We start from the raw sequence: 54,970 nt of genomic DNA on the forward strand, positions 1-54,970 counted from the left end.
CCGGCCAGGTAGCTGCTTGCGATCAGCGCATCGGCGGCAAGCGTGCGTCGCTGATAGGCCCGCAGCGCCCGGCTCTTCCATTCCGTCGTTTTGCCCTCGGATGTGGTCAGCCGGGCGCGCGGCACTGCTAGCTCGATCCGCCCGAACGTGCCCGTCAGTGACCGCGTCCGGCTGCCATGACGGTGGCCCGTGACGCAGGGGCCTGCTTCATTGCCGGCCATCTTGCTTCGTTCGTAACGCGGCCGTGCCAGCGCGGTATCGAGTTCGCCGCGGATCAGTTCTTCGATGAACTGACGCGACCGAGCCCGCACCTCGGCCTCGATCGGGTCAAACCAGTTGTCGAAAAGATCAACAGCCAGCTCAGTCGTAGGCTGCGAGGAATCAGGCTCCGTGGTAGGCTTGTTCATGGCGTAGTCTCCAGTCCGACGCTTCAACGCCGGATGATTCGAGGTTGATCACCCCGGAGACTACGCCAACCTCAATTCCTACCAACTCCGCGACGGCACCGTGCATCGTCGATCAGCCAAACAACGTCAGTGGGGCGGATGACACCTTCGTAAGCAATTGTCAGCGCGCAGAAATAGCTCTGAATCGCCAGATCAAGGTCAAGCGGAAGGTGAGACCGCCAGGTAGAGATTGCCTCCTCCTCCGTGCGGACAAGTCGCGCACCCGTGTGATCCGTCAAGAAAAAACGCTCTTGACCAGGAAACTCGAAGGTAGATGAAAACTCGAGAACGGCATCGCCGGTCTGCAGAAATGGCGCATTCTTGAAGTATCGTGTCCGCTGCCTAGCGGTGCATGGACGGGCGGTTACTGCAAGTAACTCGCCATCATGTGAAAAGCTGCCACGTATCGAAACGGTTCTAGGCTGGGCGAAGTCAGCGCAAAAGCGACTGTAGACCTCTTTTGCCGCGGGAGAGTCGCTTCGAATGGGTGGATGGATAGAAAAGAGAGCCTTCAATCTTGCGGATGTCTGCACGGTATGCGCTATCCTCCTAGACTACTCCGCCGCCTCGCTCGCGCTGCTCTTCCTGGGCTTGCTGTTCGCCTTCTTCAGCACCGGCGCCAGAAACTTGCCGGTGTAGCTGCGCGGCGCTTTCACGATGTCCTCGGGCGGGCCCCAGGCGACGATTTCGCCGCCGCCGTCGCCGCCTTCGGGACCGAGGTCGATCACCCAGTCGGCGGTCTTGATGACCTCGAGATTGTGCTCGATCACCACGACCGTGTTGCCCTGGGCGACCAACTCGTGCAGCACCTCCAGGAGCTTGGCGACGTCGTGGAAATGCAGGCCGGTGGTCGGCTCGTCCAGGATGTAGAGCGTGCGGCCGGTGGCGCGCTTTGACAGCTCCTTTGCCAGCTTGACGCGCTGGGCCTCGCCGCCCGACAGCGTCGTCGCCTGCTGGCCGACATGGATGTAGTCGAGGCCCACACGATGCAGGGTCCGGAACGTCTCGCGCACGCGCGGCACCGCCTTGAAGAACTCGGCGGCTTCCTCGACCGTCATGTCGAGCACGTCGGCGATGCTCTTGCCCTTGAACAGCACCTCCAGCGTCTCGCGGTTGTAGCGCTTGCCCTTGCAGGTATCGCAGGTGACGTAGACGTCGGGCAGGAAGTGCATCTCGATCTTGATGACGCCGTCGCCCTGGCAGGCCTCGCAGCGGCCACCCTTGACGTTGAAGGAGAAGCGCCCGGGCTCGTAGCCGCGCGCCTTGGCCTCGGGCAGGCCGGCGAACCATTCGCGGATCGGCGTGAAGGCGCCGGTATAGGTCGCGGGGTTCGAACGCGGCGTGCGGCCGATCGGCGACTGGTCGATGTCGATGATCTTGTCGATATGCTCGAGGCCCTCGATGCGGTCGTGCGGCGCGGCGCCTTCGCTGGCGTTGTTCAGCTTGCGGGCGATCGCCTTGTAGAGCGTATCGATCAGCAGCGTCGACTTGCCGCCGCCGGAGACGCCGGTGACGCAGGTGAACAGGCCGAGCGGGATCTCGGCCGAGACGTTCTTCAGATTGTTGCCGCGGGCGTTGACGACCTTGATGGTGCGCCGGTGGTTCGGCGGCCGTCGGTCGGGCACGGGGACCGAAAGCTCGCCGGTGAGGTATTTGCCGGTCAGTGATTTCGGATTGCGCATGATCTGGTCGGGCGTGCCCTCGGCGACGATGTGGCCGCCATGCATGCCGGCGCCGGGGCCGATATCGAGAACATAGTCGGCAAGCCGGATGGCGTCCTCGTCATGCTCGACCACGACCACGGTGTTGCCCAAATCGCGGAGCCGCTTCAGGGTGTCGAGCAGGCGGGCATTGTCGCGCTGGTGCAGGCCGATCGACGGCTCGTCCAGCACGTAGAGCACGCCGGTCAGCCCCGAGCCGATCTGCGAGGCCAGGCGGATGCGCTGGCTCTCGCCGCCGGACAGCGTGCCGGAAGAACGCGACAGCGTCAGGTAATTGAGGCCGACATCGAGCAGGAAGGTCAGCCGCTCGCGGATCTCCTTCAGGATACGCGCGGCGATTTCGTTCTGCTGCGCATTGAGCGCCTCCGGCACCGTCTCGAACCATTCGCCGGCGCGCTTCACCGAGAGCTCCGAGATTTCGCCGATATGCTTAGCCCCGATCTTGACGCAGAGCGCCTCGGGCTTCAGCCGGTAGCCGTTGCAGCCGGCGCAGGGCACGTCGGAGAAATACTTGCCGAGCTCCTCGCGCGCCCACTCGCTCTCGGTCTCGCGATAGCGGCGGTTGATGTTGGTGATGACACCCTCGAACGGCTTCTTGGTGTCGTAGGAGCGGACGCCGTCCTCATAGGAGAACTTGATCTCGTCGTCGCCGGAGCCGTGCAGCAGCGCGGCCTGCACCTTCTTGGGCAGGTCCTTCCACTTGGTCGTGAGCGTGAACTTGTAGTGCTTGCCGAGCGCCGTCAGCGTCTGGATGTAATAGGGCGACGACGACTTTGCCCAGGGCGCTATCGCGCCCTTGCCGAGCGTCAGCTCCTTGTCGGGGATGACCAGGTCCTCGTCGATATGCTGCTCGACGCCGAGGCCGCCGCAGGCAGGACAGGCGCCATAGGGGTTGTTGAACGAGAACAGGCGCGGCTCGATCTCGGGGATCGTGAAGCCGGAGACCGGGCAGGCGAACTTCTCCGAGAACAGGATGCGCTCGGGCCCGCTCTTGTCGTGGATTTTTGCAGTTTTCTTCTTGTCTTCGGCGGCGGCCGCCGCCGGCGCGTCGGCGTATTCGATCACCGCGAGGCCTTCGGCGAGCTTCAGCGCGGTCTCAAAACTTTCGGCGAGGCGCTGGGCGAGGTCGGGGCGCACCACGATGCGGTCGACCACGACGTCGATGTCGTGCGGGAATTTCTTGTCGAGCGCGGGCGCCTCGGAGAGTTCGTAGAACGTGCCGTCGATCTTGACGCGCTGAAAGCCCTTCTTGAGGTACTCGGCGAGCTCCTTCTTGTACTCGCCCTTGCGGCCGCGCACGACCGGCGCCAGCAAATAGAGGCGGGTGCCTTCCGGCAGATCAAGCACGCGGTCGACCATCTGCGAGACGATCTGGCTCTCGATCGGCAGGCCGGTAGCGGGCGAATAGGGCACGCCGACGCGCGCCCAGAGCAGGCGCATGTAGTCGTAGATCTCGGTGACGGTGCCGACGGTGGAGCGCGGGTTCTTCGACGTCGTCTTCTGCTCGATCGAGATCGCCGGCGACAGGCCGTCGATCTGGTCGACGTCGGGCTTCTGCATCATCTCGAGGAACTGGCGCGCATAGGCCGACAGCGACTCGACGTAACGGCGCTGGCCCTCGGCATAGATGGTGTCGAACGCGAGCGACGACTTGCCGGAGCCGGACAGGCCGGTGAACACCACGAGCTTGTCGCGGGGAATCTCGACGTCGATGTTCTTCAGATTGTGTTCGCGCGCGCCGCGGATCGTGATGGCGCGCGATGAGGAGCCGGCGGTCGGTTGGCGCTTCGCCTTGAGCACTTCATCCATAGCGACATTTCCGGGCGCATGATCGGGCGCCTTTTGGGCGCACGTCGCCGGTGCTGCCGGGACCTTGCGCCGATGGGTGAGAAGGCTGGAACGTAGGAAGAACGGCGGCAGATTTCCAGTGCTGAGTTGAGACCATCAACGGATAGTTTGTCTGATGGCAGCAGCCGTCAGCAGGGCCGGTTCCCAGACGCAAAAAAGGCCGGCGCGAGGCCGGCCTTTCCGAGATCGGATGATTGCTTGAACTCAATACTCTGCTCAGTACTTGGCGAGGATCGGGCCGCCGAAGTGATAGTTCACGCCGAACTGGACGCTGTGCAGGTTGAGGTCGGGGGAGGGAACGCCGAAGTAGGTCTCGCTGCCGAGGCTGCGATACAGGTACTCGCCCTTGACCGACCACTGCGGCGCGATGAACGCCTCGATGCCGGCGCCGACGGTCCAGCCGGAGTGGAAGTTGCTCTGCGAAGCGGTCACGCCGAGCGCGCTGACGCTGATCTTGTTGTCGACCCAGGCGTAGCCGCCGGTGCCGTAGAACAGCACCTTGTCGACGGCGAAGCCGATGCGGCCGCGCACGGTGCCGAGCGCGTCGACCTTGCTCTTCACGGTGATGCCGAGCGCGCTGGCCGAGGCATCGACGTCAGCCCACGCACCGTCGGCCTCGAGGCCGTACACGATGTTGCTGGTCTGCCAGTTGTAGCCGATGGTGCCGCCGGCGAAGCCGCCTTCCATCTTCGGATTGCCGGACTCCTCGCTGGCATAGCCACCGAAGCCGCCGATGTAGAAGCCGGTCCAGTTGTAGATCGCGGCCGGCGGCGGAGCCTTCACGTAAGGCGCGCGTGCCGCCATGTCGGCGGCCATTGCCGGTGCAATTGCGCTGAGGGCAAACATGCCGGCCGATGCCAGCAAAACATTCCTGATTTTCAAAGTCCCAGTCCCATTTTCTTGTTGTCCCTTCAAACATTGAAGGGAGCGTCACAGCAGTGTCGCGTGACGTACACGGGCTTCTACAGAGAAATGCCGGAAGTCGTGTATCCGTGAAACCACAATGCACGGAAAACGGCCCAGGCGAGGCGCGCGCTTGCCCGCAACGAAAAAGCCGGCGCAAGGCCGGCTCTTGCTTTCGGTGGAGCGGCGCGCGACCGCCGGTAGCTCAGTATTTCGCTGGTACGACCGGGCTCGCCGAGTTGAAGTGGTAATTGATGCCGAGCTTGACGGTGTGGAAGGTGTCCTTCCATTCCGAGCGATCGTTGAGTGCGGGCGTGTACTGGATCGGCGCGACCTTGCCGAGATCGATGTAGTTGTACTCGAGCTTGGCCGACCAGTTCGCGGCGAACATGTATTCGACGCCGGCACCGGCGGTCCATCCCCAGCGCGTGTCGCTGGCCGAGACCGAGGGAGGCGCGAGCCCGGCGCTGTAGCGATGCAGGATATCGCCAACGGCAGCGCCGCCGTTGACGAACCATAATGTTGGACCGTCGGCGTAACCGAGCCGGCCCTTGATGTCGCCAAAGCTGCGCAGTTCGGTGTAGTAGGTGTCGAGCACGCTCGGCGGTCCGACATTGATCACGCCGGAGCGGCCGGTGACCGAGGCCCAGTGGTAATCGCCCTCGACGCCGAACACGGCAGGGCCGGCCTGGACATTCTAGCCGATCACGCCGCCGACGAAGCCGCCGCTGGTATTGTAGCCTTGGGTGCTGATGAAGGCCGCGTCGTTCGGTGCGCCGAGATAGGTCTCATTGCTGGTACTCCAGCCGCCGCCGCCCTGGGCGCCGAGATAGACGCCGTTCCAACCGGTCGCGGGCGCCACAACCTGCGGCGCCGGCCTTGGGGGCTTGCGCGGCGAGATCAGCCGCCGATACGGACGAAACGCCGAGCGCGGCGGGGCCGGCCGCGCAACAAAAAGGCCGGCGCCAGGCCGGCCTTCTCGTTTGGGTCAAGTTCGCGTCGCGCGATCAGTAGCGCGGAACGACCGGGCCACCCCACTTGTAGTTCACGCGGACGGTGACGAGGTCGACGTCCTGGCGGTCGCGGACGCTGCTGAAGGCCACGCCGGTCGGGGTGGTGAGGTTGTAGGTCTTGTCCTGCATGAACAGGTGATCGTATTCGATACCAGCGGTCCAGTTCGGCGCAAAGCCGACTTCGATGCCGGCGCCGATGGTGCCGCCCCAGCGGGTGTCGCTCACACGGCCGGCGAGCACGCCGGTCGGCGTGAAGTAGGTACTAAAGCGGTTGTCGGTCAGCGCGGCACCGCCCTTGGCGTACAGCAGCACGTTGTTGACGGCGTAGCCGATCTGGCCGGTGAACAGGCCGAAGGCGTCGATCTTGGTCTGGTTGGTGAACAGGCCCGGGAAGATCGCGCTGCCGTTGCTGCCCTTCAGGTCAGCCCAGTCGCCCTGCGCTTCGAGGCCGAACACCCAGGTGCCCGCCTGCCAGCGATAGCCGATCTGGCCACCGGCCACGCCGCCGCTCGCATCATGGCAACCATCCGATCCGATGAAAATGCCGCCGGGGACCTGGTCCCAGCAATTGTGGCTCGAGCCCCAGCCGCCGTTGGCGCCGATGTAGAAGCCGCTCCAGTCATAGATGGCGGCGATCATCGGCGGCGCCTTGGTGTAGGGGCGCGCCGCGAGGTCGGCCGCCGCGGCCGGCGCAGCGAACGCAATCAGGGCAACCGTACCGAGCAAAAACTTCTTCATAGTCAATCTCCCCAGCTCCCCAATCGGCTTCCAAATGGTCCCGAAGCGCGATCTCAGACGCGAGCGCCCGCGTCATGGGTAGCATCTATACGCCGATTCAACCGGAAACGCCGTCTCCCAAATGCAACACTCGCGGAAGAAGTGGGGGTGCTGCAAGACACTGATTTGTTTTGGATTTTGAGATGTGGCGGAGCCCGCTCGGAGCTGAAATCGAAATCGGCTGGCGCTCCTTCGCCATGCGGCCGCAGCCGGGGTTGGTTGTAGCGAACAAAACTGGAACAGTGTCGGCTGCGGTGCTATATTTCAATATCCGTGGATAACCGCGCGACGGCGAGGGCGTCGAGCCGACGCCGGCCGTATAGGTCATGCACGACGCCTGCAATGTAAGTGGCGAAGGTTGAGAGTGGCTGCCGATGTCCGGCGCCCGGTTTTGAGTGGAGGTGATGCGATGGCAGGAAGCGTGAACAAGGTGATCCTGGTTGGAAATCTCGGCAAGGATCCGGAGATCCGGCGGACCCAGGACGGCCGTCCGATCGCAAATCTTTCCATCGCCACCTCGGAAACCTGGCGCGACAAGGGCACCGGCGAGCGCAAGGAAAAGACCGAGTGGCACCGCGTCGTGATCTTCAACGAAGGCCTCTGCAAGGTCGCCGAGCAGTATCTGAAGAAGGGCGCCAAGGTGTACATCGAGGGTCAGCTGCAGACCCGCAAATGGACCGACCAGAGCGGCGTCGAGAAGTACTCGACCGAAGTCGTGCTGCAGGGCTTCAACTCCAACCTCACCATGCTCGACGGGCGTAGCGGCGGAGGCGGCAGCTTCTCCGATGACGGCGGCAGCGATTTCGGCTCCGCCGGTCCCGTCAGCTCGGCGCCGCGCCGTCCGGTGGCCGCCGGCGGCGGGCGCAACAGCGACATGGACGACGACATCCCGTTCTGACGGCAGGTCGGGCGTTCCGCGTCCAGCGCTCCGGGAAGTGATCTTCACGGAACGGCGGTGCTGTGATGCATCGCGGCAAATACCTCATGTGAATTATGAGGATAATTCTGCAATCGCCTGCTGTATCTTATCTTGTTGGGCGCAGCTGACGCTGGTTCTCCAGACTTTGACACAGGCCGATGTGAATGATATTTACATCGGCCTGCGGCAAGCGATGCTTGGCCGCGAGCCCAACTCGAGGGCCGCCATCATGAGCCTCGCGCCATTGCTCGACGCTGCGCCTGCGATCCCGCTCCACGCCTTTGCCGCGATGGCCGCCTTCGTGCTCGGCTCCATTCAGCTTGCTGCACCGAAAGGCACGCTGCCGCATCGGACGCTGGGCTGGATCTGGGTGATCCTGATGCTAGTCGTAGCCGGGAGCTCATTCTGGATCCATCAGATCCGGCTGGTGGGCCCATGGAGCCCGATCCACCTGCTGTCGATCTTCTCGCTGGTCATGCTGGTGCTCGGCGTGACGGCCGCGCGGAGCCACAATGTCCGCCGCCACAGGTTCACGATGATCGGCATCTTCTTCGGCGCGCTGGTCATTGCAGGGCTGTTTACCTTCGTGCCGGGGCGGATCATGCACGCAGTTGTGTTTGGGCAATGAGCCAAAGCCGAAGTGGGCGAATGGCGAGTAGCGAACCGAGAAACTCTGGTTCCGCCCGCTATTCGCCGTTCGCTATCCGCTTCCTGGATCAAGTGGCGATCGAAACCGGCGATCAAGCCGTAAGTGCATGAAAAAACAAAAGGAAAAACGGCTTGCGGAAGCCGGCTGAGGGTGGTTATCAGGACCCCGATGGGCTATATGATTCCCCAGCAGAACTGACCGGATTTCCCCTTTGTCCGAACCCGAAGACGACAAGCCCGGCGAGCCGCCGGCGCCCTCAGATATTCGTCCCGTTTCCATTCTCGACGAGATGAAGAAGTCCTACCTCGATTACGCGATGAGCGTGATCGTGTCGCGTGCGCTGCCCGATGCGCGCGACGGGCTGAAGCCGGTGCACCGGCGCATTCTCTACTCGATGCATGAGCAGGGACACACGCCGGACAAGAAATACGTGAAATCCGCGCGCGTCGTCGGCGACGTGATCGGTAAATATCATCCGCATGGCGACCAGTCGATTTACGACGCGATGGTCCGCATGGCGCAGGATTTCTCGCTGCGCGTGCCGCTGATCGACGGCCAGGGCAATTTCGGTTCGGTCGACGGCGATCCGCCGGCGGCCTATCGGTATACCGAAGCGCGGTTGACCCGGGCGGCGCTGGCCGTTCTCGCCGACATCGACATGGAAACCGTCGATTTCCAGCCGAACTACGACAACTCGGAGCAAGAGCCGTCGGTTCTGCCGGCCCGGTTCCCGAACCTTCTGGTCAATGGCGCCGGCGGCATCGCCGTCGGCATGGCGACCAATATCCCGCCGCATAATCTCGGCGAGGTCGTCGACGCCTGCGTGGCGCTGATCGATAATCCGGCGCTCACGATCGACGAGTTGATCGACATCATTCCCGGACCGGACTTCCCGACCGGCGGCGTCATCCTCGGCCGTCAGGGCATTCGCAGTGCCTACCATCTCGGCCGCGGCTCGATCGTGATGCGCGGCAAGGTGACGATCGATACCATCAGGAAAGATCGCGAAGCGATCATTATCACCGAGATTCCCTATCAGGTGAACAAGGCGACGATGGTCGAACGCATCGCCGATCTCGTGAAAGAGAAGAAAATCGAGGGCGTCGGCGATCTTCGCGACGAGTCCGACCGCGACGGCTATCGTGTCGTCATCGAACTGAAGCGCGAAGCGGTGCCCGATGTGGTGCTCAACCAGCTCTACCGGTTCACGCCGCTGCAGTCGAATTTCCCCGCCAACATGCTGGCGCTGGATTCCGGTCGTCCGCAGACGATGAATCTGAAGGACCTGCTCACCATCTTCGTCGCGTTCCGCGAACAGGTGGTGACCCGGCGGACCAAGTTCCTGCTCGGCAAGGCCCGCGATCGCGCCCACATCCTGGTCGGCCTGGCGATCGCAGTCGCCAACATCGATGAGATGATCCGTGTCATCCGGACCTCGCCCGATCCGAACACGGCGCGTGAGGCCCTGATGTCGCGTGACTGGGCGGCGCGCGACGTCGAGGCGATGATCACGCTGATCGACGATCCCCGGCATCGCATCAACGATGACGGCACGCTCCGGCTATCGATGGAGCAGGCCAGGGCCATCCTCGACCTCCGGCTGCAGCGCTTGACCGCACTGGGGCGGGACGAGATATCGGAGGAGCTCGACAAGCTTGCGGCCGAGATCGCCGACTATCTCGACATCCTGCGTTCGCGCGCCCGCGTTCAGGCGATCATCAAGACCGAACTGGCCGAGGTGAAGCAGCAATTTGCAACACCGCGCAAAACCGTGATCATCGAGCAGGAAGGCGAGGTCGAGGACGAGGACCTGATCCAGCGAGAGGACATGGTCGTGACCGTGTCGCATGCCGGCTACGTCAAGCGCGTGCCGCTGTCGACCTACCGGGCGCAGCGCCGCGGCGGCAAGGGCCGCGCCGGCATGCAGACCCGCGACGAGGATTTCGTCTCGCGCCTGTTCGTGGCCTCCACCCACACGCCGGTGCTGTTCTTCTCGTCGCGCGGCCAAGTCTACAAGGAGAAGGTCTGGCGGCTGCCGATGGCAGCTCCCAACGCGCGCGGCAAGGCGCTGATCAATATCCTGCCGCTGGAGCAGGGCGAGCGTATCACCACGATCATGCCGCTGCCGGAGGATGAATCCTCCTGGGGCAACCTCGACGTGATGTTTGCGACCACCGGCGGGACCGTTCGCCGCAACAAGCTGTCCGATTTCGTGGACGTCCGCCGCTCCGGCATCATCGCGATGAAGCTCGGGGAGGGCGAGGCGATCGTCAACGTGCAGATCTGCACCGAGCGCGACGATGTGCTGCTGACCGCCGCCGGCGGGCAGTGCATCCGCTTCCCGGTCACCGATGTGCGCGTCTTCACCGGCCGCACCTCGATGGGCGTGCGCGGCATTGCGCTGGCGGAGGCCGACAAGCTGATCTCGCTGGCGATCCTGCGCCATGTCGAGACCACCTCGGACGAGCGCTCGGCCTACCTGAAGATGCGCCGAGCGGTGGCCGGCGAGGCGACGGCCGAGGAGCCGGTCGAGGCCGAGGGCGAGGAGACTGCGAATGCGATCCAGCTCTCGCAGGAGCGCTATGCCGAGCTGTCGGCGGCCGAGCAGGTGGTACTGACCGTCTCCGTCAACGGGTTCGGCAAGCGGACCTCGTCCTACGAGTATCGCACCACCGGTCGCGGCGGCAAAGGCATCGTCGCGATGAGCGTCAACAACCGCAACGGCAACCTGGTGGCGTCGTTCCCGGTCGAGGACGCCGACCAGATCATGCTGGTTACCGACAAGGGGCAGCTGATCCGCTGCCCGGTGGCCGACATCCGCGTCGCCGGCCGCTCGACCCAGGGCGTGATCGTGTTCGACACCGCCGAGGACGAGCACGTGGTCTCGGTCGAGCACATTCCGGAGGAAGAGAACGGCGCGAACGGGAACGGCGAGTAGGGCCGTTCCCGAACGTGGTTGGTTGCAGGCGCCCGAGGTCAGGGCCACGCCCGCCGGGTTGATTGATGCCTGATTGCTCGGACGCGCAGGGCTGCGCCGGTGGGCTGTTTCGGCGGGACTTCGCGAACTTGCGCCCAATTTGGCTGCGCAGCAGTTATTTCTTCTTCCTCGGCGGGGGAGGATTGAGTTCGGCGATCTTGCGGAGGCAGTCGGCTTCGGTGTCGTGCGGGCCGGTCACGAATGTTCCGCTGACTTTTGTGGAATACCAACCGGACGTCACGCCGAGGCGCATGGACTCTTCAGTCTTGACGTGACGAGGCGAGAGATTTTGCATGAAGGTCTCTTTCGGTGAGTGCGTTCGAAACTGTGTCGAACGCACGGAGGAGGCTTTCAACCATCCGACTGGAACATTCGTCGGGTTCGCCTCTCCCGGGCAAGCCGCGCCAGTCGGTAAGCGTCGTCGTTCCTGCGCGCGATTGTAGCAAATAGCCAGCACTGTCTCGCGCAATGCGGGTATTTGTCCGATGAGGCAGATCGTACCTTGTATTCGACCGCGTGATAGCCATGTCGGTACGACAAAGAGGAACGTATTTCGAATGAAGCTTCGCGTCGGGTTCGAAATGCACTACGAATTCCCTCAGCCGACGCCGATGATCATGGTGCTCGGCACGCATTTCACGCGCGCGTCTGATATCATCGTCCCCGACCACCTCACCACCAGCCCTGCGGTGCCAATCACGCCGTATCGCGACGGATTCGGCAACTGGTGCAGCCGTATCGTTGCGCCGGCCGGTTCGATGCGCCTGGCGGCCGATGGCGTCGTGCGCGACAGCGGCGAGCCCGATCCGGTGTTTGCTTCGGCTGGCCAGCACGCGGTCGAGGACTTGCCGGCGGACACGCTGGTCTATCTGCTTGGCAGCCGCTATTGCGAGACCGACCGGCTTTCAGAAATTGGATGGAAGCTGTTCGAGGGCACACCGCCGGGCTGGCCGCGGGTCCAGGCCATTTGCGATTTCGTCCATCATCACATCACTTTCGGCTACGAGCACGCCCGCGCCACCAAGACGGCGCGGGAGGTCTTCAACGAAGGCAAGGGCGTGTGCCGTGACTACGCGCATCTCGCTATTGCCTTTTGCCGCTGCATGAACATTCCAGCGCGCTATTGCACTGGCTATCTCAGCGACGTCGGCACCCTGCCCCCTTGGGCGGCTGGTGATTTCGCCGGCTGGTTCGAGGCCTATATCGGGGGGCGTTGGCACACATTCGATCCGCGCAATAACATGCCGAGGATCGGCCGGGTTCTGATCGCACAGGGGCGGGATGCCTCCGACGTTCCGATCACTCAGACGTTTGGGCCAAACACGCTGGTTTCGTTCAAAGTCTGGACCGACGAGGTGGCGTCATGACGGATGATCCCCAAATCCTCAGTTCGGACGAGTTCGCCTCCCTGCTGGAGGTCAGCAAGGGCGAAGCGCAACGGGAGATTCCCCAGTTGCACGGGGAGCGCCTTGTGGGTCTCGGCTACGCAGTCAGACGGCTCGGCGAACTCGGCCTGACTGCATCCGGCGCTCGTCGTCTCGCGGTGGGCAAATAAACCTTCAGGCCCTTGGATGTCCTTGTCCGATTTGGGTCAATGAGCCACGCCTTGGCCGGCCGAATTCTCGAGTTCTCTGGTGAGGCCGCCGCGCAGCTCAGTGATGCTTGCCACGCGCGAGCGCGGAGCAACACGATCAATGATCGCCAGCGCCTGGTCGAGCGAAATCGCCAGCCGCGGCTTCAGCTGAGGAGGCGGATCGTCTGACATTTCCGGAAATCACGTAGCCCGGATGGCGCGAAGCGCAATCCGGGGGCTTGCGATGTGGTGTCGGTTGTCCCGGATTGCGCTTCGCGCCATCCGGGCTACAACTAGATCTCGATCTCAGTGCCGAACTCCACGACCTGTCCGGTCGGCACGCCGAAGAAGGCCGCGGTCCGCTCGGCGTTGCGTTGCAGGAAGGCGAACACCGATTCCCGCCACACCCACATGCCCGGAATATCTTCGCTTGGGATGATGGTTTCGCGGCCGATATAGTAGGTCACGTCGGAGAGATCGATGCCCGGCAGCTTGCCCTGCCGGCAGGCGAGCTTCAGCCCCTCATAGATCGTCGGGTACTGCATGAAGCCGTAGTGCAGGATGATCCGTGTGATGCCCGGGCTGATCTCGATCACCTCGGCGCGGTCGTCGTCGGAGATGCGCGGCCGCTCCTCGATCAGCACGGTGACCAGTAGCACCCGCTGATGCAGCACGTGATTGTGCTTGACGAACTGGGTCAGCGCCAGCGGCACGCCGTTGGGGGCCGAGGCCAGGAACACGGCGGTGCCGGGCAGGCGGGCGCTGCATTTGTTGACCGCGGTCTCGATCAGATCCTCTTCCGGCTGGCGCAGCTTGCCGCGCGCCTTTTCGACCAGCTTGACGCCGCTGCGCCAGGTCAGCATCAGAAACGCCACGGCGCCGGCGAGCAGCAGCGGGAACCAGCCGCCCTCGAACAGTTTGGTCGAATTCGCGGCGAAGAAGATCAGATCGATGACGAAGAAGAAGCCGTTCACCGCGATCACGATGATCGGCGAATAGCCCCACTGGATCGCGACCAGGGCGGCGAGCAGAGTGGTGATAGCCATCAATAGTGACACCGCGATGCCGTAGGCGCCGGCCAGCGCGTCCGAGGTGCCGAAGGCCAGCACTGCGCCGAGCGTGCCGGCCGCGAGCAGCCAGTTCACCAGCGGCACATAGATCTGCCCGATCGCGTCGCTCGTCGTGTGCTGGATATGCATGCGCGGCAGGAAGCCGAGCTGAATCGATTGCTGGGTCAGCGAGAACACGCCCGAGATGATGGCCTGCGAGGCGATCACGGTGGCGACGGTCGCAAGCAGGACCAGCGGGTAATGCGTCCAGTCGGGCGAGAGCTGGAAGAACGGGTTGTCGATCGCGGTTGGGTCGGTGATCAAAAGCGCGGCCTGGCCGAAATAGTTCAGCACCAGCGCGGGCAGGCAGATCGCGAACCAGGCGAGCCGGATCGGAAAGCGGCCGAAATGTCCCATGTCGGCGTACATCGCTTCACCGCCGGTGACCGCGAGGAATGCGGCGCCAAGGATGGCAAAGCTGACGTGAAAATCCTGATGGATCAGGAAATCGAACGCATAGAACGGGCTCAGCGCCACCAGCACGCCGGGCGACTTGACGATGCCGTGAATGCCGAGCGCTGCGAGCACGGCGAACCAGCCGATCATCACCGGGCCGAAGATCTTTCCGATGAAGCCCGTGCCCTGCTTCTGCATGAAGAAAAGGCCGATCAGGATGACGACGGTGATCGGCACCACCGCTGGGGTCAGCGAGGGCGCGTCGACCTTCAGGCCCTCGATCGCCGACAGCACCGAGATTGCCGGCGTGATCGCGCCGTCGCCATAGAGCAGGGCGGCGCCGACCAGACCGACGACCAGAAGATGGGCGCGCCAAGTACCGGGCGCCGCGTTGCGCGCCGAGAGCAGTGCCAGCAGCGCGACAATGCCGCCTTCACCACGGTTGTCCGCGCGCAGGATCAGCATCGCGTATTTGACCGATATGATGAGGATCAGCGCCCACAGGATCAGCGAAACCACGCCGAGCACCGCACTCTCGGTGAGCGGACCGCCATGGGTTGCGGCCTTGGCGGCTTCCTTCAGTGCGTAGAGGGGGCTGGTGCCGATGTCGCCATAGACGACACCCAATGCACCGAGTGTCACCGCAACCGGGATCGGACTGGTTGGAGGGTGGCCAGAAGAAACGATGGCGGGCGTACTGGTCACGGCAATCCCCCGATGGCTTGCGCCCGCCGGGTCGTCCGGCCGGGCGCTTTAGACGATAGTCTGCGACGGGACGTCGCAAATTACCATTGGGTTTTGCGTGACGGCCTGACCTTACGCGAGGCTGACGAAGGACTTTTCGTTCCGATCGCGTCCGGACGCCGAATGTCTAGGTTTCGTTTTGACGCTTCTTCCTGAAGCGAAGCGGTGCCGCTTCGCTTCAAAACGCTCTACGGGGTGCGGTCGGCGGTGACGAGGCGGGCTTCGCGGACTGCAGTCTTGTCCCCGGCGCTGCGCAGGCAGGATGCCTCGAAATTCGGCCAGGATTGCTGCGAGCAGTCCTTGCCGACCAGGTGGATGTCGAGCCGGTCGCTCTTGGCCAGCGGCTGTGGGGTGGAGGCTTCGACCTGCGGCGCAAAGCCCGGCAGAACAGTGAGCGCGGCGGCAATGAACGCGGCAACGGTGATAACGGAAAGTGCCTTGATCATGACGGTCCCCATTTGATCGGGCCCGCCCGGGCCCGTCGTTTCGTTGTCCAATGTCTACCGGCCGCAAGTTTCCCGATGTCTTCGCCAGGGCGGAAAATGGTTTCATCGCGAGCCGGTTTTGTTTCATCCGCCAACGGCCGACGAAACATTCACCCTCGTAGACGCTGGCATCCCAAGACCGGTTCATTGGACTCGTTCACTGGACGAGCGGAAAATTGTTTCGTGCGGTTGGTGGAACCCGGGCGGCTTGCCGGGGAGAGCCGGGCGGGTTAGGAGGGATCATGTCCCGTATCGCGCTCTATCCCGGCTCCTTCGATCCCGTCACCAACGGCCATCTCGACGTGGTCCGGCAGGCCGTCGGCCTGTGCGACCGCCTGGTGGTCGCCGTCGCCATCCATGCCGGCAAAAAGCCACTGTTCTCGACCGAGGAACGGCTGGACATGCTCCGCGAGGTGTGCGGCCCGATCGCCCAGCAAGCCGGTTGCGCCTTCGATTGCACCACCTATGACAATCTGACGGTGGCGGCGGCGCGGAATCTCGGCGCGACCATCATGATTCGCGGCCTGCGCGACGGCACCGATCTCGACTATGAGATGCAGCTGGCCGGCATGAACGAGGCCATGGCGCCCGAGGTGCATACCGTGTTCGTTCCGGCGTCGGTCGCGGTCCGCCCGATCACCGCCACACTGGTGCGCCAAATCGCCCAGATGGGCGGCGACTTCTCCGCATTCGTGCCGTCATCAGTCGCCGCTGGCCTGAAGGCCAAGTTTGCCGGCTGATGCCGGCGGCCTGCCATATCCCGAACGTCCAGATCCGGAGTTTCCATGATCCGCATTCTTGCATTTGTTGCCGCGCTGCTCTGCGTCGTGCCCGCGGTCGCGCAGCCGCTGCCTGCCAATCTCGACAAGGCCAATGCGATCGTGATCGACACCACCAAGGGCCGCATCGTGATCAAGCTGCGCACCGACATCGCGCCCCAGCACGCCGAGCGCATCAAGCAGCTGGCGCGCGAGGGCTTCTACAACAACGTGCCGTTCCATCGCGTGATGGATGGCTTCATGGCGCAGACCGGCGATGGCCAGAACTTCAACGGCACCGGTGGCTCGAAATATCCGAACCTGAAGCAGGAATTCTCGCAGGTCCCGTTCAAGCGCGGCATCGTCGGCATGGCCCGGCGCGGCGACAGCGTCGACAGCGCCAATTCGCAGTTCTTCGTCATGTTCGCCGACGGATCGAGCCTCAATGGCCAGTACACCGTGATCGGCGAGGTGGTGTCGGGCATGGACGTGGTCGACAAGCTGAAGAAGGCGCCGGCGGGCTCGCCCAGCGGCAGCGTGACCGATCCCGACAAGATGGTGAAGGTGCAGGTCGCATCCGACATCAAGTGATCCGCGATGGCGGCCCGCAGCAAACCGCTTGCCTGGTTCGCGGCGCCGCTGACGGTGTGGCTTGCGCTGACCACGTCGGCGCAGGCCGAGCCGGAGCAACTCAGTACGATCAGGGACGTCGTTCTTGCCATCCACCGCTGCTGGCGGCCGCCGCCGGCGGACAAGGCCGGCCCGATCGACATTACCGTCATTGTCAGCTTCAACCGTGAGGGCGCGATCCTCGGGCATCCCAGGATCAGCTATGAATCGCAGGAGGCGACCGACAACGACCGGATTGCGTACCGGATCGCGGTGATGGAGACTTTGCAACGCTGCACGCCGTTGCCATTTACCGAGAGCCTGGGCGGCGCGGTGGCTGGCCGCCCATTCGCGATCCCATTCAGGAACAAGAAATATCCACCCCGAAGCCAGGAGAAGCGAGCATGGCTGCTACCGAAAATACTCTGATCCTCGAAACCACCCAAGGCCCCGTCACGATCGAGATGCGCCCGGATCTCGCGCCCGGCCACGTCGCGCGGATCAAGGAACTGGTGCGCGAAGGCTTCTACGACGGCATCGTGTTCCACCGCGTGATCGACGGCTTCATGGCGCAGACCGGCTGCCCGCAGGGCACCGGCATGGGCGGCTCCGGCAAGAAGCTGAAGGCCGAGTTCAACAAGGAGCCGCATGTCCGCGGCACCGCCTCGATGGCCCGCGCCGCCAATCCGGATTCCGGCGACAGCCAGTTCTTCATCTGCTTCGACGACGCCTCCTTCCTCAATGGCCAGTACACGGTCTGGGGCAAGGTCACCGAGGGCATGGAGAATGTCGACAAAATCAAGCGCGGCGAGCCGGTGAAGGATCCGGACAAGATCGTCAAGGCGCACATGGCCGCCGACGCGGCTTGAGAACGTAACCGTCATTCCGGGGCGATGCGCAGCATCGAACCTTCAGGTGCGCAATTGCGCACCTGAGGTTCACGCTTCGCGTGCCTCGGGACGACGGCGTTGAACAATGCGCACCGACCTCTTCGACTTCGAACTGCCGCCCGAGAGCATCGCGCTCCGGCCCGCGAGCCCGCGCGATTCCGCGCGGATGCTGGTGGTGCATTCGGACGGCGTATTGCGCGACGCCGGCATGGCCGATCTGCCGCAGTGGCTGGAGCCGGGCGATCAGATCGTCGTCAACGACACCAAGGTGATCGCCGCCCAGCTTAGGGGCCGCCGGATCGGGCGCGAGACCGAGCCGAAGATCGAGGCGACCTTGATCAAGCGGCTCGACGGCTCGCGCTGGCAGGCGCTGGTGAAGCCGGCGAAGAAGCTTGCGCCCGGCGATACCATCCGCTTCGGCAATGAGGGCAAGGTCTGCCTGCTCGGCAATCTCGATGCACAGGTCGAGGCCAAAGGGCAGGAGGGCGAGGTGACGCTGTCATTCTCGTTCCATGGTCCGGTGCTCGACCAGGCGATCGCAGATGTCGGCGCCACGCCGCTGCCGCCCTACATCGCCTCCAAGCGGACGCCGGACGATCAGGATGTCAGCGACTATCAGACCATGTTCGCCGCCAATGAAGGCGCGGTCGCAGCGCCGACGGCCGGGTTGCACTTCACGCCGGCGCTGGAGGCCGTGCTGCGCAGCCGCGGCGTCGCGCTGCATCGCCTGACGCTGCATGTCGGGGCAGGGACGTTCCTGCCAGTGAAAGCCGAGGAGACATCGGAGCACAAGATGCATGCCGAGTGGGGCTGCATCACCGCCGAGACCGCGGCAGCCTTGAACGCCGCGCGCGCCAAGGGCGGCCGGATCGTCGCGATCGGCACCACGTCGCTGCGGCTGCTGGAGAGCGCCGCCAACGCCGACGGCACGATCCAGCCGTTTGCGGCGGAAACCTCGATCTTCATCACGCCGGGCTATCGCTTTCGCGCGGTCGATATCCTGCTGACAAACTTTCATCTGCCACGCTCGACGCTGTTCATGCTGGTCTCGGCGTTCTCCGGCCTCGAGACGATGCAGCGTGCCTACGCGCACGCGATCAGGGACGGCTACCGGTTCTATTCGTACGGCGATGCGTGTTTGCTGTTTCGGGCGCGCGACTGACTCCGCGAACCATGCTCCGTCACCGTCACCCCCGCGCAACGGCTTTGCCGTTGTCGCTGGAGGTGCCGGAGCGTAGCGGAGGCCTCGAAGGGCGACGGCCCGACTGGGGGCGATGCATCCTTCGAGGCTCGCAAGAGCTCGCGCCTCCAGCGACGACCATGGCTACGCCATTGCGCGGGGATGACGGATCTTGCGGCTTCACCTCACGCCATCGCGCGTTCGGGCAGCAGCTCGGCGATCTGCACCGCGTTCAGTGCAGCGCCCTTGAGCAGCTGATCGGCCGCGACGAACATCGAGATCGAGTGGCCGCTGGGGTCGCTGAGATCCTTGCGGATGCGGCCGACCAGCACGTCGTCCTGGCCGGAGGCGTCGATCGGCATCGGGAAGTAGTTCTTGGCGCGATCGTCGACGATCTTGACGCCCGGTGCCTGCACCATGATCGCGCGCACCTGGTCCTCGCTGATCGGCTTCTCGCATTCGAAGGTGATCGCCTCGCAATGCGCGCGCAGCACCGGCACCCGCACGCAGGTGACGCCGACCGCGATCTTCTCGTCCTCGAAGATCTTGTGGGTCTCCTTGATGACCTTGGTCTCTTCGTCGTTGTAGCCGGTCTCCGGGTCAACGGCGGTATTGTGGTTGAACAGGTTGAAGGCGTAAGGGTGCGGCATCACCTTCGGCGTGTAGACCTGTCCGTTGAGACTGGCGCGGGTCGATTCGACCAGCTCGTCCATCGCGGCCGCGCCGGCGCCGCTCGCGGCCTGGTAGGTCGAGATGATCACGCGCTTGATGCGGTTCTTCTGGTGGATCGGCCACAGCGGCACCAGCGCGGTGATGGCGGCGCAGTTCGGGTTGGCGATGATACCCTTGTGGTCGCGGATGCGGTTGGCGTTGATCTCGGGGATCACCAGCGGCACGTTCGGATCCATCCGGAAGGCCGAGGAATTGTCGACCACGACGGCGCCGGACTTCACCGCAACCGGTGCGAACTTCTTCGAGATGCCGCTGCCGGCCGAGAACAACGCGATGTCGACGCCCTCGAAGGCGCGCTCGGTCAGCTCCTCGATCACGACCGGCTTGCCCCGGAAGGTGACGGTCTTGCCGGCCGAGCGGGCGCTCGCCAGCGCCTTCAGCTTGCCGACGCGGAAGCCGCGCTTGTCCATTGTGGAGATGAATTCGGCGCCGACGGCGCCGGTGACGCCGACAATCGCGACGACGGGATCATTACTCACTTTGTCCTCCATTTCAGATGTGCTGGATGTGCTGCAGGCAACAAAAAAGCCCCGGACCTTCATCAGGCGGGGCTTCGGGTAGAGATGATGCGGCTCGACCGACTACGCGCGCACGCCTCCCGAGGCCCCGGAGGGCTTGGTGGTTTTGGTCGTGCGTTTGGTCGCGGTGATCATGGTGCGGACTTATGCGGGAGAGATCGGCGTCCGTCAACGGCCTTTGGGCGAAAACTTGGCCAGCGAAGACTTGGCCAACGAAGACTTGGCCAGCGAAGACTTGGCAACACCCGCGCCGGCCTCAGCGCCTTCGAACGCCGGGCGGCTCGAGGATCACCTCTTTCAGATCGCTGCCGGCAAGCACGACGATAACGAAATTGAGCTTGCCGCGTTCGCGCATCAAGCCGCCGCTGATCGCCTTTCCCGAGGTCGTGTGCTCGGCGACGCGCACCGCATCGGCGAGGCGATGCCGGAGCGCCCTGAGCACGGTGAGGTTGTCACGGTCTTCGGTGCCGAGGGACGCCAGCGGCGAAGGGGACTCGCCACCGATCACGGCGCCGGTCGAGGCATCGATGGCATGCTGCCAGATGCGGTCCTGCTGCATGGTCTTGACGCGGTAGACCGCGGGCTCCGTCGCGCCGTCGAAGCTGATGTCGGCGGTGATTGCGCCGGAATGCAGCGCCTCCGCAATCGCCATCGCCTTGCGCAGCGAGATCTGGGCGGCCTGGAAGCTGTCGAGCTCGCGGCGAACCGTATGCGTGTCGAGCGCGCTGTCACTGTCCTGCGGGGTGAGCGCCGCGGCGGCCGAACTCGTGATCGCATGGGCCGGCGTCGCGAACGGCAGGGCCATGAGCGCGGTCACGAGCAGCCGCGTTCCGAATGCCCAATGCCGCAGTGCGTATAATCGTCCCGTCGTCATGGTCGCATCCGTCGCGTCGAGCCGCCCAGGCAGAGAAAATGCGGCCGACCTTTGTTAGTCAGAGGTCGGCCGCCGAACGTTCAGACGAAGCGATGGCGGCAGCTCCGTCGCGACGGTCGAAGTTTGCAAGGTGACGCAAAACCCTTGGGGGGCTGAACCGGGTTCCGCGTCTCTTTGCAACTAAACAATACGGTTTCGTTCTGTTTATTCAAGGCTCATCACGGCAACGTGTGAGGCGATTGAACGATCCTATTAAAACTGTCAGCGGGCCGGCCGGCGGCGCGCCTTCGCAGCAATGCGGAGGCGATCTTGCGGCCCGACGGCGCCGGCGAGGAACAGCCGGATCGACACTTCCATCCGGGTCTCGGCGGTCTTCATGTCGATCGGAATCCCGAATGTCGCCATCCGATGGGTGTGGCCGACCACCATGTTGAGGAACGTCTCGGCCGCGATCGTAGTGTCCTCGAGATCGAGGGCGCCTTTGCCGACCAGATGGTCGAAGAAATCCGCCGTCGTCGACACGGCTTTCGACCAGCCCTCGTCGACGGCGAGCTTGGCGACCTCGGGGAAATTGATCGCCTGTGCGGTCAGGATGCGGCTGAAGGCGATGGAGTCCGCGCTGCAATTCAGCACCAGCAACTGGCGTCCGAGATCGATCAGCCGCTCCTCGACCGAACCATCGCAGCAGCGATCGCTGTGCATTTCGGTCGCCGCGGCGGCGAGCGGGGCAAGCCAGCGGGCAATTTCGCGCCGGAGCACCGCGGCGAACAGGCCGCGCTTGTCGCCATACTGTCCGTAGACGGTGGGCTTGCTGACGCGGGCGGCCTCGGCCACGGCGTCGATCGACGTCGCATCGAAGCCGCGCTCAAGGAACAGGCGCGTGGCAACCTCGATCAGCCGCTGGTCGCGCTCGATCGCAGCGTCCCGGGTCGGCCGGCCGCCGCGTGACTTGATCGCGCCGCGCTTGGCCACCTTGGCCTTGGTTGCCGTCAATCCCATTGCCCATTCATCTCGTTGTGTGTCGGACGGGTCAGTCCGATCTATAACCCGCGCGGTGCGGATTCGTCCATGCGGCCGGCCGGTCAGGGCGGGGTCGCGGTCCGGGCCTGGCCAGCAGCGGCCTTCTCGTAGCCATACTGGTAGAGCGCTCGCATATAGGTCGTGTCGAAGCCCTGCGTTTCCGGCGCCGGATAATCGCGCTCGATATAGGACAGATGGAAGCCCAGCCGGTTGCGCCGGGCGAAATCATAGGTCGAGAGGATGACGGAGCGGGTCTGCGCCTGCGTGATCGCGGAAATGCTGCGGGAGGCGACGTCGATCGTCGAGTTCGACACCAGCTCGAAGTTTCCCTCGAGCTTCTTGTTGACGAGGATGTAGATGTTCATGCGGCCAGTGGCGGGCCAGGCGCGCTCGCGGAACATCAGCGCGTCCGGCAGTGTCAGGACCGGTGCCGTCACGCCGCCGTCGACATGCATCTCCTGGAAGCGCCGCCCCTGGCCCTCGGCGTCGATCATGATCGGCGGAAACACCAGCGGAATGCTGGCGGAGGCGGCCATCACATCGCGAAACAGCTGCAGCGCCTCGGGCGTTCCGACGGCGGCGATCCGCCCCATGTCCCAGATCACCGTGCGCTGAGTGTCGAGATCGGTGGTGACGATCAGGAGCTTTCGGCCCTTGGCGTTTTCGCGCGCCACCTCGCTCAAGATGTCCTGGCCGACGTAACGCGCCACCAGCTCGCGCAGCCTTTTGTTGCCGAACAGGCCGGAGCCGAACAGGACCCGCATCAGGCTCGGATCCTGCAGCAGGCTCTCCGCAATGCCCGACGTGTAGACTTCCCTCAACGTGTCGTCGTAGCGCGGGCCGAGGAAGGCAAAGGGCGCAATGAGCCCGCCGGTGCTGACGCCGGAGACGACCGAAAAGTTCGGACGGTTGCCGGCCGCGGTCCAGCCGTTGAGGACACCCACGCCATAGGCGCCGTCGGCGCCGCCGCCGGAGAGGGCGAGATAGGTCTTGATCGGGGCGAGGTCGCTCTTCTCCAGCCGGAATTTCGACGCCGGCTCGTCGGCGTAGCGGCGTAGCCCGTCGAGATCGAGCACCCGCGAATTGGCGGCGTCGGCGGCTGTGTAAGGCATCCGCGGCAGCGAGCTACAGGCCGCCAGCGCGAAGGCGAGCCCGCACAGCAGGGCCGCTTGCCGGATCACGCGCGCGGTTGTCATCCGAGGGCGGACGCCGTCAGGCCGGGCGCTGGGGGGTGAGAACATCTCGGCCAGTCAGGTTTCGCGCGGATTGAAGTCGCGGCGGGAAGGTCCGTCGCCTTGTTCTTGACATAAAACGATACGGTTTCGTTTTGTTTAACGGAGGTGCTGTTCCAGGGCAAGCTTCCATCCAGCCGATCGCGTTCACGAAGTCGCGCGAGAGTCGTTATCCGACGGGTTGATCGGGCATCGGCGACACGCAATAAGCAGCCGCATGACCGTTCCCAATCATTTCGAGCTGCTCGCAACCGACGGCGCCGCCCGCACCGGGCGCCTGACCACGCCGCATGGCGTCGTGCGGACGCCCGCATTCATGCCCGTTGGCACCGCGGGGGCGATGAAGGGCATGCATTGGCGCGAGGTGCGCGATGCCGGCGCCGATATTGTGCTCGGCAACACCTATCATCTGATGCTGAGACCGGGCGCCGAGCGGATTGCGGCGCTTGGCGGCCTGCAGCGCTTCACCGGCTGGGGCGGCCCGATGCTGACGGATTCCGGCGGCTTCCAGGTGATGTCGCTCTCGGAGTTGCGCAAGGTGACCGAGAAGGCCGTGACCTTCCGCTCACATATCGACGGCGACAAGGTCGAGCTGTCGCCGGAGCGTTCGATCGAGGTGCAGCGGCTGCTCGGCTCCGATATCGCGATGCAGATGGACGAATGCGTGCGGCTGCCGGCGGAGCGCGCCGACATCGAGCGGGCGATGCAACTCTCGCTGCGCTGGGCCGAACGCTCCAAGCGCGCCTTCGAGGCGGCGCCGGACGGCTACATGCTGTTCGGCATCGTGCAGGGCGGCGACGTCCCCGATCTCCGGCACGCCAGCGCAAGCGGGCTGACCGACATTGGCTTTCACGGCTATGCGATCGGCGGGCTGGCGGTCGGCGAGCCGCAGGCGGTGATGTTGTCGATGATCGAGGAGACCGCGCCAGCGCTGCCGTCTGGTCGGCCGCGCTATCTGATGGGCGTCGGCACGCCGGAGGATATTCTGGAGGCGGTGGCGCGCGGCGTCGACATGTTCGACTGTGTGATGCCGACACGGAACGGACGCCACGGCATGGCGTTCACCCGCTTCGGGCAGATCAATTTGCGCAACGCCCGGCACATCGACGATCCGCGTCCGCTCGATGAGGAGAGCCCGTGGCCGGCGGCGCGGAGCTATTCGCGCGCCTATCTGCACCATCTGGTGCGTGCCGGCGAAACGCTTGGGGCAATGCTGCTGTCCGAAATCAACGTGGCCTATTACCAGGACCTGATGCAGGGCATCCGCAACGCGGTCGCAAACGGCACATTTGAAGACTTCAGAACGAAAACGCGCGCCGGTTGGGCGCGCGGTGACATCGCTCCGAGATGAGCTGTGTGATCAGTTGCACACGATCGGTTTCACCGAGTGTTTGGTAACGAACCCGTAACCGCAGTTGTCGCAGGTCCAGAGATAGCTGATCAGATTGTCGAAGAGGTACGCGGAGGCTTCGGCTGCCACCATGGAGTCCGCACATACCGGACAGGTCGGCAAATCGCTGCCGCGCGGATCGGGCCTGGACGCTGCGGTCGACAGAACTTCAGCGAGAGCTGGCATGTGACCTCCTTTGCGTTCTGAGCTGCACCTTACCAAAGTATATAGACCCATTTGTTTGACCTTGTCGCAACACAAATGCGTAGGTTTTACGTTATTTGCGCGGGTTCTCATTTTGCGATGCAACGAATTTGTGTCTCGGCGGTTTCTCACTTGCGCGTCATGATGCGCTGCTTCTAATGAGAGAAGACCGCATATTCCCAGCACATCCCGCTACAGGAGCCGCTTGATGGACGCGTCGTCGACAACGAGTGCAGTGCAACCCGGGCGCGGCCGCGTCTTTGACTCCATCGTCGATGCGATTGGCTCGACGCCGATCGTGCGGCTTCGCAGGCTGCCGCAGGCTGGCGGCGTCAACGCGACGATCCTCGCCAAGCTGGAATACTTCAATCCGGCGGCCAGCGTGAAGGACCGCATCGGGGCGGCAATGATCGTGGCGATGGAGAAGGCCGGCATCATCAACGCCGACACGGTGCTGATCGAGCCGACCTCGGGCAACACCGGGATTGCGCTGGCCTATGTCGCGGCGTCGCGCGGCTACCGGCTGAAGCTCGTCATGCCGGAATCGATGTCGATCGAGCGGCGGCGGATGCTGGCGTTCCTCGGCGCGGAGATCGTGCTGACCCCGGCCGCGCAGGGCATGAAGGGCTCGATCGCGACCGCGGAAGAACTGGTGCGCACGACGCCCAACGCTGTCATGCCGCAGCAGTTCAAGAACCTCGCCAATCCCGAAATCCATCGCCGCACCACCGCCGAGGAGATCTGGAACGACACCGGCGGCAACATCGACTATTTTGTCGCCGGCGTGGGCACCGGCGGCACCATCACCGGGGTCGGCCAGGTACTGAAGCCGCGCAAGCCGTCGCTGCGGGTTGTCGCGGTGGAGCCGGAAGAGAGCCCGGTGCTGTCGGGCGGCCAACACACGCCGCACAAGATCCAGGGCATCGGTGCAGGCTTCATCCCTGACATCCTCGACCGCTCCGTGATCGACGAGATCGTCAAGGTCAACAGCGCGACCGCAATCGAGACCTCGCGCGCCCTGGCGCGTGGCGAAGGAATTCCCGGCGGCATTTCGTCGGGTGCCGCGATCGCGGCCGCCTTGCAGATCGGCAAGCGGCCGGAGGCTGCGGGCAAGACCATCCTGGCGATTGTGCCGTCATTCTCGGAGCGCTATCTCTCGACAGCGTTGTTTGAAGGAATTTGAGATATAGGAATTCAAGACATGGCCGATCAGCCGAGGCGACCGCGAACCCTGAACGATGCCCGCAGCGAAGCCGAGGCGGCATTCAAGCGCGCCACCACCAAGGTCGCTGACGCTCCGCCAAAGACTGTAGCCGCCCCCGGCGTCCGCGAGCAGGTTACGCTGCGGATCGATCAGGACGTGCTGGAGTATTTCCAGGAAGGCGGCCCCGGCTGGCAGGACCGCATCAACGCGGCGCTGCGCAAGGCGGCCGGGAAGTAACGGTCGCAATCCCACCGTACGACTCGTCGAAGTCCCCGGCGTGTATTCGCGCGCCGCGGGATGTCGCATTTCGCCGGATGTGAACCGGGAGAAGCGTGCCCGTTCGGATGGGAGCAGGGGAGACCAGCCGTATCAGCGAGCGCTCAGAAGCCGAGCTTCGTCCGCAGCATCGGACCGAGGATATTGGAGTAATCATCTGTCCAGACCTCGTTGCTCGGACCTGACGGCAACGAGGACCAACGTTGAGCCGCCTCGCCCGCATCTTCGGGAGCGCGTGCGAGCATCACGACCCGGGACGCGCTCCTGAGCGTGAGCATCACGTCGCCGACGGGATACGCCTGCTTGAGGAGCGCAGTCAGCCTCTGGGACTGCGCGATATTTGCCAGCATCGGTGCCAGATCGAGATGGCGGTTGGATATGTGCACGAGAATGACGCCGTGTGGCGTCAGCTTCGACATATAGCTGGCGATCGCCTCGCTCGTCAGCAGGTGGACGGGGATGGCATCGGACGAGAAAGCATCCAGCACGATCAGGTCGTAGCGGTCCGGCGCGGCCTGCAATGTCAGTCGCGCATCGCCGAGCACGAGTTTCGCCTCTGGCGCGCAGCGCGAGAGGAAGGTGAACAAACTGGAGTTGCTTGCGATCCGGATCACCTCAGGGTCGATCTCGAAGAAGGTCCACTTTTCACCGCCGCGACGGTAGCAGGCGAGTGAACCGGTACCGAGTCCAACGACCGCAACCCGCGCTGTACTGCCCATGGCGCTGCGTGCGGCTGCGATCCCCTCCGCCAGCGGGCTGCCCGGATAGTAGTAGGTCTGCGGCACGGGCGTGCCCTCGATCGGCGAGCCATCCTCGTTGCGTAGCCGCTCTGCGCCATGCAGCGTGTTGCCGTGGAAGAGCAATCGTGCACTCCCGTCGGCGAGGTCGACCACCGTATGTACGCCAAAGAAGCTACGGACGGTGTCGATCGGGGCAATGCCGGGGCGCCAGAACGTGGTCAGCACCAGGCCTGTGATCACCAGTCCGGCCAACGATACCGGCCGCTGACGCAGCAACATCATGCAGACAGTGAGCAGGATCAGGAGCGTCCTGTACGGCAGCTCAAAGGACGCTGGAAGTTCCAGTCGTGTCGTATACCAAAACGCAGCGAGCGCAATCGCCAGCACCAACCATGGCGACGCCTTCATGAAGCTCCTGCGCATACCGCCTGCGAACATGCCGGGCAGCGCCAGCAAGGCAAGCGCGATCAGGATAGGATACTCGTAGGTGCCGGAGAAGATGTTCGGCGCCAGCAGCGCGGCGAAGGCGCCCCCCACAACGCCGCCGAACGAAGTACATAGAAAGAACTCGGTCAGCCGCTGCGGATGCGGGCGCCGCGCATAGAGCTCACCATGGCACAGCAGCGTCAGCAGTGTGAACGCGACAAGGTGGAGGAGGATGGTCGAGAGCCAGAACACCTTGGCGCCGACGAGACTGATCGCGAGGGGAGCCACAGCGAAGGGAACGAGACGCACTACGGTCGCATGGCCGATCAATGGCCGGTCACGAAACACGACAACAAAAGTGATCAGGTAGAGTGCGAGCGGAATGACCCAGAGGAACGGCGCAGCCGCGACGTCAGTCGTCAGATGTGCAGTCACCGCAATGACGAGACCGGATGGAACAGCCGACAAGGCGATCCAGCGCAGCCTGTCTGCGACGCTAATGGTCGATGTCTGCGGTAACGGCGTTCCGATCGCGATGCCGCTGCCTCGTCCGACGACGAGGGCGACCGCCACGACGAGCAGCGCAAGTGCCGCAAAGCCGACGGACCAGATGCTCGCCTGCATCTTGAGCGTCAGGAGCGGTTCAACGACTGCAGGATAGGCGAACAGTGCCGCGAACGAACCCAGATTCGAGGCTGCATAAAGCACATAGGGATTGCTGGCCGAACGATGACCGCTCGCCGCGAACCAGCTCTGCAGCAGTGGGGCGCTGGCCGACAGCGTGAAGAACGGCAAGCCGATCGAGGCTGCGAACAGCCCAAACAGCCAGAGCGCGGTGCCGTCGGCTGGCGGCGCGCCCCAGTTAGGCGCGATCGCAATCGGCAGGGTCATGGCGGTGACGGTGACCAGGAGCAAATGAACAAGGCCAGCACGCTGCGGCGTGCATAGCCGACCGAGCAGGTGCGCATAAGCATAACCGGCAAGCAGTACGGCCTGGAAGAACACCATCGCTACCGACCAGACCGACGGCGCGCCGCCGAACTTGGGCAGCACCATCTTCGCGAACATCGGCTGAATCGAAAACAGCAGGAGTGCGGATACGAACAGCGTCACCGCGCTGAGCCAAGGCAACAGGCGTGCATCATCTACGCTGCGCGTGCCGTCAAGCAACGGTCGGGCTGGTGCGCTCTCCAAAACAGTCATCGACCGCCTCCTGCAATCCTCGCTTGCAGGGTAGAATGACCACGTCTAAACAAGGGTTAACCGCGTGGGAGAATGAGACCCAGGCCAGCCAGTCTGGCATCACCTTGCGCGCACCGCCATCCTTGCGCCCGGCTTCAGGTTCGAGAGGTTGCCGGCGAGAATCATCGCCGCGCCGAGCACCGTGTAGCCGTCGATCCGCTCGGCGTAGATCAGCCAGCCGGCGATCGCCGTCAGCGGTACCCGGATGAAGTCCATCGGGATCACCACGGTCGCGTCGGCGTGGAGCAGGGCGCGCGCCATGCAGTAGTGCGAGAAGGTGCCGCAGAACGCGATCACCGCGAGCCAGCCCCAGGTCGAGAGCGGCGGCCAGGTCCAGACATAGAGCGCGGGCCCAATGCTCGCGAGCGACTGCACCACCAGCATCCAGAACATGATCGCCAGCGTCTGCTCGGTTCGCGTCAGCGACTTGACGACCGCGACCGAGATGCCGAAGCCGACCGCCGCGGCGAGCGCGATCAGCTGGCCCGGATTGATCGCGCCCGTCGCGGGCCGCACGATCACGAACACGCCGACCAGTCCCAGCACGATCGCGACCACCTTCCAGGACGTCATGCGCTCGCCGAGAAAACTCGCCGCAAGGATCGCGGTCCAGATCGGCATCGTGAACTCGATCGCGACCACTTGGCCGATCGGGATCAATGTCAGCGCATAGAACCAGCCGAGCTGCGCGCAGAAATGGATCAGGTTGCGCGCGACGTGGATATGCACCCGCGCCGTCTTCACGATCGCGAGCCCGCCATTCATGTAGATCAGCGGATAGAGCATCACGAAGCCGAGCACGCCGCGCACGGCCATCAGCTGGAAGACGTTGACCTCGCGCGTGGCCTCGCGGCCGGCCACAGCCACGATCAGCATCAGTGCGAGCCAGCCTGACATCCACAGCGCGGCGCGGGTTATAGAGGGCGTGCGATCCATGACGGAAAACGAGGTGAGGAGGGGTGCCCGGTATCGTCGAGCTGGCATGAATTTGCAACGCGCATTTCTGCCGACGTGGTGATGCGTCAACCACGTGATCTCTGCTAAGCAGGTTGGGAATAATCGTATCAGGAGGATCTGCTCATGCGTGTCTTGCAACCGGCCGAATGGTCGAAACCCCGCGGCTTCTCGCACGGTGTCGCGTTCGACGCCCCCGGCAAATGGATTGTGCTCGCCGGGCAGACCGGCGGCGATGAGAGGGGCGAGTACGCGCCCGAGATGGCCGCCCAGGTCGGCACTGCGCTGAAGCGGATCATCAAGCTGTTGAACGAAGCCGGTGCCGGTCCCGAGCACATCGTCCGCCTGACCTGGTACCTGACCAGTCGCAGCGAATACGAGGCCGCAGGCGCCGGCATCGGTGCGGCGTGGAAGGAAACGCTCGGGCGCAATTTCCCGCCGTCCACGCTGCTCTATATCGATGGGCTGGTCGATCAGCGCGCCAAGGTCGAGATCGAGGTGACGGCGTTCGTGCCTGCGGCATAGCGCCGCTGAGGCACGCGCGAGCAATTGCCGCGCGGCAAATAAAAAGCCCTCGGAGACGACCGAGGGCTTTTTTCGTCGGAGTGCTGATTGCTTACTTCGATAGCGTGATGTTGGCGCCGCGGAACTGGCTGTCGGCCCTGATCGTGACGGACTGCTTGTTGCCGCTGGTGCGCATCGAGATGTCGGCGTTGAAGCCGGGGGCGCTAGCAAGGACCTGGAAGTTGCCGCCGGCGCCGCGACCCTGCAGCGAGCCGCTGACGTTGCGGCTGGATTCGCTCCAGTTGCCGCTGACCACGCTGCCTTCAGCCTGCACGTCGGCCGCGAGGTTGAACCTGTAGGCGTCGCTGGCGCAGGTGAGGCTCATGGTCATCCGCGGCCCGCCGACATGATAGGTCGCGCGGCAACGAATCCGCTCGCTGGAACCGTCGTCCAGCGTGACCGAGCCGGCGCCGGACCAGGTGCCCGCCATGCCGGCGAATGGGCCGGACTGGGCAAGGCCAGCGGTGCTTACGAGTGCGGTCACGAAAAACGCGGCGGCTGCAAATGCTGGCCGCCGCGCGATGGCGAAGAAACTTGATACGCTGGTGATCTTACTGACGGGATGCTTCCCATCGGCCGCTGCACGGTACGCCAGCTGATGCCCCATTCCACTTCCCCGATCCGGAGTTGCCACTGAGTTGTCCGTTCGCATATGCACCATTGATCGAGACCCGCACAAGGCCCCCGCTGCCGACGGTGCCGGAGATCGCCGCGCCCTGCGCCGAGATCCTTCCTTCAGCGACGGTCACGGTTGAGCTGGACGACGGTTCGCAGCTGCCGGTCTTGGTGACTACGGTAACGCTCCAAAGGCCGTCATAAGGCTGCTGAGCGGAGACCGGAGCAGCGGTGAGGGCGGCAGCCGAAGCGACCGAAGCGACCAAAATCAGGTCGCGAATGCGGATCGAACGCATGAATCAAATCCCTGTCATTTCGTGTGATGACGCGGCTTATCCTGTCACAATGTGTTCAAAATTTGCTGCGTCGCGGGAACCCCCGAATGTTCCTGTGAACTCAAACACATCATAGTGAATCCGGTTCCGGATCAGGAACGAATAATTTGACTTCCCGCCCTTGTGTGATGGGGTGTCTCGATACCTTTCGTCCGATTAGTGTCTGCTGCCGCTCAGATTGGGCGCCTTGGTTGCAAACTGCTCATCCTGCGGCTTCGCAGGCAGGGTCTTGAAAGCCTTCGCATAATCGATGACTTCGCCGATCAGGCGCAGGCCGAGCGGTGCCAGCGCGCGCTCCCATAGCTCCCGCGCCGTCTCGCCTTTCTTCACGAACACCCAATCCTGGGCCGCGATCGCACCTGCGTCCATGCGGTCGGCAAGGTGATAGATGCTGCCGCCCGCGATCGGGTCGCCTTCCTTAATGGTCCATTCCACCGCCGCGATGCCGCGGTGGCGGGGCAGCAGCGACGGGTGGTAGCCGATGCCGCCGAACCGGGCCGCGGCGAGCGCCTCCCTGCTGACGCGGGCGTGGCTGTGCGCCGTGATGATCAAATCCGTGCTGGGGGCGATCTCGGAGACCGTGACCAGTTTGGGGTCGGCCTGCACGACCACGTCGATGCCAACAGCCCGGGCCGCGGCCGCCAACCGATCCTCGCCGTCATGGACGACGACCCTGGCGATCTCGACGGCGTGCTCGCGCAGCATGTTCAGGGTCGTCACGCCGAAATGGCGGGAACCGACGAGGGTAATGCGCATGGGATCAATTCCGTGGGGGTTACGCGGGATCTGCTTGGGCTGCCGCTATGCCGATAGCACACCGCGGTCGCCCGTTTCGTTGTCCTGCCCGTTATCAACAGGCCGGCCCGCTGGCAACCTCAGGCCGCCGGCTGCTTGCTCGCCAGCACCTTGTCGATGCGCCGGCCGTCGAGATCGACGATCTCGAATTCCCAGCCCTGCGCCGTGGTTTTCGCGCCGACATCGGGGATCGCACCGAAGGCATGCAGCAGGAAGCCGGCCGCGGTCTGGTAGGGCCGCGGCGAGGGCAGCGCAATGCCGAGCAATTCGCTGAACTCGAGCGCCGGCATCCAGCCTGAGATCAGGTAGGAGCCGTCGGCGCGCCTGACATAAGCGGGCTCGGCCGGACCCTCCTCGGTGTGGAAGGCGCCGACGATGGCCTCGAGGATGTCGGCGCTGGTGACGACGCCCTGGAAGGTGCCGTATTCGTCGTGCACGAGGCCGATATGCACCCCGGAGTCGCGCAGGATCGCGACCACGTCGCGGGCGTCGACGGTCTCCGGGATGATCGGCGCATCGCGCGTCAGCGCGCGGATGTTGGGCGTCTGGCCGGCGAGGTAGACGTCGAGCACGTCCTTGGCCTGCACGATGCCGAGCGCGTGATCGCGGTTGCCGTCAAATACCACGCAGCGCGAGTGACTACTCTTCTGCAGCGTCGACAGGATCTCGGGCGCGGGGGCGGCGAGGTCGATCAGACTGACCTCGTGGCGCGGCGTCATCACGGCGCCGACCGGCAGATCGCCAAGCCGCATCACGCCGGCGATCATCTCCTTTTCGCCCGGCTCCAGCACGCCGGCGTTCTCGGCTTCCACCACCAGTGTCTTGATCTCGTCCTCGCTGACGCGGTCCTGCGCATCCTCACGATGGCCGAGCACCCACAGCAGCAGTTTGCCGGAACGATCGAGCAGCCACACCAGTGGCAATGACAGCCGCGCCATCATCGTCATGGCCGGGGCGACCCGCACGGCGACGGACTCCGGATCGCGCAGTGCGATCTGCTTCGGGACCAGTTCGCCGACGATCAGCGAGGCATAGGTGATGACACCGACGACGAGGCCCACGCCGACCGCGTCGGCGATGCTCAGCGACAAGCCGACGTCGAGCAGCCATTGGGTGAGACGCTGTCCGAGCGTCGCGCCCGAAAACGCGCCGGACAGCACGCCGATCAGCGTGATGCCGATCTGCACGGTGGAGAGGAATTTTCCGGGATCGGAGGCCAGCGCCAACGCGCGTCGCGAACCGCTGACGCCGCGTTCGACCAGCGCCGCGAGGCGCGCCGGGCGGGAGGAGACGATCGCGAGTTCCGACATCGACAACAGACCGTTGACGACGATCAAGACCGCCACGATCGCAAGTTCCAGATATAACACGGGAGTCCCTAAGCTTTGGCGGCCTCGGCCGCGCTACGACGCCCAATATAGGCATACCGGGGCAGCTTTGCTGTGCCTTGTCGGGCGTCCCTGCACAAGCAGAGGGTGCGTATGGCGCGCATGCAGCAGGAGATCGCGGCATTTTAGCGCGCTGGCGTTCGTGACAAAAGGATGCGCCGTCGGCGAATGGCGGCATCACGTGCACCGACAAGACAAACTCGGTTCCGAGTGAATCAGAACCAAGGCGCTGGCGTCTTGTGTTGACGCGTTTTCTTCGCGCGAAGGCGCATCAGGCGAGGATCCGTAGCTCCGGCTTGGCGAACGCCCTGGCCGACGAAGCGCTCGGCCCCGGCGTTCGTTCGGAAACAGCCCGCAGCTGCACGCGCAAATCGGCGTTGCATTGCTTCATCTGGTTGCGTAGTTCGCGGCGGGAGAAGGCGGTGAGCGAAGGGTCCGCAAGTTGCTGCCAGGCTTTGCGCAGCCACTCCTGCAGTTCGCGAATGCTTTGATCCAAGATCTTCTGATCAAAGACGTCGGGCTGGGTCATGCCGCCAAATCCCACGAAGCGATCAGTTGCAAAGTAACGCTGATTCGCGCCGCTTCACCTAGCGCTATGTTGCGCAGGCGCGTTCGCGGCAGGGGAGATCGGATGCGGCAGGCGCACCGTTGCCTGCGTCAGCGAGCGTTGCCGGGTCCGGTACGCAGGAAATCCAGCGCGATCGGCAGCGCGAGGAACAGCGCAGCCGTCGTCGAGAGACGACGTGTTTGCGTGGCGGTCAGGCCGAGATCGTATTGGGCGAGATGGGCAAGGGTGATCGCTGTGTAGGCGGCGACACAGACTGCGACGGCGATGCTCCCGAAATCGGTCTTGCTGTCGGTCTTGCAGTCCATGGCGACACCACTTGGTTGTGGGCGTGGCGTAGCGTGGCTCACCTCGACCAACTATGAGCCGGATTGCGGGCAAGGGGCTGCTGCGGCCGCTGGGATCGTGCGTCACGGCAACCACCTGGCCAGCACGCGCAGCGATGTCGCGACCAGCATTCCGCAGCGACGCGGCTGCGGCGCCTGAGAATCCAGCTCGACCGTGGCGACTGACCTGCCGCCAGCAAGAGGTCTAGCGAGGGAGGCTGCCTTGCGGTTGGCTTCCACCCGGAAGCTTGACCGGGATGTGGGGTGAGGTGCTCACCACACGCGGGCTTCCGTCGGAATGGGTCTGGCCGTCAAGCAACGTCTCGAGAAGCAAAAAGAATTTTTCAGCAAGCATGGGCGTAGCCCTCGTCGTCTAATTTCCTTGTGTCGCGGCGCCCGGCAGAAAATTCGATCAACTAAATGCGAGACGCACCGGTATTGCGATGCTGCAGCGCAAAGTCTTCCGTGTGCAATCCGGGAGACTACCGGCGCTGGTGCCTTCTTGCGCATTGCTGCGGTCACGCGCGTGCCGCGAACTCGCGGAGCCGGCCAACCTGCAAGGGCAAGGCTGCGTGAAATGATTGCCAAGTTCCTAAGGGTTGCTGGCGCAGCGGCTGATCGCGTCACACTATTCGTTCAAGGATCGACGTTAGCGATAGGTCATGGACCGGGACCAAGACATCGACGAGGGGCTCGTGTCGGCATTGCGCCGCAGCTATGGGCGGCTGGCCTGGTGGATCGTGCGGCTCAACCGTGTGCTCGAGCCGTCGCGCACCGCGGAGCCACCACGCACCCAATTGCCATCACGCTCCGCCGCTCCGCCGCGGCGGCCGTTACCGCCGCGCCCCGAATAGACCGCACCCAAATACCGGCGTCTCCTGTATCGGCCGTGCGGCCGGACTGCTATTCATGCGCCAACCGCGGACCCCACGGGTCCGCCGTTTCTGACGATGCGGCCGCGCGGCCGCACAAGCGACGAGGGACGAACGCAATGATTGAGACGGTTGGCATTATTGGCGCCGGGACCATGGGCAACGGCATCGCGCAGGTCTGCGCCGCGGCGGGGCTTGGTGTCACCATGGCGGATATCTCCGACGCGGCGGTGCAGCGCGGCCTGAAGACGGTCGGGACCAGTCTCGATCGCCTCGTCAGCAAGGAGAAGATGACCGCAGCCGATCGCGATGCGACGCTCGCGCGCATCAACGCGACCACCGACAAGTCCAAGCTCGCCGGCTGCGACCTCGTGATCGAAGCCGCGACCGAGAACGAGGAGCTGAAGATCAAGATCCTGAAGGATCTCTGCGCCGGGCTGAAGCCGAGCGCGCTGGTCGCGACCAACACCTCGTCGATCTCGATCACCCGCCTTGCGGCCTCTACCGATCGTCCCGACCGCTTCATCGGGATGCATTTCTTCAATCCGGTCCCGGTGATGGCACTGCTCGAATTGATCCGGGGCTTGCAGACATCCGACGGCACGGTCGCCAAGGCCGAAGCCTTCGCCAAGCGGGTCGGCAAGGTCGCGATCACGGCGAAGAACAGCCCGGGCTTTGCGGTGAACCGCATCCTGTGCCCGATGATCAATGAGGCGATCTTCGCGCTGCAGGAAGGCATTGCGACCGCGGAGGAGATCGATGCCGGCATGAAGCTCGGCTGCAACCATCCGATCGGACCGCTCGCGCTTGCCGACCTGATCGGACTCGACACGATGCTGTCGGTGATGGAGGTGTTTTACACTGGCTTCAACGACCCCAAATATCGGCCGGCGCCGTTGCTGAAGGAGATGGTCGATGCCGGCCATCTCGGCCGCAAGACCGGGCAGGGGTTCTATAGCTACAGCAAATGAGGTCTGCTTCCGGCTGACCCCGTAGTCATCCGGGATGGATCGCGCGGACAAGCTCGCGTAACGACAACCCCTGATCCGCCACTGAGGCGGGGGACATCAGATACGAGGCCCGGTCTCCTAGGCACACCGGGCCTCGTATTTTTTTGTCTGGTCCCAAGCCCGTTCAGGCTGCTGCCCCCTTAAGCCTCTGAAGCGCGCCGGGCACCTGGGGTCACAGCTTCTTGAGGCCGTGACCGGAAACCTCGCAGATCTGGCCCGCGTACCTAAATCAGCGGCTGGGTGCCGATCGAGGAAGGAAGCAGGATCATGCGCAGGTCGAATTGGGCAATTCTGGCGTTCGCGGCGTTTGGGACGAGCTGGATTGTCGGATCCGCGTCGCCGGCCGCCGCCGATCCCTATGACTATCCCTGGTGCATCCAGGGCAGGCAGGAGGGATATCCCGGCTATTGCGGCTACCAGACTTACCAGCAGTGCCAGGCGTCGGCGTCAGGCCGCGATGCCTATTGCGGCGTCAATCCGCGCGTGGCGTTCGGCCAGCAGCGGATATCGCCGCGGGCGGTCCGGTGAGCGAGCGGAGCATGGACGTCGGCCATGCGACCAGCAGGCACGATGGTTGCATCGCGGCTGGTTGGATAATTGTCCCTTTGCCTTGGAGAGCACATGGGTGAGATCATCAGGTTCATCTCGAAGTCCGAACGGGAGCGCGCACGTCTAATCCGCGAGGCCCGCGCGAACTACGAGCGCATCTTTCCGTCGGCCGATTCTGCCGATGCCCAAGGCGCCGCAGTCGATGGCGACGGCAGCGAAGCGTCGTCGAAGCCGTAGCCGCCGCCGTATCGCCCCCAAGGACAGGTGGACAGGACAAGGCGGACGCCGAAATGCGGAAACGGATCTGGTCGCAGTTGTGGCAGACGTTGTAGCAGACTTGGACCATCGACAAGCCGGCGGCGCTTGGCGACTGGGTCTGGCAGATCCTGGTCGTCGAGTTCGCGGCCTTGCTCGACCGGCTGACGCTGCGGAAGCTGATCGCGCTGATCCCGGTCGTCATCGTGATCGGCGCCTATATCCACCGGATTCCGCTGCCTCCCGAGTTGATGCTGGTCGGCCACGTGCTGGCCTATATCGACATCTTTTCAATGATCTTCCTGATCGGCTTGTTCACGCGCGTCGCGACTGTCGTGGCCGTCGTCAGGCAGGCCATCGAGTTTGTCCGCGGCATGTTGCGAGATGTGCCGATCGCGCGGCACCGGTTTGACATTCGTCACCGTCGCGCAAAAGACAGCACGGGCAGGCGGCTCACGCGTGCGAAGACAGACGACGAGGACGCCGCCGCTGCAGGTCTGGCCTGGGCTTAGTCCGTGCGCGCTGACGAGCCGTCCTGGCTTCGCCGGTGCGAGCTGGAGAGATCTGTCGCGCCCGGCTGGTGCTGTGAGCGATGAAACGCGATACCCATCTGGAAGCTCCAGACGCCGAACAGCAGCGCGCCTGCCACACACGCCGCCACGAAGGCCCAATCGCGTTTCTTCATCTGGTGCCACAAAGCCAACTTCAACAAGGCCAACTTCAACAAGGCCAACTCAACGTGGCGCCGGCCGCGGCCTGCTCCAACGACATGCTTGCGAAGCAAGCAGCCGCCATTCTGAAACGATTGGACTGGCTTGTCGATCCGCACCGCACGCAGCGCTATCGGTCACGGAGCGGTGATTATCAAATCATGCATCCAGAAACACTCCGACCAGATAGTCAGGGGCCCGCAACAATCTTGCCAAACTTTCACTAGGTCGCGGGCGCACTGGGTTCGACAATGCAGAACCAGATCGGACGAATCGCAATGACCGAACTTGAGGAGCTCAGATATTTCGAGCACCAGTGCCTGGAGATGGCGGAGCAGTCCACGCTGCCGGATGCCCGCCGCGCGCTCCAGATCCTGGCGCGCAACTACGCCGCCGCGGCCGAAGTCCTCGAGCGCCGCGCCCAATCCGCCAATACTGCACTCGCCCAACTGTTTCGATGCCTGGGGCTGTGACCGATCGAGAAGGTGACAAGGGCGCGGTGCGACCGCGCAAGCGCCAATTGCGGTCCTGAAGGTCCGCGAGTTTGAGCCGGCCGTGCGGCTCTGACAGCCGACACAGAAGACCGGACCTGTAGCGGGAAAGTGGGCGGGCGTCAGTGCCCGGGCATGCTCGATAGATTCCGCGGGTGCTGAAAGCAGATTATCAAGAAGCTGGACAGCGAACTCCGCAGTCTATGACGGTAATTCTACGGGCTGGTTGGGTGTGCGCCGGATATGAACACGGCCGACCGGCGAATTACCGAGGTTTGCCGCGGGAACCTCTGCGAAGCCGCCAAACCTTCACCCCTCCGCAATGTATTCGCCTCAGTGCCGAGACAAGCTAGCACCAGCCTTTAAGAGCGGGTTAATGACGACCGCGCATCCTTTGCTGGAGCCGTCGGTGCCTGATAAGCGGGACGTCAAGATCGGCTTCGTTGGGGCGATCCAAAGCTGGAACCAGCAATGACATTCAAGGCCGGGTTACGAGAGAATCAGGACTGGGACCGTGGTGAGGCGCCCGCGCCTTACAGCCTGCCGCCGACGCCTGTCGTCCTCCCTGATGAATCGGTTCAAGCGCAGACTGCGGTGAGCGGCTCCGGCGCGGGCGGCACAGGTTCTGTCGTCGCGGAGACCTCCGGCGGGCTCACGATCAACCTGATCTTCGACGCTGCTGCAATGGCGGCGCCTGCCAGCTTCCGAACAGGAATCGAACAGGCGGCATCGCTTTTGAGTGCTGCGATCACCGACAAGATCACGCTCAATTTCAACGTTGATTATAGCGGCACCGGTGGCGGCGCCGCGGCCGGGCCCGATAATGGACAGTGGCTCAGCTATTCGACGGTCAGGGCTGACCTGCTGAACAACGCGTCTGCAGGTGACGCGACTTTCAATACGTTGCCGGCAGGAACTTCAATCCAGGGCCAGTCCTCGGTCGCGGTGTGGAACGCGCAACTCAAGCTCTGGGGGGTGATCGGTGCGAACGACACCACCACCGACGACGGCAGCCTCACCTTTGCCACCGACATCGATCCCGGCCTCCTGGTTGGCGTTGCGCTTCACGAACTCACTCACGCCATGGGCCGCGTTCCCTACGGATCGCAACCGGACATATTCGATTTCTACCGCTTCACCAGCACAGGTGTCCGGTTGTTCTCGAACAATATTCCCGCATCAGCGGCCTATTTCTCCCTGAACGGAGGCGGCACGAAGCTCGCGGCCTACGGCCAGAACTCGGATCCGAGCGACTTCCTCAACAGCGGCGTGCAGGGTGCAAACGATCCCTTCAACGAATATTACACCGGCAGCACGCTGCAACATCTTACTTCGGTCGATCTGCAGCAGCTCGATGCCCTGGGGTTTCACGTAGGGGCATCATCCACACCAGCGAGCACCCAGACCAATAATGTTGCTGCGCAGCTGACGGACGGTCAGATCGATATACTGCAATTCAGCTCCGGCAATCTGGCTGGCTCCTCGCTGACTCCCCAAAGCTTTTGGAAGGTTGTTGGCGATGTCGATTTTAACTCGACGGGCAGCAGTCAATTCGTCACGCAATCGAATGGTCAGATCGACCTGCTCTGGTTTTCCGGAGGGAAACTGTCTGCGTCGCTTCTGCTTGCCGGCAGCTACTTGGACATCAAGGGCGCGGGCCATTTCAGTGGAGAGACGGCCCCCGGGTTCGTGACGCAGTGGAATGGCCAGATCGACTTTCTATGGTTTGATTCCTCCGGCCACCTGACTGCAAGCGCTCTCACCAATCAAGCGTTTTGGAACGTCGTTGGAGTTGCAGATGTCAACGGGGATGGTCATTCCGACGTCATAACTCAATCTGCCACGGGCCAAATAGACATTCTGTACTTCGATCAAGGGAAGCTGATTGGAAGCAATTTGTTGGCTGGGAGCTACGACCCTGTTCGCGACGTCAAGAACATGACGGCCGGAATCGCGGAAGTGATCACCCAAAATAGTGCCGGTCAAGTCACCGAGCTCGCGTTCGATGGCAGTCACGTCATCCAAATCGCGTCGGTTGGATCTTCCGGAATTTCGCTGGTTCAAGCGGGTGCGGCGTCCGACCAGTTCTTTGCGTCTGCAGCGCAGGCTCACGTGGTTCCGTCAGACCCAGCTCCGAACGCCGCTGCACCAACAACCTTCGACGGCACGTCGTTGAATCTTCAACAGCCATCCACGTTCAGCGGCCAGATGATCGCTTTCAGCGGCGACGGAGGGCAGGGGGCCGATCAGATCGACTTGCACGGCATCAACTTCAACACCGTCAATTCCAGTTTCGACACTACCTCCGGGCTGCTCTCGGTGAGCGATGGCTCGCGCACGGCGACGCTCCACTTCCTCGGGGTGTACGCGCAGGACAATTTTCAATTCGCCAATGATGGGAACGGAGGAACGTTGGTTGTCGCGGCGGCATCGCCGGGCGAAAGTGGCAATCAGCTTTCCAATGCGGCAGCACAGGACACATTCGTGTTCGCGGAAAACTTCGGCCATGTGACCCTTGCGAATTTCTCGGCCGCGACCGATACGCTGCAATTCAGCAAGAGCGTCTTTGCGGACCTGAGCTCCCTGGTTGCCGCGATCCATGACGACGCGTCCGGCAACGCGGTCATCACCGATGCCGCCCACGACACGATCACGCTCCAGCATGTCACAACGGCGCAGTTGCTCGAGCACCAGAGCGGCTTCCACATAGTCTAGAATTGGCTCTTGCCGCCCGTACGACCAGACGCAGGCGGCTCGTCGAATTGCCGGTCCGTAAAGCCCTGCAACGGAGCGAGGTTCCCCAACATCGCCCTGCCGATCGCGTGGACCTGGCCACGATGTTGAACAGGCGTTCAGGAAAGTTCCGAACTTGTTCCTGCAACACGCGCGGACGCCAGTCGTTATCACGAAGTACTGGAAAGGAGGATGCCATGATGAAGCTTACTTACGCTCTTGCCGCGGTTGCGGCACTCTCGATCGCGGCACCGACCATTGCCAGCGCACAGGGTGTGGGCGTCTATATCGGCAGCGACCGCGGCTACTACGGCGATCGATATGATGGTCCGCGCTTCGTGTACCGGGATCACGACCGCGGCTGGCACCGTGGCTGGTACCACCATCGGGACTATTATCGCGACCGCGGCTTCGTGATCCGTGATCACGACTGGGACGACTAGCAAGTCCGGGGCATATCCTGCTGCATCACGAGGAGGGCCCCGCTTCGGCGGGACCTTTCCTTTGTGAGCATGTGAGGGGATGCCGCCACCGCACCCGGCAACGCTTCATTAACCCGACTCACACAGGGTCGTTTCTAGGCCGTCTGGATGGGCCGCTAGCAGAAGGCCGCCACGTGTAGCAGCGAGGCGGCCTTTTGCGTCGAACAGCCTAAGGAGACGACCGATGGATTACGGCGCCTTCACCGACGCCAGCTTGAAGATGATGTACGAAGCCGTCCGCGGTGCGCTCAAGGCCGACGATGAGTTCGAGGCAAACGGCGAAGAGCCGAAATTCCGGGTCCGCGCGACGCCCGAATGGAAACGCCACGCCGGCAGTCTTGAGGCCGAGATGCTGAAGCGAGGGCTTCAGGTCGACATCATCGACTGGACGGGCGGTCAGGGTGAACTGCCGCTGGCCTGATGTCTGAACTTTAGTAGCACTCCACATGTTGGCTCCGAATTACGCGCCGAGCTTCGTGCGCATTCGGCTTCATGCGTTCGCGCTCCCCGCAGGTGGCCTCTCTGGTGCGGGCGGCTTCCGCGATGCCTTTGAGCTGTTCACCGATCGTTCCCCGACAGCGACGGGCGGTGGTTCCACCTAAGGGCCCGCAGTCAATCTTGAATTCCGCAACGGCCCAATTTGCTCCACTGAAGCGCCTTGGTTATGCCGCGCCTCGTTCGCCTTGCCCAATTCTGTTCATATACCTTGCGAGGTAACACAGATGTTGTCTGTTCGTGGTCCGTGCTGCCTCGACCGGGAGTATTCGAACTCGTCAGGCCCAGACTACTGCTCGGGCTTCAGGGCGTCCGTCAACACCTGCTTGATGTGTTCGGCCTGTTCCTTGGTCAGCTTCTCGGCGAAGCGGCCGTCTTTCTTCAACTGCGCTGGACCCTTGAGTTCTCGATCATAAACCATCCAATCGGTGCTTCCGCGCCGAACGAAAAACCTGGTCTGTAGAGGCGTTGCGCATCCCAACGATACCTCCCAATTGCTGCAGCTGCCTTCTCCAAAATACACTCCCGGCGACAGCTTATTCCTGAACCGGGACACTGAAATTCGCAGTGCCACCTGAAGAGCAAGGCTCGTGCCGCAATACACCTGCCGCCGACCGATCCGAGGACCGCAGGCGTGCTGGTGTCGGCGACACCGAACAGGATGACTGTGACAGGGGGAGCAACGAGCCGTCGGTTTTCCGCACGCGTCGGATTCGAGCGTTGGGATTGCGGTTCTGACCGTCCCGAAAAATTGCGCCGCCGGGCCCGAAATGATTTGTCCCGGCGGCGCCCTGTTCTTCCAGCCTCTGGGCCCTGAAATCCCCAGCGCCGAAAACCTACCAAAGACCACGCCGAACAACTGTTGCTTGGTTCACACAAATTAAGGAAGCCGGCGTCCGGACCTGTGTCCAGCGGCGCGGCAATTCAGAACATCACGAGGGCGACGTCATTGCCGCGCCGAAATTTCGAGAGAGTTTTGGAGGCTGACTACTTGGCTCAAGTGTTTGAGTTTGGTGAGCGCGGTGGGACTCGAACCCACGACCCCATGATTAAAAGTCACGTGCTCTACCGCCTGAGCTACGCGCTCACTCACCTGAACATCGGATCCGGACGCAGGCTTTGAACCGCTCCGGATCATGCTCTAGCCCGCGCTGTGTAGGGGGCAGGGCGCATCGGGTCAATAGCCGAGCGGCGGTCAATTGTGCACCGTCGTGCTGGATTTGCCCTTCCGGCGCCTGTGGTTAGGGCGGTTTCTTGAAGTTGGCTCAGCTGTCGTTGCGGATTTCGGAGCCGACCGGCTGCGACGGGGCGGCGACAGAGGGCAGGCTGACCGGGCGCAACCCGATCAGTTCCGCGGTGCGGATCGCGCTGTTGCGCCAGAACGCGAACTCGTTGATCCGCGAATTCTCCAGGATCGCGATCGAAACCGCGGCGAGGAATGGCAGACTTTGCAGCACCAGCACACCGGCGAAGATGTAGATCTCCCGCACTTGCTTGTAGCCGTTGGTGACGACAAGCACGATGGCGCCGATCAGTAGCAGCACGCCGATCACGGCTTCCCAGAACGCCTGAAACTCGATCGACATCCGCGACAGGCCACCCTTGGAAGTGCGCGCGAAGGCGAGATGCTCGGTGATCAGGCCCTGTGCCACCGCGCGCGACACCGTCCACTGCACGCTCATCGCCGCGATCATGGCTCCGAGCATCTGGCCGGCCTTGATGTTCACGCGCAACCGGTAGAGCGCGACGAAATGTACCAGCGAGACGATGAAGGAGGCGATGATCGGCAAGGTCAGGATCTTGTCGGGGATCGCGATGTCGGCGAACGCGACGATCGGGACCCAGATCAGATTGAGGATCGCGACCACGACGCCGAGGCTTTCGGCGCCGAGCCAGTTGAGCCAGCCCAGCGAGAATTCACGGCGCTGATCGGGCGTCAGCCGGCTGGCGCCGGGCAGGAAGCGCCGCCAATGCTTCTTGACGATCTGGAAGCCGCCGTAGGCCCAGCGGTGGCGCTGCTTCTTGAAGGCCTCATAGGTGTCGGGCAGCAGCCCTTCGCCGTAGCGCACATTGGTGTAATGCGTGAGCCAGCCCTGCTGCTGGATGGACAGGCCGAGATCGGTGTCCTCGCAGATCGTGTCGCTGGACCAGCCGCCGGCCTTGTCCATCGCCGCGCGCCGGATCAGGCACATCGTGCCGTGCACGATAATGGCGTTGAACTCGTTGCGCTGGACCATGCCGATGTCGAAGAAGCCGGCATACTCGCCGTTCATGATGTAGTGCATCAGCGAGCGGTCGCCGTCGCGATGCTCCTGCGGCGCCTGCACCAGGCCGACGCGCGGATCGGCGAAGGCCGGCACGAGATCCTTCAGCCAGTCCGGATGCACGACATAGTCGGCGTCGATGATGCCGATGATCTCGGCGTCCGCGGCCGTGCGCTCCATTGCGATGCGCAGCGCGCCCGCCTTGAAGCCCTGCACCTTCTCGGCGTTGATGAACTTGAAGCGCTCGCCGAGCAGTCGGCAGTGGTCCTGGATCGGACGCCAGAAATCGGGATCGGGCGTGTTGTTGATGATGCAGACGCACTCGAAATTCGGATAGTCGAGCCGCGACACCGCATCGAGCGTCTGCTTCAGCATCTCGACCGGTTCGAAATAGGCCGGGATGTGGATCGAGACCTTCGGAAACTTCACGTTCTCGCCGATCGTGGCCGGCGCAAGCGGCTCGCTCTTGCCGATCAGCCGGCGCGGGCCGCGGCCGAACGCAACCGCCGCAATCTCCTCGATTCGCGCCATCGCGATCAGCACCAGTGGAACCAGCAGCACCAGGCCGAGGCTGAGCGCGAAGGCCGAGCCCCAGACGAAATAGTGCGTCGTCCAGTACGAAAACACCGTCGCCACCCAGGCGCCGACACCATTGGCCGCAGCCGACAGCAGCAGCGCCTGCATCACGGTCGGCGAATCCAGCCGCAGGATCGGCAGCGACATGAACAGCCCGACCAGGACAGCGACCAGCGCGATCTTCCAGTAGTTCAGATCGGTGACCGGACCGGTCCAGGCGAATTTTGCCTCCCGGTCGGCGTTGAGGATGCCCCAATAGGGACCGACGCCGCCTTCGAAGAATTTCCAGGGCTGATCGATCGCTTCGACGATGTTGTAGTCCATGCCGATGGCTTCGGCCCGCGCGACGAAGTTGCGCAGCACCGTGGCCTGCTGGAACGGACCGGGCTCGGCGCTGCGCAGATTGTAGCCCTGGCTCGGCCAGCCGAATTCGGCGATCAGGATGCGCTTGCCGGGGAAGGAGTCGCGCAACAAATTGTAGCGGTCGACCGCCTGATCCACCGCCTGCCTGTCGGTGAAGTTTTCCCAGTACGGCAGCACGTGCGCGGCGATGAAGTCGGACGAATTGGCGAGCTGCGGGTGGTCGCGCCAGATGTTCCAGATTTCACCGGTCGTGACGGGAACGTTGACCGATTTCTTGACCCGCTGGATCACCTTGATCAGCCGGTGCACGTTGTTCTCGGCGATCGCCCACTTGATCGCTTCAGCGCGCTTGCTCAGGCCGCTGCTGCTATTTTCGTCTGGCTGTGTTTCGGCGTCATGAAGGCGCTGGGCCTCTTCGCGAAGGATCCGCTCGGATTCCTCGGGCGGCAACCCGATCTCCGGAACCGAGCCGAGGTTTTCGAGCGGGACCTGCTCGCCGCGGAACACGGTTTCGTTGCCGACCACGATGCCGATGACGTTGCTGTTGCGTTTGGCAAGGTTGATCGCGGCTTCGAGCTCGCGATTGTTGCGGTTGGCGTCCTTGTCGATCCAGGCACCGACCGTGACCTTCATGCCGAACTCGGCGGCGACCGGCGGCACCAGTTCGTTGCCTTCCGTCGACGAATAGAGGCGGACCGCTCTTGTTAGCGTGGAGAGCTTTCTCAGATCGGTGCGCACCTTCTCGGTGTCGGCAGCGAGGTCGGCGACGGTGTGCCCTGACTCGAAGGGGGCGTAGGACAGGCTCGGCAGCGTGCCACGGAAATCGGGCGCCGACTGCTTCTCCTGGAAGAGACCCCACAGGGCGGCGTGAGCGGCGGTGACAAGCAACAGGACGGCGACGACGGCGCGCATCGCGGTTAAACCATACGGGGCCTGAGATTGAGGACTTAAGCGAACCCGTCCCCTGGGTTCGACCAACACGGCGGCGGATGCAAAGATATCTCCGCCATCCGATTTAACAACTGGTGTGCCGCGATGGCGTTTTAAGGGCGCAAGCCGTTCCAGCCGCGAAAAAAATCGCGGCCGGACCCGATGGCGCGATGCGGCTATTTCGACGCCGGCGCAGGTGATGCCGACGGGCTCGGTGCAGGCGAGGGCGACGCTACCGGCGCGGCATTGCCGGCTGTCGTCGGCGCCGGGGTCGGCGCGGCGGCGGCCGCCGCGGCCTGCGGCTGGGCGCCCGGGTTGATCCAGCAGGCGTGGATGCGGCCATCCAGGCTGCCGCGCACCTTGTCGTCGATCTGGGCACCGAATCGGGTCAGGCAGCGGAACGCGGCCTGGACATGACCGCCGGGGCAGCCGAACCGGTCATAAAGGTCGAGATGGCGGAACGCGGTATCGAGGTCGTCGTTCCACATCAGGCGGACCACGCGGCGGCCGAGCCAGACGCATTCCGGGTTGCCGGCCGGGCCATTGATGGCCTGCTGGGCCTCGACGAATTCCTCGACCTTGCGCTGGTTAGCCTCGCGCACGGCATTTGCATTGGCGTCAGCCTGTCCAGGCTGCTGTTTGGCCTGGTCCGGCGGGTTCGGCGTGCCGCTCTGGGCGAAAGCGCCGCCCGCTCCGATCAGGAGCGCGAGGCCTGCGACAAGCCCCGTTACGGCAAGGTGGCGCAAAGCAGTGTTCTTCAACTCAAGCAGCCGTCGACGCATGTATTCCCCGATAATGTTCCTGCCCCCGCGGGATCATCCTAACGGCTCGCGTGATGCCGTCCAAATAGGTCTCCAGTGCGGCGGAGACTCTGGCGAAATCCCATGACTGGAATTTCGTATTTTGTCCAGCAAACTCACAACTTTATCGATCCAGCGCAAAACTGTCGCCGGACAACCATGGTATTGACCTAATCCCGCTCTTGGCAGACGGGCTGTGACCGGCTAATTCGACGGTCCCCCGGAGGATGGAACCGATTTCGCTTCGTACGCCGCTGGCGCTTCTCCTGATCTCGCTCGCCGTGATTGCATCTGTGTGGTGGTGGCTCGCCACGCCGATTACGCTTCCGCGTGCGCCGATCGATCCCGCCGCAAAACTGCAATGCGTGTCCTACACGCCGTTCCGCGGCGCCCAGACGCCGCTCGAATCCGCTACGCAAATTCCGGTCGAGCAGATCGAGCAGGACCTCACCGATCTCGCCAAGGTCACCGATTGCGTGCGGACCTATTCGATCGAGAACGGCCTCGACCAGGTCCCAAGTGTCGCGGCCAAGGTTGGGCTGAAGGTGATGCAGGGCATCTGGCTCGGCAGCAATCGCTTCAAGAATTTGCAGCAGATCGCAATCGCAGTCCGGCTCGCCAAGGAATATCCCGGCGTGGTCACCTCGCTCATCGCCGGCAACGAGGTGCTGCTGCGCGGCGAGATGACGGCAACCGATCTTGCCGGGAACATCCGCGCAGTGAAGGCAGCGGCGGGCAATATCCCGGTTACGTATGCCGACGTCTGGGAATACTGGCTGAAGAATCGCGAGATCTATGACGCGGTCGACTTCGTTACCATTCACATCCTGCCGTATTGGGAGGACGTCCCGATCAAGGCCAAGTACGCCGCCGCGCATGTCGACGACATCCGCAAGCGGATGGCGGTGACGTTCCCCGGCAAGGAGATCCTGATCGGCGAGACTGGCTGGCCGAGCGCCGGGCGGATGCGGGAGGGCGCCTTGCCGTCGCGCACCAACCAGGCGCGGGTGGTGTCCGAGATCCTGGATCTCGCCAAGCGCGAGGGTTTTCGGGTCAACCTGATCGAGGCCTATGACCAGCCCTGGAAGCGCATGCTCGAGGGCACCGTCGGCGGCAATTGGGGCCTGTTCGATTCGATCAAGCGGCAGGTGAAGTATCCGCCCGGCGTCGCGATCAGCAATTATCCCGACTGGAAGCTGCAGATGGCGGGCGGCATGGCGCTGTCCGCCGCCACCTTCCTCACCGCCTGGCTGACACTGCGCCGCAGGCCCTGGACGCCGCGGCCGTCGGCCTGGATCGCGGTTGCCATTTCGGCGACGACGGCGGGCACCCTGCTCGGGATCGCCGGCGACAAGATGTACTACGAGAGCTACGGCGCCGGCGGGTCGCTGCATTGGGGCGTGCTGCTCGCGGCCGCGATTGCCGCGCCGTTGCTGACGGCGCATGCGCTGATCGCCGGGCGTTCGCTGCCGACCTTCCTGGAGCTGGTCGGGCCGCGCGACTATCGCGGCAAGGGCGCGATCGGCGCATTGCTGGCGATCGTGCTGGCGGTGACCACCGTCATCGCCGCCGAAACCGCGCTCGGCTTCGCCTTCGATCCGCGCTACCGCGATTTTCCGTACGCTTCCCTGACCATGGCGGTGGTGCCGTTCGCGCTGCTGACCATGCTCAACCGCCCGAAGGAGGGCATCCGGCCGCTCGCGGAATCCGTGTTCGGCGGCCTCCTGGCGATCGCCGCCCTCTACACGATCTACAACGAGGGCACGATCAACTGGCAGTCGGACTGGACCTGCGTGATATACCTGTTGCTGGCCGCTACGCTGTGGCGGGCGCGGGCCGCGCAAAACCCAGGATGAACAGCCCGATCGCAAGCCCCGACAGCACGACGTTGTAGAGCACGATCCCGAGCCCGGCGGCGATGAGGCCGGCGGTGAGCAGCACGATCGACGGCCGCGTCAGGTTCAACACCGCAATCACCAGCGCAGTGATGCCGAACACCGAGTTCTTGAACAGCACGGTCGATAGTGCGCGCGCCTTGCAGATCATGCTCTGCAGCCCGGCGTCGCAGGCCAGCGCCACGTTCGAGAACTCGATCGCCATGTAGCGCAGGTACAGCGCATAGCCGACGGTGACGAAGCCCACGACCATCAGGAACTGGACCTGATAGGGGGAGAGGCGGAACGGAGGTTTTGTCATCGCGGCACTATGGTCGGGAACGGGGTCTGGGACAAGGCTCGGTCAGAACAGTGAAATTGGTTGAGAATTTGGCCGCAATCCGTTGCTGGACATGATTATTGGCTGTTTCGCCGGAACATCGAGGAGATCGTTGTCGGCTCCGGCTTCTTTTCCTCGGCGACAGGCTGCGGCGGTGGAGCGACGGCGCGCTTCGGCACGACCCGCCGGTGCGGCGCCGGCTTGCTGCCGGCGGGCGGTTCGTTCAGCGCCAGCCGCTGGCCGTCATAGATCGCCGTTTCGCAGGTCCGCTGGATCAGGCTGAGGCCCGCGCAGATCTTGGCGGCGGTCCCGGCGTCGTTCAGCGGTCCGGCGACCAGGCGCAGCTGCATGCCGAGCCCGTTGCTGTTTTCCTTGATCACGATGATCGGCCGCAGCGCGGCCAGCGGCTCGTTAGCCTTGGACTTCAGCAGGCCCCGCCACAGCGCGCGCAGTCCATTGACCGAATTTGCCGTGCCGAGGTCGACGCCGAACTCGGTGCGGTGGATCTGTGCCTTCGGCGCGTCGTCGTCAACTTCGGAGTCCGGATCGGCTGTGATCACCAGCGGAGGCATCGGCGCGGCGCGGACATCGTTGGCGGTCGGCGGCTTGACCGCTTCGGTCGCCTTGTTCGCCGCGGGATCGAGCGATGCCACGAGCGGCTTGTCGGCGACCGGCGCAGCCGCTCTTTCGTCCTCGATGCTGGCCGCAGCAGCGGCGGCGCTCATCGGACTGGCAACTGATGCGGTGGAAGCAGAAGCCGGCGGCGAGTTGTCCGAGGCCGGCGACTTCTCCACGGCGGCCTGCGGCCTGGTCGCGGCGGGTGTCGGCTTCTTGTCGGCCGCCATGGGCTTCTCGGCAGCGGCAATCGGCTTCTCGATCGGGGCGGGCGCCTTGCTGTCGGTGGATGGGGATACCTTCTCGGTCGCTGCCGCTTTGTCCAACGCGGCAGGCGGTGTCGTCGCAACAGCCGCGACCGCCGGTGTCGGCGCAGCTGGTGCCGAATTGGCTGTAGCGGGCGGCGTACCGGGCGCCGCTGCCGAGAGTGATGGTGCGGGCGCTGGGGCCGCCGGCTGCTTGGCGATCGCGCCGGTCACGGAGTCCAGCCCTTGCTCCAGCGTCGTGACGCGCGAATAGAGCCGGTCACGGTCGCCGTTGAGCGTGTCGATCGCGGACGCCAGCCGGCGCGTCTCGTTGTGGCTTTCCTTCGCCAGCGTCTGCAACTGCTGGGCCTGGCGTGCGATGTCTGATGCGGCGACCTGGTCGCGCCGCAGCGTCAACGCCGACTGGTTGGCCATCACGGCGATAGCGACGGCGCCGACCGCGGCAACGCCCCAGGAGCCGAGCCGCCATAGCATGCGGCGATCGAAAGCATCCTCCTCGGCCAAAAAGCCGGTGGTGCTGTCGGCGTCGAAATCCGCCGCCAGATTGTCGCGATCTTTGGCCAAGCCCGCTCGGCCCTCCTCAAGGCCCGCCGAATCACAGGGTAAAGATTAACAGGAAATGGACCGGGAACTTGAATCCGAGGGTTCGCGGCGGCGAATCGGTTTCTTCTGCCGGGGAAAACAATTAAAGACGGCCTCAAAGAAGGCTTTGCGCAGCGAACTGCGCGAGACATCGAGGATTTCGAATGACTGCGCGAACCAGCCTGACAGTGGTGCTTGCGGCCGGCGAGGGCACGCGGATGCGCTCGTCGCTGCCGAAGGTGCTGCACCCCGTGGCGGGGCAGCCGCTGCTGGCGCATGTGCTGGATGCCGCCGCCTCCGGTGAAGGATCGCAGCTGGCGGTCGTGATCGGCCCGGACCATGAGGCGGTCGCCGCCGAGGCACGCCGGGTGCGGCCCGATGCCCAAACCTTCGTGCAGCGCGAGCGGCTCGGTACCGCACATGCAGTGCTGGCGGCGCGCGAGGCGATCGCCCGCGGCGCCGACGACCTGCTGGTCGCATTCGGCGACACCCCGCTGATCTCGGCCGAGACCTTCGCACGGATGCGTGCGCCGTTGCGCGACGGCGCTGATCTCGCGGTGCTTGGATTCCATGCCGCCGACCCGACTGGCTACGGCCGACTGGTGGTCGAGAACGGCAAGCTGGTTGCGATCCGCGAGCAGGCCGACGCCAGCGCTGAAGAGCGCAAGATCACGCTGTGCAATGCCGGCGTGATGGCGTTCGACGGCAGGAAAGCGCTCGCGATCATCGAGAAGATCGGCAATGCCAATGCCAAGGGCGAATATTATCTGACCGATGCCGTCGGCATTGTCAGGGAATTGGGACTGGAGGCCGTCGTGATCGAAACCAGCGAAGATGAAGTGCGCGGCATCAACACCAAGGCGCAGCTCGCCGAGGCCGAGGCCGTGATGCAGGCGCGGCTGCGCAAGCAGGCGCTCGACGCCGGCGTGACCCTGATCGCGCCGGAGACCGTCTATCTCGCCGCCGACACCAAGTTCGGCAAGGACGTCACCATTGAACCGTTCGTGGTGATCGGTCCCGGCGTGTCGATCGACGACGGCGCCGTGATCCATTCCTTCTCGCACCTCGTCGAGGCCAGCATCGGCAAGAAGGCGTCGGTCGGTCCCTATGCGCGGCTGCGGCCGGGCACCTCGCTCGGCGCCGGCGCGCGGATCGGCAATTTCGTCGAGACCAAGGCCGCGGTGCTCGAGGCCGGCGTCAAGGTCAACCATCTGTCTTATGTCGGCGACGCCCATGTCGGCGCCAATTCCAACCTCGGCGCCGGCACCATCACCTGCAACTATGACGGCTTCCTCAAGCACAAGACGCTGATCGGCGAGGGCGCCTTCGTCGGCACCAACTCGTCGCTGGTCGCGCCGGTCACGATCGGCAAGGGCGCCTATATCGGCTCGGGCTCGGTCATCACCAAGGACGTCCCCGACGATGCGATGGCGCTTGAGCGCAGCGAGCAGTCCATCCGCGAAGGCGGCGCCGCGCGTTATCGTGCGGCGAAGCTGAAGGCGAAGGCTGCGAAGGGGAAGTGAGGACGTCGCGTGACGTTCGCGACTCTGTTTCCCCGAAGCTGCGTCGTCCCTGCGAAAGCAGGGACCCATCTCGGCAGCCGACCTTGGAGGCGGGACTCGTCGTTCCAGCATCGCGAAGCAATGACCATCGGAGGTTGGGTCCCGGCCCGGCCTTCGCCGGGACGACACCGAATGTGTCGCGCGGTCGGTTCTCGCGACATGAGCAAATCAGCGCTAGGGGCCGTTTGTCCTCATTGAGGGCGGTCGTCCTGCGCGACGCGGTTCACGCCGCACTCTTCACCTGACCCTGCTCGTTGGCGTTCGGTTGGACCGGTCCGAGCAGGATGCGCCGCTGCATCTCGTCAAAGGCGAGATTTGCATTCTTCTCCCGCGTGACCAGCGATAGCAGGATCGCGACCGCAAAGGACAGCGGCATGCTGATAATCGCCGGATTGCGCAGCGACACGAACCACCATTGATGCTCGATCGCCGCCAGCGGCTTGCCGAGAATGTCGACCTGGATGGTCGGCGACAGATAGATCAGCACCAGGGAGCTCAGCGTGCCGACGAGGATGCTCGCCACGGCTGCAGGCGTCGTGAACCGGCGCCAGGTGATGGCGAGCAAGAGCGAGGGGAAATTCGCGGCGCAGGCGATCGAGAACGCAAGGCCCGCCATGAAGGCGACGTTCTGGCCCTCGAACGCGATGCCAAGAAAGATGGCGAAGATCGAGATCATGACAGTCGCGACACGGGCGACCTTGAGCTGTTCGGCCTCCGAAGCGCTGCCGTTCCGGATCACATTGGTCCAGACGTCGTGGCAGAGCGTGGCGACGCCCGACAGCGTCAGCCCGGCGACGACGGCGAGCATGGTCGCGAACGCGACCGCACAGATGAAGCCGAAGAAGGCATTGCCGCCGACGGCGAGCGCCAGCAGGGGCGCTGCCATGTTGCCGCCGCCTCCGGCCTTTGCCACCGCGTCGGCGCCGACCAGCACCATGGCGCCAAAGCCGATGATGAAGACCATCAGATGAAAGACGCCGATCAGGCCGGTGGCGTAGAGGATCGACAGCCGCGCGGCCTTGGCATCCTTCACCGTATAGGCCCGCATCAGCACATGCGGCATCGCGGCGGTCCCGAACATCAGGCCGAGCCCGAGTGAGATTGCATCCCACTGGCCCGAGACCACCTTGGATCCCGGCTGCAGGACCTTGGTGCCGTATTTCTCGGACGCCGCGGCGAACAGCTTGAGCGGGTTCATGTCGAAATGGGTCAACACGAGAAAGGCAAGCAGGATGCCGCCGCCCATCAGCAGCGCAGCCTTCACCACCTGCACCCAGGTCGTCGCCAACATGCCGCCGAACAGCACATAGACCAGCATGACGCTGCCGACCACGACGACCGACCAGGTGTAGGGCAGGCCGAACAGCAGCTTGATCAGCGATCCCGTCGCAACCATCTGGGCGATCAGGTAGAACAGGATGACGGCAAGCGTCCCGAGGGCGCCGGCGAGCCGCACCGGGCGCTGGCGCAGCCGATAGGCCACGACGTCGGCGAAGGTGAAGCGGCCGACGTTGCGCAGCGGTTCGACGATCAGGAACAGAATGATCGGCCAGCCGACCAGCCACCCGATCGAATAGATCATGCCGTCGAAGCCGTTTGAGGTGACGATGCCGGCAATTCCGAGCAGGGCGGCGGCGCTCAGGAAGTCACCTGCGAGTGCCCAGCCATTCTGCCACGGCGTGACTTGGCCGCCGGCGGCAAAGAAGTGTTCGGTGGTGCGGGTGCGCCGTGCGGCCCAATAGGTGATCGCCAGCGTCAACGCCATGAACGCGAAGAAGAACCCGATCGAAAGCGTGCTGCTGCCCATCTTTCTCTGCCCCTTTAGCGAAGATTGCGGATGCCGGCGTCGAACACCCGGTTCGCCCACAGCACATAGACCAGGCAGAGCGCGAAGGAGGAGATGATGACGAGCGGGCCGAGCACAATGCACAGCGACAGGCCGGGCATCAGGATGGTGCCGAGCAGCGGCTTGTCGAACGCGAAGAGGCCCATGAAGCCGAAATAGATCACGATCATCGCGACGCTGAGGACGAGCGCGACAATCAGCCGCTTCCTGGCCAAGGCGCCGACGCTCGGCGCCGGACCGGTATTGCCGGGAAAAACGTTCATGTTTGGCCCCTCAAAACTTCAGCGCGCCCTACCTTGCGCCAATCGGACGAGCTTCAGCCGGGCCCCGATGGAAGGGAACTATGGATTTTTGCAATCTGCCGTGCGCGGCTGCGGCACGGCATCGGCCAGCGTGACCTGCATGTCGGGGTCCTGCTTCAGGGTATTTTTCAGAAACGCGCGGACAGCGCGGATGCGTGGGGCAAATTGCAGGTCGCTGTGGACATTGAGCCAGACCTCGCGAACGGTGCCGGCGAGGGCGGGCAGCACGGGTATCAGGTCGGGCCGGTCGTTGGTGGCAAAGCTTGGCAGCATGACGATGCCGAGGCCGCCCGCGGCGGCGTTCATCTGCGCGATCATGCTGTTGGAGTGGAAGGCAATCTTCGGCTCCTCGATGACGTCGGCGAGCCAGCGCACCGAATCGACCTGGATCAGGTCCTCGATATAGGAGACGAACCAATGGTCCCCGAGGTCGCGAAGGGTTGCGGGCATGCCGTGATTGTCGAGATAGCTTTGGCTCGCGAATAACCCAAGCCGAAACTTGCCGATGCGCTCGGAGATCAGGCCCGGACCGGGTGGCCGGAAGAAGGACACGAACAGATCGGCTTCGCGCTTGTGGACATAGACCGTCTGGGCGGACGTGACGAGCTCGACGGAGAGTTGTGGCGCAGTGCGACGCAGTTTGGCAAAGCGTTGCG

Annotated in this window: 58 protein-coding genes and 1 tRNA gene (1 of these 59 cut by a window edge); 26 read left to right on the plus strand and 33 right to left on the minus strand. The window is 63.9% G+C overall.

Features of this window, described 5'->3' with window-relative positions; all coding sequences use genetic code 11:
• The 7 genes from ABIB78_RS14265 to ABIB78_RS14295 form a co-directional block, all read right to left on the minus strand.
• On the minus strand, positions 1 to 407 hold a 407-nt coding region (locus ABIB78_RS14265), incomplete at its 3' end, for a transposase (RefSeq protein ID WP_429025368.1).
• Positions 408 to 1,000: 593 nt separating this feature from the next.
• Positions 1,001 to 3,976, minus strand: a complete 2,976-nt coding sequence (gene uvrA, locus ABIB78_RS14270; protein WP_429025371.1) for an excinuclease ABC subunit UvrA — start codon at positions 3,974 to 3,976, stop codon at positions 1,001 to 1,003.
• A 255-nt stretch (positions 3,977 to 4,231) separates the two neighbouring features.
• Positions 4,232 to 4,891: an outer membrane protein gene (locus ABIB78_RS14275; protein ID WP_429026135.1), complete on the minus strand. Its 660-nt coding sequence runs from the start codon at positions 4,889 to 4,891 to the stop codon at positions 4,232 to 4,234.
• 232 nt (positions 4,892 to 5,123) lie between these two features.
• Positions 5,124 to 5,594 (minus strand): outer membrane protein, encoded by a 471-nt coding sequence (locus tag ABIB78_RS14280; RefSeq protein ID WP_429025374.1) that lies wholly within the window; start codon positions 5,592 to 5,594, stop codon positions 5,124 to 5,126.
• A 21-nt stretch (positions 5,595 to 5,615) separates the two neighbouring features.
• Positions 5,616 to 5,780 (minus strand): hypothetical protein, encoded by a 165-nt coding sequence (locus ABIB78_RS14285; protein WP_429025377.1) that lies wholly within the window; start codon positions 5,778 to 5,780, stop codon positions 5,616 to 5,618.
• Between the two features lie 145 nt (positions 5,781 to 5,925).
• Positions 5,926 to 6,669, minus strand: a complete 744-nt coding sequence (locus ABIB78_RS14290; RefSeq protein WP_429025380.1) for an outer membrane protein — start codon at positions 6,667 to 6,669, stop codon at positions 5,926 to 5,928.
• A gap of 97 nt (positions 6,670 to 6,766) precedes the next feature.
• Positions 6,767 to 7,036, minus strand: a complete 270-nt coding sequence (locus ABIB78_RS14295; protein WP_429025382.1) for a hypothetical protein — start codon at positions 7,034 to 7,036, stop codon at positions 6,767 to 6,769.
• Between the two features lie 81 nt (positions 7,037 to 7,117).
• Between ABIB78_RS14295 and ABIB78_RS14300 the strand changes: the two genes are divergently transcribed.
• The 3 genes from ABIB78_RS14300 (at position 7,118) to gyrA (ending at position 11,214) form a co-directional block, all read left to right on the plus strand.
• The gene (locus ABIB78_RS14300; protein WP_429025384.1) at positions 7,118 to 7,606 is read left to right on the plus strand and encodes a single-stranded DNA-binding protein; all 489 of its coding nucleotides are present in this window, start codon (positions 7,118 to 7,120) and stop codon (positions 7,604 to 7,606) included.
• A 250-nt stretch (positions 7,607 to 7,856) separates the two neighbouring features.
• Entirely contained in the window at positions 7,857 to 8,255 is a 399-nt protein-coding gene (locus ABIB78_RS14305; RefSeq protein WP_429026138.1) for a DUF2306 domain-containing protein, read from the plus strand.
• Between the two features lie 232 nt (positions 8,256 to 8,487).
• The gene (gyrA, locus tag ABIB78_RS14310; protein WP_429025387.1) at positions 8,488 to 11,214 is read left to right on the plus strand and encodes a DNA gyrase subunit A; all 2,727 of its coding nucleotides are present in this window, start codon (positions 8,488 to 8,490) and stop codon (positions 11,212 to 11,214) included.
• A 154-nt stretch (positions 11,215 to 11,368) separates the two neighbouring features.
• On the opposite strand, the gene ABIB78_RS14315 is transcribed toward gyrA, so the two are convergent.
• Positions 11,369 to 11,548, minus strand: coding sequence for a hypothetical protein (locus tag ABIB78_RS14315; protein ID WP_429025390.1), 180 nt, complete (start codon positions 11,546 to 11,548; stop codon positions 11,369 to 11,371).
• A gap of 262 nt (positions 11,549 to 11,810) precedes the next feature.
• Here ABIB78_RS14315 and ABIB78_RS14320 point away from each other — a divergent pair, with 262 nt between their 5' ends.
• Both ABIB78_RS14320 and ABIB78_RS14325 read left to right on the plus strand, forming a co-directional pair.
• A complete protein-coding gene (locus tag ABIB78_RS14320; RefSeq protein ID WP_429026140.1) occupies positions 11,811 to 12,620 on the plus strand; it encodes a transglutaminase-like domain-containing protein in 810 nt (269 codons plus the stop codon).
• Positions 12,617 to 12,808 (plus strand): hypothetical protein, encoded by a 192-nt coding sequence (locus tag ABIB78_RS14325; protein WP_429025393.1) that lies wholly within the window; start codon positions 12,617 to 12,619, stop codon positions 12,806 to 12,808. Before ABIB78_RS14320 ends, ABIB78_RS14325 begins: the two co-directional genes overlap by 4 nt.
• A gap of 36 nt (positions 12,809 to 12,844) precedes the next feature.
• Here ABIB78_RS14325 and ABIB78_RS14330 read toward each other — a convergent pair whose 3' ends face one another.
• The 3 genes from ABIB78_RS14330 to ABIB78_RS14340 form a co-directional block, all read right to left on the minus strand.
• On the minus strand, positions 12,845 to 13,018 hold the full coding sequence (locus tag ABIB78_RS14330; RefSeq protein ID WP_429025395.1) for a hypothetical protein: 174 nt from the start codon (positions 13,016 to 13,018) through the stop codon (positions 12,845 to 12,847).
• A 101-nt stretch (positions 13,019 to 13,119) separates the two neighbouring features.
• Positions 13,120 to 14,973, minus strand: a complete 1,854-nt coding sequence (locus tag ABIB78_RS14335; RefSeq protein ID WP_429026141.1) for a potassium transporter Kup — start codon at positions 14,971 to 14,973, stop codon at positions 13,120 to 13,122.
• A 290-nt stretch (positions 14,974 to 15,263) separates the two neighbouring features.
• The gene (locus tag ABIB78_RS14340; RefSeq protein ID WP_429025398.1) at positions 15,264 to 15,521 is read right to left on the minus strand and encodes a hypothetical protein; all 258 of its coding nucleotides are present in this window, start codon (positions 15,519 to 15,521) and stop codon (positions 15,264 to 15,266) included.
• Between the two features lie 281 nt (positions 15,522 to 15,802).
• Here ABIB78_RS14340 and coaD point away from each other — a divergent pair, with 281 nt between their 5' ends.
• From coaD to queA, 5 genes are all read left to right on the plus strand, one after another.
• Complete coding sequence (gene coaD / locus ABIB78_RS14345; protein WP_429025400.1) at positions 15,803 to 16,300, plus strand: pantetheine-phosphate adenylyltransferase; 498 nt, start codon at positions 15,803 to 15,805, stop codon at positions 16,298 to 16,300.
• Between the two features lie 45 nt (positions 16,301 to 16,345).
• On the plus strand, positions 16,346 to 16,909 hold the full coding sequence (locus ABIB78_RS14350) for a peptidylprolyl isomerase (protein WP_429025403.1): 564 nt from the start codon (positions 16,346 to 16,348) through the stop codon (positions 16,907 to 16,909).
• Positions 16,910 to 16,915: 6 nt separating this feature from the next.
• Complete coding sequence (locus ABIB78_RS14355; RefSeq protein ID WP_429025405.1) at positions 16,916 to 17,356, plus strand: hypothetical protein; 441 nt, start codon at positions 16,916 to 16,918, stop codon at positions 17,354 to 17,356.
• Positions 17,332 to 17,796, plus strand: coding sequence for a peptidylprolyl isomerase (locus ABIB78_RS14360; protein ID WP_429025407.1), 465 nt, complete (start codon positions 17,332 to 17,334; stop codon positions 17,794 to 17,796). Before ABIB78_RS14355 ends, ABIB78_RS14360 begins: the two co-directional genes overlap by 25 nt.
• A 106-nt stretch (positions 17,797 to 17,902) precedes the next feature.
• Entirely contained in the window at positions 17,903 to 18,979 is a 1,077-nt protein-coding gene (gene queA / locus ABIB78_RS14365) for a tRNA preQ1(34) S-adenosylmethionine ribosyltransferase-isomerase QueA (protein WP_429025409.1), read from the plus strand.
• Between the two features lie 203 nt (positions 18,980 to 19,182).
• Here queA and ABIB78_RS14370 read toward each other — a convergent pair whose 3' ends face one another.
• The 4 genes from ABIB78_RS14370 to ABIB78_RS14385 form a co-directional block, all read right to left on the minus strand.
• Positions 19,183 to 20,220, minus strand: a complete 1,038-nt coding sequence (locus ABIB78_RS14370; protein ID WP_429025412.1) for an aspartate-semialdehyde dehydrogenase — start codon at positions 20,218 to 20,220, stop codon at positions 19,183 to 19,185.
• A 283-nt stretch (positions 20,221 to 20,503) separates the two neighbouring features.
• Complete coding sequence (locus ABIB78_RS14375; RefSeq protein WP_429025413.1) at positions 20,504 to 21,121, minus strand: PepSY domain-containing protein; 618 nt, start codon at positions 21,119 to 21,121, stop codon at positions 20,504 to 20,506.
• Between the two features lie 261 nt (positions 21,122 to 21,382).
• Complete coding sequence (locus tag ABIB78_RS14380) at positions 21,383 to 22,120, minus strand: TetR/AcrR family transcriptional regulator (RefSeq protein ID WP_429025415.1); 738 nt, start codon at positions 22,118 to 22,120, stop codon at positions 21,383 to 21,385.
• Positions 22,121 to 22,203: 83 nt separating this feature from the next.
• Positions 22,204 to 23,337, minus strand: coding sequence for a patatin-like phospholipase family protein (locus ABIB78_RS14385; protein ID WP_429025417.1), 1,134 nt, complete (start codon positions 23,335 to 23,337; stop codon positions 22,204 to 22,206).
• A 253-nt stretch (positions 23,338 to 23,590) separates the two neighbouring features.
• On the opposite strand from ABIB78_RS14385, the gene tgt reads away from it, so the two are divergent.
• Positions 23,591 to 24,724, plus strand: a complete 1,134-nt coding sequence (tgt, locus tag ABIB78_RS14390; protein WP_429025420.1) for a tRNA guanosine(34) transglycosylase Tgt — start codon at positions 23,591 to 23,593, stop codon at positions 24,722 to 24,724.
• Between the two features lie 9 nt (positions 24,725 to 24,733).
• Here the strand turns inward: tgt and ABIB78_RS14395 are convergent, their stop codons facing one another.
• A complete protein-coding gene (locus ABIB78_RS14395; protein WP_298363274.1) occupies positions 24,734 to 24,949 on the minus strand; it encodes a hypothetical protein in 216 nt (71 codons plus the stop codon).
• A gap of 226 nt (positions 24,950 to 25,175) precedes the next feature.
• On the opposite strand from ABIB78_RS14395, the gene cysK reads away from it, so the two are divergent.
• Both cysK and ABIB78_RS14405 read left to right on the plus strand, forming a co-directional pair.
• Positions 25,176 to 26,150, plus strand: coding sequence for a cysteine synthase A (gene cysK / locus ABIB78_RS14400; protein ID WP_429025423.1), 975 nt, complete (start codon positions 25,176 to 25,178; stop codon positions 26,148 to 26,150).
• Between the two features lie 18 nt (positions 26,151 to 26,168).
• The gene (locus tag ABIB78_RS14405; protein WP_429025425.1) at positions 26,169 to 26,408 is read left to right on the plus strand and encodes a BrnA antitoxin family protein; all 240 of its coding nucleotides are present in this window, start codon (positions 26,169 to 26,171) and stop codon (positions 26,406 to 26,408) included.
• A 143-nt stretch (positions 26,409 to 26,551) separates the two neighbouring features.
• Here the strand turns inward: ABIB78_RS14405 and ABIB78_RS14410 are convergent, their stop codons facing one another.
• Both ABIB78_RS14410 and ABIB78_RS14415 read right to left on the minus strand, forming a co-directional pair.
• Positions 26,552 to 28,816, minus strand: coding sequence for a spermidine synthase (locus tag ABIB78_RS14410; protein WP_429025427.1), 2,265 nt, complete (start codon positions 28,814 to 28,816; stop codon positions 26,552 to 26,554).
• A 99-nt stretch (positions 28,817 to 28,915) separates the two neighbouring features.
• Entirely contained in the window at positions 28,916 to 29,791 is an 876-nt protein-coding gene (locus ABIB78_RS14415) for a DMT family transporter (RefSeq protein ID WP_429025430.1), read from the minus strand.
• A gap of 144 nt (positions 29,792 to 29,935) precedes the next feature.
• Between ABIB78_RS14415 and ABIB78_RS14420 the strand changes: the two genes are divergently transcribed.
• Positions 29,936 to 30,334 (plus strand): RidA family protein, encoded by a 399-nt coding sequence (locus ABIB78_RS14420; protein WP_429025432.1) that lies wholly within the window; start codon positions 29,936 to 29,938, stop codon positions 30,332 to 30,334.
• Positions 30,335 to 30,425: 91 nt separating this feature from the next.
• On the opposite strand, the gene ABIB78_RS14425 is transcribed toward ABIB78_RS14420, so the two are convergent.
• The 6 genes from ABIB78_RS14425 to ABIB78_RS14450 all read right to left on the minus strand — a co-directional run bounded on the left by ABIB78_RS14425 (position 30,426) and on the right by ABIB78_RS14450 (position 34,379).
• The gene (locus ABIB78_RS14425; protein ID WP_429026143.1) at positions 30,426 to 30,803 is read right to left on the minus strand and encodes a hypothetical protein; all 378 of its coding nucleotides are present in this window, start codon (positions 30,801 to 30,803) and stop codon (positions 30,426 to 30,428) included.
• Between the two features lie 121 nt (positions 30,804 to 30,924).
• Positions 30,925 to 31,284 (minus strand): hypothetical protein, encoded by a 360-nt coding sequence (locus ABIB78_RS14430; protein WP_429025435.1) that lies wholly within the window; start codon positions 31,282 to 31,284, stop codon positions 30,925 to 30,927.
• 195 nt (positions 31,285 to 31,479) lie between these two features.
• A complete protein-coding gene (locus tag ABIB78_RS14435; RefSeq protein ID WP_429025437.1) occupies positions 31,480 to 32,079 on the minus strand; it encodes a formyltransferase family protein in 600 nt (199 codons plus the stop codon).
• Positions 32,080 to 32,198: 119 nt separating this feature from the next.
• Positions 32,199 to 33,488, minus strand: coding sequence for a hemolysin family protein (locus ABIB78_RS14440; protein ID WP_429025440.1), 1,290 nt, complete (start codon positions 33,486 to 33,488; stop codon positions 32,199 to 32,201).
• A 289-nt stretch (positions 33,489 to 33,777) separates the two neighbouring features.
• Complete coding sequence (locus ABIB78_RS14445; protein ID WP_429025441.1) at positions 33,778 to 34,035, minus strand: hypothetical protein; 258 nt, start codon at positions 34,033 to 34,035, stop codon at positions 33,778 to 33,780.
• A gap of 128 nt (positions 34,036 to 34,163) precedes the next feature.
• A complete protein-coding gene (locus ABIB78_RS14450) occupies positions 34,164 to 34,379 on the minus strand; it encodes a hypothetical protein (RefSeq protein ID WP_429025443.1) in 216 nt (71 codons plus the stop codon).
• 680 nt (positions 34,380 to 35,059) lie between these two features.
• On the opposite strand from ABIB78_RS14450, the gene ABIB78_RS14455 reads away from it, so the two are divergent.
• The 10 genes from ABIB78_RS14455 (at position 35,060) to ABIB78_RS14500 (ending at position 41,920) form a co-directional block, all read left to right on the plus strand.
• Complete coding sequence (locus ABIB78_RS14455; RefSeq protein WP_429025445.1) at positions 35,060 to 35,251, plus strand: hypothetical protein; 192 nt, start codon at positions 35,060 to 35,062, stop codon at positions 35,249 to 35,251.
• A 137-nt stretch (positions 35,252 to 35,388) separates the two neighbouring features.
• Positions 35,389 to 36,240, plus strand: a complete 852-nt coding sequence (locus ABIB78_RS14460; protein WP_429025446.1) for a 3-hydroxybutyryl-CoA dehydrogenase — start codon at positions 35,389 to 35,391, stop codon at positions 36,238 to 36,240.
• Positions 36,241 to 36,546: 306 nt separating this feature from the next.
• Entirely contained in the window at positions 36,547 to 36,807 is a 261-nt protein-coding gene (locus ABIB78_RS14465) for a DUF3551 domain-containing protein (RefSeq protein WP_429025448.1), read from the plus strand.
• Positions 36,808 to 36,900: 93 nt separating this feature from the next.
• Positions 36,901 to 37,065 carry a hypothetical protein gene (locus tag ABIB78_RS14470; RefSeq protein ID WP_429025450.1) on the plus strand — a complete coding sequence of 55 codons (165 nt, stop codon included), beginning with the start codon at positions 36,901 to 36,903 and terminating at the stop codon, positions 37,063 to 37,065.
• Positions 37,066 to 37,235: 170 nt separating this feature from the next.
• Complete coding sequence (locus tag ABIB78_RS14475; RefSeq protein WP_429025452.1) at positions 37,236 to 37,595, plus strand: hypothetical protein; 360 nt, start codon at positions 37,236 to 37,238, stop codon at positions 37,593 to 37,595.
• 80 nt (positions 37,596 to 37,675) lie between these two features.
• The gene (locus ABIB78_RS14480; RefSeq protein WP_429025455.1) at positions 37,676 to 38,020 is read left to right on the plus strand and encodes a hypothetical protein; all 345 of its coding nucleotides are present in this window, start codon (positions 37,676 to 37,678) and stop codon (positions 38,018 to 38,020) included.
• Positions 38,021 to 38,044: 24 nt separating this feature from the next.
• On the plus strand, positions 38,045 to 38,266 hold the full coding sequence (locus tag ABIB78_RS14485) for a hypothetical protein (RefSeq protein WP_429025457.1): 222 nt from the start codon (positions 38,045 to 38,047) through the stop codon (positions 38,264 to 38,266).
• A 489-nt stretch (positions 38,267 to 38,755) separates the two neighbouring features.
• Complete coding sequence (locus ABIB78_RS14490; protein WP_429025458.1) at positions 38,756 to 40,999, plus strand: NF038122 family metalloprotease; 2,244 nt, start codon at positions 38,756 to 38,758, stop codon at positions 40,997 to 40,999.
• A gap of 215 nt (positions 41,000 to 41,214) precedes the next feature.
• Complete coding sequence (locus ABIB78_RS14495) at positions 41,215 to 41,460, plus strand: hypothetical protein (RefSeq protein ID WP_429025460.1); 246 nt, start codon at positions 41,215 to 41,217, stop codon at positions 41,458 to 41,460.
• 223 nt (positions 41,461 to 41,683) lie between these two features.
• The gene (locus ABIB78_RS14500) at positions 41,684 to 41,920 is read left to right on the plus strand and encodes a hypothetical protein (RefSeq protein ID WP_429025462.1); all 237 of its coding nucleotides are present in this window, start codon (positions 41,684 to 41,686) and stop codon (positions 41,918 to 41,920) included.
• Positions 41,921 to 42,283: 363 nt separating this feature from the next.
• On the opposite strand, the gene ABIB78_RS14505 is transcribed toward ABIB78_RS14500, so the two are convergent.
• The 4 genes from ABIB78_RS14505 to ABIB78_RS14520 form a co-directional block, all read right to left on the minus strand.
• The gene (locus ABIB78_RS14505; protein WP_429025463.1) at positions 42,284 to 42,415 is read right to left on the minus strand and encodes a hypothetical protein; all 132 of its coding nucleotides are present in this window, start codon (positions 42,413 to 42,415) and stop codon (positions 42,284 to 42,286) included.
• A 590-nt stretch (positions 42,416 to 43,005) separates the two neighbouring features.
• Positions 43,006 to 43,081 (minus strand) — tRNA-Lys (locus ABIB78_RS14510).
• Between the two features lie 178 nt (positions 43,082 to 43,259).
• Positions 43,260 to 46,109: a glycosyltransferase gene (locus ABIB78_RS14515; RefSeq protein WP_429025464.1), complete on the minus strand. Its 2,850-nt coding sequence runs from the start codon at positions 46,107 to 46,109 to the stop codon at positions 43,260 to 43,262.
• A gap of 194 nt (positions 46,110 to 46,303) precedes the next feature.
• Positions 46,304 to 46,909 (minus strand): beta-1-3, beta-1-6-glucan biosynthesis protein, encoded by a 606-nt coding sequence (locus ABIB78_RS14520; protein ID WP_429025466.1) that lies wholly within the window; start codon positions 46,907 to 46,909, stop codon positions 46,304 to 46,306.
• 245 nt (positions 46,910 to 47,154) lie between these two features.
• Between ABIB78_RS14520 and ABIB78_RS14525 the strand changes: the two genes are divergently transcribed.
• Positions 47,155 to 48,783 carry a beta-(1-6) glucans synthase gene (locus ABIB78_RS14525; protein ID WP_429025469.1) on the plus strand — a complete coding sequence of 543 codons (1,629 nt, stop codon included), beginning with the start codon at positions 47,155 to 47,157 and terminating at the stop codon, positions 48,781 to 48,783.
• Here the strand turns inward: ABIB78_RS14525 and ABIB78_RS14530 are convergent.
• Entirely contained in the window at positions 48,743 to 49,123 is a 381-nt protein-coding gene (locus ABIB78_RS14530; RefSeq protein WP_429025471.1) for a hypothetical protein, read from the minus strand. The two genes, ABIB78_RS14525 and ABIB78_RS14530, sit on opposite strands and share 41 nt — an antisense overlap.
• Before the next feature lie 95 nt (positions 49,124 to 49,218).
• Positions 49,219 to 50,586: a hypothetical protein gene (locus ABIB78_RS14535; protein ID WP_429025473.1), complete on the minus strand. Its 1,368-nt coding sequence runs from the start codon at positions 50,584 to 50,586 to the stop codon at positions 49,219 to 49,221.
• Positions 50,587 to 50,768: 182 nt separating this feature from the next.
• Between ABIB78_RS14535 and glmU the strand changes: the two genes are divergently transcribed.
• On the plus strand, positions 50,769 to 52,127 hold the full coding sequence (gene glmU / locus ABIB78_RS14540) for a bifunctional UDP-N-acetylglucosamine diphosphorylase/glucosamine-1-phosphate N-acetyltransferase GlmU (RefSeq protein ID WP_429025475.1): 1,359 nt from the start codon (positions 50,769 to 50,771) through the stop codon (positions 52,125 to 52,127).
• Between the two features lie 262 nt (positions 52,128 to 52,389).
• On the opposite strand, the gene ABIB78_RS14545 is transcribed toward glmU, so the two are convergent.
• The 3 genes from ABIB78_RS14545 to ABIB78_RS14555 form a co-directional block, all read right to left on the minus strand.
• Complete coding sequence (locus ABIB78_RS14545; RefSeq protein ID WP_429025477.1) at positions 52,390 to 53,973, minus strand: solute symporter family protein; 1,584 nt, start codon at positions 53,971 to 53,973, stop codon at positions 52,390 to 52,392.
• Positions 53,974 to 53,987: 14 nt separating this feature from the next.
• Entirely contained in the window at positions 53,988 to 54,275 is a 288-nt protein-coding gene (locus ABIB78_RS14550; protein ID WP_429025480.1) for a DUF485 domain-containing protein, read from the minus strand.
• Between the two features lie 78 nt (positions 54,276 to 54,353).
• On the minus strand, positions 54,354 to 54,970 hold the 3' portion of the coding sequence (locus ABIB78_RS14555; RefSeq protein ID WP_429025482.1) for a LysR family transcriptional regulator. Its footprint extends 334 nt past the window's final position; only the last 617 of its 951 coding nucleotides appear in the window; its start codon lies off the right edge, out of view; its stop codon occupies positions 54,354 to 54,356.

The organism is Bradyrhizobium sp. I1.14.4, assembly GCF_050435825.1.
Taxonomy (GTDB): Bacteria; Pseudomonadota; Alphaproteobacteria; order Rhizobiales; family Xanthobacteraceae; genus Bradyrhizobium.

Bases quoted from the DNA above. Each gene is read 5' to 3' on its own strand.
- uvrA (WP_429025371.1), bottom strand. From the start codon at position 3,976: ATGGATGAAGTGCTCAAGGCGAAGCGCCAACCGACCGCCGGCTCCTCA.
- ABIB78_RS14290 (WP_429025380.1), bottom strand. From the start codon at position 6,669: ATGAAGAAGTTTTTGCTCGGTACGGTTGCCCTGATTGCGTTCGCTGCG.
- ABIB78_RS14295 (WP_429025382.1), bottom strand. From the start codon at position 7,036: ATGACCTATACGGCCGGCGTCGGCTCGACGCCCTCGCCGTCGCGCGGT.
- ABIB78_RS14300 (WP_429025384.1), top strand. From the start codon at position 7,118: ATGGCAGGAAGCGTGAACAAGGTGATCCTGGTTGGAAATCTCGGCAAG.
- ABIB78_RS14305 (WP_429026138.1), top strand. From the start codon at position 7,857: ATGAGCCTCGCGCCATTGCTCGACGCTGCGCCTGCGATCCCGCTCCAC.
- ABIB78_RS14315 (WP_429025390.1), bottom strand. From the start codon at position 11,548: ATGCAAAATCTCTCGCCTCGTCACGTCAAGACTGAAGAGTCCATGCGC.
- ABIB78_RS14320 (WP_429026140.1), top strand. From the start codon at position 11,811: ATGAAGCTTCGCGTCGGGTTCGAAATGCACTACGAATTCCCTCAGCCG.
- ABIB78_RS14325 (WP_429025393.1), top strand. From the start codon at position 12,617: ATGACGGATGATCCCCAAATCCTCAGTTCGGACGAGTTCGCCTCCCTG.
- ABIB78_RS14330 (WP_429025395.1), bottom strand. From the start codon at position 13,018: ATGTCAGACGATCCGCCTCCTCAGCTGAAGCCGCGGCTGGCGATTTCG.
- ABIB78_RS14340 (WP_429025398.1), bottom strand. From the start codon at position 15,521: ATGATCAAGGCACTTTCCGTTATCACCGTTGCCGCGTTCATTGCCGCC.
- coaD (WP_429025400.1), top strand. From the start codon at position 15,803: ATGTCCCGTATCGCGCTCTATCCCGGCTCCTTCGATCCCGTCACCAAC.
- ABIB78_RS14350 (WP_429025403.1), top strand. From the start codon at position 16,346: ATGATCCGCATTCTTGCATTTGTTGCCGCGCTGCTCTGCGTCGTGCCC.
- ABIB78_RS14355 (WP_429025405.1), top strand. From the start codon at position 16,916: ATGGCGGCCCGCAGCAAACCGCTTGCCTGGTTCGCGGCGCCGCTGACG.
- ABIB78_RS14360 (WP_429025407.1), top strand. From the start codon at position 17,332: ATGGCTGCTACCGAAAATACTCTGATCCTCGAAACCACCCAAGGCCCC.
- queA (WP_429025409.1), top strand. From the start codon at position 17,903: ATGCGCACCGACCTCTTCGACTTCGAACTGCCGCCCGAGAGCATCGCG.
- ABIB78_RS14370 (WP_429025412.1), bottom strand. From the start codon at position 20,220: ATGGAGGACAAAGTGAGTAATGATCCCGTCGTCGCGATTGTCGGCGTC.
- ABIB78_RS14375 (WP_429025413.1), bottom strand. From the start codon at position 21,121: ATGACGACGGGACGATTATACGCACTGCGGCATTGGGCATTCGGAACG.
- ABIB78_RS14380 (WP_429025415.1), bottom strand. From the start codon at position 22,120: ATGGGATTGACGGCAACCAAGGCCAAGGTGGCCAAGCGCGGCGCGATC.
- ABIB78_RS14385 (WP_429025417.1), bottom strand. From the start codon at position 23,337: ATGACAACCGCGCGCGTGATCCGGCAAGCGGCCCTGCTGTGCGGGCTC.
- tgt (WP_429025420.1), top strand. From the start codon at position 23,591: ATGACCGTTCCCAATCATTTCGAGCTGCTCGCAACCGACGGCGCCGCC.
- ABIB78_RS14395 (WP_298363274.1), bottom strand. From the start codon at position 24,949: ATGCCAGCTCTCGCTGAAGTTCTGTCGACCGCAGCGTCCAGGCCCGAT.
- cysK (WP_429025423.1), top strand. From the start codon at position 25,176: ATGGACGCGTCGTCGACAACGAGTGCAGTGCAACCCGGGCGCGGCCGC.
- ABIB78_RS14405 (WP_429025425.1), top strand. From the start codon at position 26,169: ATGGCCGATCAGCCGAGGCGACCGCGAACCCTGAACGATGCCCGCAGC.
- ABIB78_RS14410 (WP_429025427.1), bottom strand. From the start codon at position 28,816: ATGACTGTTTTGGAGAGCGCACCAGCCCGACCGTTGCTTGACGGCACG.
- ABIB78_RS14415 (WP_429025430.1), bottom strand. From the start codon at position 29,791: ATGGATCGCACGCCCTCTATAACCCGCGCCGCGCTGTGGATGTCAGGC.
- ABIB78_RS14420 (WP_429025432.1), top strand. From the start codon at position 29,936: ATGCGTGTCTTGCAACCGGCCGAATGGTCGAAACCCCGCGGCTTCTCG.
- ABIB78_RS14425 (WP_429026143.1), bottom strand. From the start codon at position 30,803: ATGGCGGGCACCTGGTCCGGCGCCGGCTCGGTCACGCTGGACGACGGT.
- ABIB78_RS14430 (WP_429025435.1), bottom strand. From the start codon at position 31,284: ATGCGTTCGATCCGCATTCGCGACCTGATTTTGGTCGCTTCGGTCGCT.
- ABIB78_RS14435 (WP_429025437.1), bottom strand. From the start codon at position 32,079: ATGCGCATTACCCTCGTCGGTTCCCGCCATTTCGGCGTGACGACCCTG.
- ABIB78_RS14445 (WP_429025441.1), bottom strand. From the start codon at position 34,035: ATGACCCAGCCCGACGTCTTTGATCAGAAGATCTTGGATCAAAGCATT.
- ABIB78_RS14450 (WP_429025443.1), bottom strand. From the start codon at position 34,379: ATGGACTGCAAGACCGACAGCAAGACCGATTTCGGGAGCATCGCCGTC.
- ABIB78_RS14455 (WP_429025445.1), top strand. From the start codon at position 35,060: ATGGACCGGGACCAAGACATCGACGAGGGGCTCGTGTCGGCATTGCGC.
- ABIB78_RS14460 (WP_429025446.1), top strand. From the start codon at position 35,389: ATGATTGAGACGGTTGGCATTATTGGCGCCGGGACCATGGGCAACGGC.
- ABIB78_RS14465 (WP_429025448.1), top strand. From the start codon at position 36,547: ATGCGCAGGTCGAATTGGGCAATTCTGGCGTTCGCGGCGTTTGGGACG.
- ABIB78_RS14470 (WP_429025450.1), top strand. From the start codon at position 36,901: ATGGGTGAGATCATCAGGTTCATCTCGAAGTCCGAACGGGAGCGCGCA.
- ABIB78_RS14480 (WP_429025455.1), top strand. From the start codon at position 37,676: ATGAAACGCGATACCCATCTGGAAGCTCCAGACGCCGAACAGCAGCGC.
- ABIB78_RS14485 (WP_429025457.1), top strand. From the start codon at position 38,045: ATGCAGAACCAGATCGGACGAATCGCAATGACCGAACTTGAGGAGCTC.
- ABIB78_RS14490 (WP_429025458.1), top strand. From the start codon at position 38,756: ATGACATTCAAGGCCGGGTTACGAGAGAATCAGGACTGGGACCGTGGT.
- ABIB78_RS14495 (WP_429025460.1), top strand. From the start codon at position 41,215: ATGATGAAGCTTACTTACGCTCTTGCCGCGGTTGCGGCACTCTCGATC.
- ABIB78_RS14500 (WP_429025462.1), top strand. From the start codon at position 41,684: ATGGATTACGGCGCCTTCACCGACGCCAGCTTGAAGATGATGTACGAA.
- ABIB78_RS14505 (WP_429025463.1), bottom strand. From the start codon at position 42,415: ATGGTTTATGATCGAGAACTCAAGGGTCCAGCGCAGTTGAAGAAAGAC.
- ABIB78_RS14515 (WP_429025464.1), bottom strand. From the start codon at position 46,109: ATGCGCGCCGTCGTCGCCGTCCTGTTGCTTGTCACCGCCGCTCACGCC.
- ABIB78_RS14520 (WP_429025466.1), bottom strand. From the start codon at position 46,909: ATGCGTCGACGGCTGCTTGAGTTGAAGAACACTGCTTTGCGCCACCTT.
- ABIB78_RS14525 (WP_429025469.1), top strand. From the start codon at position 47,155: ATGGAACCGATTTCGCTTCGTACGCCGCTGGCGCTTCTCCTGATCTCG.
- ABIB78_RS14530 (WP_429025471.1), bottom strand. From the start codon at position 49,123: ATGACAAAACCTCCGTTCCGCCTCTCCCCCTATCAGGTCCAGTTCCTG.
- glmU (WP_429025475.1), top strand. From the start codon at position 50,769: ATGACTGCGCGAACCAGCCTGACAGTGGTGCTTGCGGCCGGCGAGGGC.
- ABIB78_RS14545 (WP_429025477.1), bottom strand. From the start codon at position 53,973: ATGGGCAGCAGCACGCTTTCGATCGGGTTCTTCTTCGCGTTCATGGCG.
- ABIB78_RS14550 (WP_429025480.1), bottom strand. From the start codon at position 54,275: ATGAACGTTTTTCCCGGCAATACCGGTCCGGCGCCGAGCGTCGGCGCC.